Annotated in this window: 56 protein-coding genes (1 of these 56 only partly in view); 47 read left to right on the top strand and 9 right to left on the bottom strand. The window is 66.8% G+C overall.

Annotation, left to right across the window (positions count from 1 at the left end; all coding sequences use genetic code 11):
- The first annotated feature begins 183 nt into the window (after positions 1-183).
- Together LJ760_RS16790 and LJ760_RS16795 are read left to right on the top strand one after the other, a co-directional pair.
- Complete coding sequence (locus LJ760_RS16790) at positions 184-1,983, top strand: proline--tRNA ligase (protein WP_227924472.1); 1,800 nt, start codon at positions 184-186, stop codon at positions 1,981-1,983.
- A 6-nt stretch (positions 1,984-1,989) separates the two neighbouring features.
- Positions 1,990-2,787, top strand: a complete 798-nt coding sequence (locus tag LJ760_RS16795; RefSeq protein WP_227924473.1) for a sulfite exporter TauE/SafE family protein — start codon at positions 1,990-1,992, stop codon at positions 2,785-2,787.
- Here LJ760_RS16795 and LJ760_RS16800 read toward each other — a convergent pair.
- Together LJ760_RS16800 and LJ760_RS17540 are read right to left on the bottom strand one after the other, a co-directional pair.
- Positions 2,784-3,770, bottom strand: a complete 987-nt coding sequence (locus tag LJ760_RS16800) for an aminoglycoside phosphotransferase family protein (RefSeq protein ID WP_227924474.1) — start codon at positions 3,768-3,770, stop codon at positions 2,784-2,786. The genes LJ760_RS16795 and LJ760_RS16800 overlap by 4 nt on opposite strands.
- A 78-nt stretch (positions 3,771-3,848) precedes the next feature.
- Entirely contained in the window at positions 3,849-5,069 is a 1,221-nt protein-coding gene (locus LJ760_RS17540) for a DUF4439 domain-containing protein (protein ID WP_227924475.1), read from the bottom strand.
- Between the two features lie 86 nt (positions 5,070-5,155).
- On the opposite strand from LJ760_RS17540, the gene rimP reads away from it, so the two are divergent.
- The 5 genes from rimP to rbfA all read left to right on the top strand — a co-directional run bounded on the left by rimP (position 5,156) and on the right by rbfA (position 10,785).
- Complete coding sequence (gene rimP, locus LJ760_RS16810) at positions 5,156-5,782, top strand: ribosome maturation factor RimP (RefSeq protein WP_227924476.1); 627 nt, start codon at positions 5,156-5,158, stop codon at positions 5,780-5,782.
- Positions 5,783-6,754: a transcription termination factor NusA gene (gene nusA / locus LJ760_RS16815; RefSeq protein ID WP_227924477.1), complete on the top strand. Its 972-nt coding sequence runs from the start codon at positions 5,783-5,785 to the stop codon at positions 6,752-6,754.
- Positions 6,755-6,802: 48 nt separating this feature from the next.
- On the top strand, positions 6,803-7,198 hold the full coding sequence (locus tag LJ760_RS16820) for a YlxR family protein (RefSeq protein ID WP_227924581.1): 396 nt from the start codon (positions 6,803-6,805) through the stop codon (positions 7,196-7,198).
- A 132-nt stretch (positions 7,199-7,330) separates the two neighbouring features.
- Positions 7,331-10,237, top strand: coding sequence for a translation initiation factor IF-2 (infB, locus tag LJ760_RS17445; protein WP_227924478.1), 2,907 nt, complete (start codon positions 7,331-7,333; stop codon positions 10,235-10,237).
- A gap of 74 nt (positions 10,238-10,311) precedes the next feature.
- On the top strand, positions 10,312-10,785 hold the full coding sequence (rbfA, locus tag LJ760_RS16830; protein ID WP_227924479.1) for a 30S ribosome-binding factor RbfA: 474 nt from the start codon (positions 10,312-10,314) through the stop codon (positions 10,783-10,785).
- Between the two features lie 91 nt (positions 10,786-10,876).
- On the opposite strand, the gene LJ760_RS16835 is transcribed toward rbfA, so the two are convergent.
- Positions 10,877-12,022 (bottom strand): pyridoxal phosphate-dependent aminotransferase, encoded by a 1,146-nt coding sequence (locus tag LJ760_RS16835; protein ID WP_227924480.1) that lies wholly within the window; start codon positions 12,020-12,022, stop codon positions 10,877-10,879.
- 76 nt (positions 12,023-12,098) lie between these two features.
- Here LJ760_RS16835 and truB point away from each other — a divergent pair, with 76 nt between their 5' ends.
- The 8 genes from truB (at position 12,099) to LJ760_RS16875 (ending at position 20,069) form a co-directional block, all read left to right on the top strand.
- Positions 12,099-13,007 carry a tRNA pseudouridine(55) synthase TruB gene (gene truB, locus LJ760_RS16840; RefSeq protein WP_227924481.1) on the top strand — a complete coding sequence of 303 codons (909 nt, stop codon included), beginning with the start codon at positions 12,099-12,101 and terminating at the stop codon, positions 13,005-13,007.
- Positions 13,008-13,376, top strand: a complete 369-nt coding sequence (locus LJ760_RS16845; RefSeq protein WP_227924482.1) for a hypothetical protein — start codon at positions 13,008-13,010, stop codon at positions 13,374-13,376. It abuts the gene before it with no gap.
- Positions 13,373-13,822: a hypothetical protein gene (locus LJ760_RS16850; RefSeq protein ID WP_227924483.1), complete on the top strand. Its 450-nt coding sequence runs from the start codon at positions 13,373-13,375 to the stop codon at positions 13,820-13,822. Before LJ760_RS16845 ends, LJ760_RS16850 begins: the two co-directional genes overlap by 4 nt.
- A gap of 83 nt (positions 13,823-13,905) precedes the next feature.
- Complete coding sequence (locus tag LJ760_RS16855; protein WP_227924484.1) at positions 13,906-14,583, top strand: DUF4345 domain-containing protein; 678 nt, start codon at positions 13,906-13,908, stop codon at positions 14,581-14,583.
- A 106-nt stretch (positions 14,584-14,689) separates the two neighbouring features.
- On the top strand, positions 14,690-15,673 hold the full coding sequence (locus LJ760_RS16860; protein ID WP_227924485.1) for a bifunctional riboflavin kinase/FAD synthetase: 984 nt from the start codon (positions 14,690-14,692) through the stop codon (positions 15,671-15,673).
- A 132-nt stretch (positions 15,674-15,805) separates the two neighbouring features.
- On the top strand, positions 15,806-16,075 hold the full coding sequence (gene rpsO / locus LJ760_RS16865) for a 30S ribosomal protein S15 (RefSeq protein ID WP_227913993.1): 270 nt from the start codon (positions 15,806-15,808) through the stop codon (positions 16,073-16,075).
- Positions 16,076-16,442: 367 nt separating this feature from the next.
- Positions 16,443-18,668 carry a polyribonucleotide nucleotidyltransferase gene (locus LJ760_RS16870; RefSeq protein WP_227924486.1) on the top strand — a complete coding sequence of 742 codons (2,226 nt, stop codon included), beginning with the start codon at positions 16,443-16,445 and terminating at the stop codon, positions 18,666-18,668.
- The gene (locus LJ760_RS16875; RefSeq protein WP_374200080.1) at positions 18,669-20,069 is read left to right on the top strand and encodes a M16 family metallopeptidase; all 1,401 of its coding nucleotides are present in this window, start codon (positions 18,669-18,671) and stop codon (positions 20,067-20,069) included. It begins immediately after the preceding gene.
- Positions 20,070-20,143: 74 nt separating this feature from the next.
- Here the strand turns inward: LJ760_RS16875 and LJ760_RS16880 are convergent, their stop codons facing one another.
- Positions 20,144-20,404, bottom strand: coding sequence for a MoaD/ThiS family protein (locus tag LJ760_RS16880; RefSeq protein WP_227924487.1), 261 nt, complete (start codon positions 20,402-20,404; stop codon positions 20,144-20,146).
- A complete protein-coding gene (gene moaA / locus LJ760_RS16885) occupies positions 20,405-21,577 on the bottom strand; it encodes a GTP 3',8-cyclase MoaA (protein WP_227924488.1) in 1,173 nt (390 codons plus the stop codon). It lies immediately after the preceding gene.
- A gap of 38 nt (positions 21,578-21,615) precedes the next feature.
- Between moaA and modA the strand changes: the two genes are divergently transcribed.
- The 9 genes from modA to LJ760_RS16930 all read left to right on the top strand — a co-directional run bounded on the left by modA (position 21,616) and on the right by LJ760_RS16930 (position 28,891).
- On the top strand, positions 21,616-22,407 hold the full coding sequence (gene modA / locus LJ760_RS16890; RefSeq protein ID WP_227924489.1) for a molybdate ABC transporter substrate-binding protein: 792 nt from the start codon (positions 21,616-21,618) through the stop codon (positions 22,405-22,407).
- Entirely contained in the window at positions 22,397-23,248 is an 852-nt protein-coding gene (modB, locus tag LJ760_RS16895) for a molybdate ABC transporter permease subunit (RefSeq protein ID WP_227924490.1), read from the top strand. Before modA ends, modB begins: the two co-directional genes overlap by 11 nt.
- Positions 23,245-24,816: a molybdopterin-dependent oxidoreductase gene (locus LJ760_RS16900; protein WP_227924491.1), complete on the top strand. Its 1,572-nt coding sequence runs from the start codon at positions 23,245-23,247 to the stop codon at positions 24,814-24,816. Before modB ends, LJ760_RS16900 begins: the two co-directional genes overlap by 4 nt.
- 44 nt (positions 24,817-24,860) lie before the next feature.
- The gene (locus LJ760_RS16905; protein ID WP_227924492.1) at positions 24,861-26,165 is read left to right on the top strand and encodes a molybdopterin molybdotransferase MoeA; all 1,305 of its coding nucleotides are present in this window, start codon (positions 24,861-24,863) and stop codon (positions 26,163-26,165) included.
- 115 nt (positions 26,166-26,280) lie between these two features.
- Positions 26,281-26,706: a cyclic pyranopterin monophosphate synthase MoaC gene (gene moaC / locus LJ760_RS16910; protein WP_231709637.1), complete on the top strand. Its 426-nt coding sequence runs from the start codon at positions 26,281-26,283 to the stop codon at positions 26,704-26,706.
- Positions 26,703-27,194: a MogA/MoaB family molybdenum cofactor biosynthesis protein gene (locus tag LJ760_RS16915; protein ID WP_227924494.1), complete on the top strand. Its 492-nt coding sequence runs from the start codon at positions 26,703-26,705 to the stop codon at positions 27,192-27,194. Before moaC ends, LJ760_RS16915 begins: the two co-directional genes overlap by 4 nt.
- Positions 27,184-27,621: a molybdenum cofactor biosynthesis protein MoaE gene (locus LJ760_RS16920; protein ID WP_227924495.1), complete on the top strand. Its 438-nt coding sequence runs from the start codon at positions 27,184-27,186 to the stop codon at positions 27,619-27,621. Before LJ760_RS16915 ends, LJ760_RS16920 begins: the two co-directional genes overlap by 11 nt.
- A 17-nt stretch (positions 27,622-27,638) precedes the next feature.
- Positions 27,639-28,397 (top strand): 4-hydroxy-tetrahydrodipicolinate reductase, encoded by a 759-nt coding sequence (gene dapB, locus LJ760_RS16925; RefSeq protein WP_227924496.1) that lies wholly within the window; start codon positions 27,639-27,641, stop codon positions 28,395-28,397.
- Between the two features lie 8 nt (positions 28,398-28,405).
- Positions 28,406-28,891 (top strand): hypothetical protein, encoded by a 486-nt coding sequence (locus tag LJ760_RS16930; protein ID WP_227924497.1) that lies wholly within the window; start codon positions 28,406-28,408, stop codon positions 28,889-28,891.
- On the opposite strand, the gene LJ760_RS16935 is transcribed toward LJ760_RS16930, so the two are convergent.
- Positions 28,888-30,075: a heparan-alpha-glucosaminide N-acetyltransferase domain-containing protein gene (locus LJ760_RS16935; RefSeq protein ID WP_227924498.1), complete on the bottom strand. Its 1,188-nt coding sequence runs from the start codon at positions 30,073-30,075 to the stop codon at positions 28,888-28,890. The genes LJ760_RS16930 and LJ760_RS16935 overlap by 4 nt on opposite strands.
- A gap of 117 nt (positions 30,076-30,192) precedes the next feature.
- On the opposite strand from LJ760_RS16935, the gene dapA reads away from it, so the two are divergent.
- From dapA to LJ760_RS16965, 6 genes are all read left to right on the top strand, one after another.
- Positions 30,193-31,110 carry a 4-hydroxy-tetrahydrodipicolinate synthase gene (gene dapA / locus LJ760_RS16940; protein WP_227924499.1) on the top strand — a complete coding sequence of 306 codons (918 nt, stop codon included), beginning with the start codon at positions 30,193-30,195 and terminating at the stop codon, positions 31,108-31,110.
- 6 nt (positions 31,111-31,116) lie between these two features.
- Complete coding sequence (locus LJ760_RS16945) at positions 31,117-32,817, top strand: ribonuclease J (protein WP_227924500.1); 1,701 nt, start codon at positions 31,117-31,119, stop codon at positions 32,815-32,817.
- A 96-nt stretch (positions 32,818-32,913) separates the two neighbouring features.
- The gene (locus LJ760_RS16950) at positions 32,914-35,805 is read left to right on the top strand and encodes an FtsK/SpoIIIE family DNA translocase (RefSeq protein ID WP_227924501.1); all 2,892 of its coding nucleotides are present in this window, start codon (positions 32,914-32,916) and stop codon (positions 35,803-35,805) included.
- 20 nt (positions 35,806-35,825) lie between these two features.
- A complete protein-coding gene (gene pgsA, locus LJ760_RS16955) occupies positions 35,826-36,416 on the top strand; it encodes a CDP-diacylglycerol--glycerol-3-phosphate 3-phosphatidyltransferase (protein WP_227924502.1) in 591 nt (196 codons plus the stop codon).
- A complete protein-coding gene (locus LJ760_RS16960; RefSeq protein WP_227924503.1) occupies positions 36,413-36,901 on the top strand; it encodes a CinA family protein in 489 nt (162 codons plus the stop codon). The genes pgsA and LJ760_RS16960 overlap by 4 nt, the downstream gene beginning before the upstream one ends.
- Before the next feature lie 152 nt (positions 36,902-37,053).
- A complete protein-coding gene (locus LJ760_RS16965) occupies positions 37,054-37,479 on the top strand; it encodes a helix-turn-helix domain-containing protein (RefSeq protein WP_269436632.1) in 426 nt (141 codons plus the stop codon).
- Between the two features lie 201 nt (positions 37,480-37,680).
- Here the strand turns inward: LJ760_RS16965 and LJ760_RS16970 are convergent, their stop codons facing one another.
- Positions 37,681-38,223, bottom strand: a complete 543-nt coding sequence (locus LJ760_RS16970; protein ID WP_227924505.1) for a MarR family winged helix-turn-helix transcriptional regulator — start codon at positions 38,221-38,223, stop codon at positions 37,681-37,683.
- Between the two features lie 105 nt (positions 38,224-38,328).
- On the opposite strand from LJ760_RS16970, the gene LJ760_RS16975 reads away from it, so the two are divergent.
- The 8 genes from LJ760_RS16975 to dapF all read left to right on the top strand — a co-directional run bounded on the left by LJ760_RS16975 (position 38,329) and on the right by dapF (position 46,877).
- On the top strand, positions 38,329-38,553 hold the full coding sequence (locus tag LJ760_RS16975; RefSeq protein ID WP_227924506.1) for a DUF3046 domain-containing protein: 225 nt from the start codon (positions 38,329-38,331) through the stop codon (positions 38,551-38,553).
- A 235-nt stretch (positions 38,554-38,788) separates the two neighbouring features.
- Entirely contained in the window at positions 38,789-39,841 is a 1,053-nt protein-coding gene (recA, locus tag LJ760_RS16980; RefSeq protein WP_227924507.1) for a recombinase RecA, read from the top strand.
- Positions 39,842-40,063: 222 nt separating this feature from the next.
- On the top strand, positions 40,064-40,948 hold the full coding sequence (locus tag LJ760_RS17545) for a regulatory protein RecX (RefSeq protein ID WP_331460740.1): 885 nt from the start codon (positions 40,064-40,066) through the stop codon (positions 40,946-40,948).
- A 177-nt stretch (positions 40,949-41,125) separates the two neighbouring features.
- Positions 41,126-42,439 carry a coiled-coil domain-containing protein gene (locus tag LJ760_RS16990; protein ID WP_227924508.1) on the top strand — a complete coding sequence of 438 codons (1,314 nt, stop codon included), beginning with the start codon at positions 41,126-41,128 and terminating at the stop codon, positions 42,437-42,439.
- Between the two features lie 100 nt (positions 42,440-42,539).
- Complete coding sequence (locus tag LJ760_RS16995) at positions 42,540-43,328, top strand: hypothetical protein (RefSeq protein WP_227924509.1); 789 nt, start codon at positions 42,540-42,542, stop codon at positions 43,326-43,328.
- Between the two features lie 58 nt (positions 43,329-43,386).
- Entirely contained in the window at positions 43,387-44,907 is a 1,521-nt protein-coding gene (gene miaB, locus LJ760_RS17000) for a tRNA (N6-isopentenyl adenosine(37)-C2)-methylthiotransferase MiaB (RefSeq protein WP_227924510.1), read from the top strand.
- A 51-nt stretch (positions 44,908-44,958) separates the two neighbouring features.
- Positions 44,959-45,921 carry a tRNA (adenosine(37)-N6)-dimethylallyltransferase MiaA gene (gene miaA / locus LJ760_RS17005; protein ID WP_227924511.1) on the top strand — a complete coding sequence of 321 codons (963 nt, stop codon included), beginning with the start codon at positions 44,959-44,961 and terminating at the stop codon, positions 45,919-45,921.
- Complete coding sequence (dapF, locus tag LJ760_RS17010; RefSeq protein ID WP_227924512.1) at positions 45,918-46,877, top strand: diaminopimelate epimerase; 960 nt, start codon at positions 45,918-45,920, stop codon at positions 46,875-46,877. Before miaA ends, dapF begins: the two co-directional genes overlap by 4 nt.
- On the opposite strand, the gene LJ760_RS17015 is transcribed toward dapF, so the two are convergent.
- Positions 46,874-47,485 carry a class I SAM-dependent methyltransferase gene (locus LJ760_RS17015; protein WP_227924513.1) on the bottom strand — a complete coding sequence of 204 codons (612 nt, stop codon included), beginning with the start codon at positions 47,483-47,485 and terminating at the stop codon, positions 46,874-46,876. The two genes, dapF and LJ760_RS17015, sit on opposite strands and share 4 nt — an antisense overlap.
- A 168-nt stretch (positions 47,486-47,653) precedes the next feature.
- Here LJ760_RS17015 and hflX point away from each other — a divergent pair, with 168 nt between their 5' ends.
- The gene (hflX, locus tag LJ760_RS17020) at positions 47,654-49,219 is read left to right on the top strand and encodes a GTPase HflX (protein WP_227924514.1); all 1,566 of its coding nucleotides are present in this window, start codon (positions 47,654-47,656) and stop codon (positions 49,217-49,219) included.
- The gene (locus LJ760_RS17025; protein WP_227924515.1) at positions 49,212-51,257 is read left to right on the top strand and encodes an ATP-dependent DNA helicase; all 2,046 of its coding nucleotides are present in this window, start codon (positions 49,212-49,214) and stop codon (positions 51,255-51,257) included. The genes hflX and LJ760_RS17025 overlap by 8 nt, the downstream gene beginning before the upstream one ends.
- 108 nt (positions 51,258-51,365) lie before the next feature.
- Here the strand turns inward: LJ760_RS17025 and lexA are convergent, their stop codons facing one another.
- Positions 51,366-52,178, bottom strand: coding sequence for a transcriptional repressor LexA (lexA, locus tag LJ760_RS17030; RefSeq protein WP_227924517.1), 813 nt, complete (start codon positions 52,176-52,178; stop codon positions 51,366-51,368).
- Between the two features lie 438 nt (positions 52,179-52,616).
- Between lexA and LJ760_RS17035 the strand changes: the two genes are divergently transcribed.
- The 7 genes from LJ760_RS17035 to LJ760_RS17065 all read left to right on the top strand — a co-directional run.
- Complete coding sequence (locus tag LJ760_RS17035; protein ID WP_227924518.1) at positions 52,617-53,048, top strand: LysM peptidoglycan-binding domain-containing protein; 432 nt, start codon at positions 52,617-52,619, stop codon at positions 53,046-53,048.
- A gap of 107 nt (positions 53,049-53,155) precedes the next feature.
- Positions 53,156-54,256 carry a histidinol-phosphate transaminase gene (locus tag LJ760_RS17040; RefSeq protein WP_227924519.1) on the top strand — a complete coding sequence of 367 codons (1,101 nt, stop codon included), beginning with the start codon at positions 53,156-53,158 and terminating at the stop codon, positions 54,254-54,256.
- Positions 54,257-54,375: 119 nt separating this feature from the next.
- Positions 54,376-54,993 carry an imidazoleglycerol-phosphate dehydratase HisB gene (gene hisB, locus LJ760_RS17045; RefSeq protein WP_227924520.1) on the top strand — a complete coding sequence of 206 codons (618 nt, stop codon included), beginning with the start codon at positions 54,376-54,378 and terminating at the stop codon, positions 54,991-54,993.
- Positions 54,990-55,628, top strand: coding sequence for an imidazole glycerol phosphate synthase subunit HisH (gene hisH / locus LJ760_RS17050; RefSeq protein WP_227924522.1), 639 nt, complete (start codon positions 54,990-54,992; stop codon positions 55,626-55,628). Before hisB ends, hisH begins: the two co-directional genes overlap by 4 nt.
- An 8-nt stretch (positions 55,629-55,636) precedes the next feature.
- The gene (locus tag LJ760_RS17055) at positions 55,637-55,795 is read left to right on the top strand and encodes a hypothetical protein (RefSeq protein WP_227924525.1); all 159 of its coding nucleotides are present in this window, start codon (positions 55,637-55,639) and stop codon (positions 55,793-55,795) included.
- Between the two features lie 22 nt (positions 55,796-55,817).
- Positions 55,818-56,567 carry a bifunctional 1-(5-phosphoribosyl)-5-((5-phosphoribosylamino)methylideneamino)imidazole-4-carboxamide isomerase/phosphoribosylanthranilate isomerase PriA gene (gene priA / locus LJ760_RS17060; RefSeq protein WP_227924528.1) on the top strand — a complete coding sequence of 250 codons (750 nt, stop codon included), beginning with the start codon at positions 55,818-55,820 and terminating at the stop codon, positions 56,565-56,567.
- A 2-nt stretch (positions 56,568-56,569) separates the two neighbouring features.
- A protein-coding gene (locus LJ760_RS17065) for an SseB family protein (protein ID WP_227924530.1) crosses the window boundary here: on the top strand, positions 56,570-56,643 show its beginning. It continues 775 nt past the right edge of the window; the window shows 74 of its 849 coding nt (coding positions 1-74); its start codon is at positions 56,570-56,572; its stop codon lies beyond the right edge, outside the window.

Consider the following 56,643-nt stretch of genomic DNA (forward strand, 5'->3'; position numbering starts at 1 on the left):
AAAAAGATGGCGCGGGCGATCCCCCCCCGGGCACACGAGCCGGGGGGGGCCGGACCTGCAGTGCAGGTCCGGCCCCGCCGTCGTCGTACGCCTGTCAGGCATCGACAGCCGGGCGCGTTAGATTAGTAGGGCATACATTCTTGAGCAGATGCAGCCGACTGGCTGCAGAAACGGATTCCCAGCGTGGTCCTTCGACTTTCCACCCTTTTCCTGCGCACCCTGCGCGAAGACCCGGCCGACGCCGACGTCGCCAGCCACCGGCTCCTGGTCCGTGCCGGCTACATCCGCCGGGCCGCGCCGGGCATCTACTCCTGGCTGCCGCTGGGCCTGCGGGTGCTGGGCAAGGTGGAGAACATCATCCGTGAGGAAATGGCCGCCATCGGCGCCCAGGAAGTGCACTTCCCGGCGCTGCTGCCGCGTGAGCCGTACGAAACCTCCAACCGCTGGACGGAATACGGCGAGAACCTGTTCCGCCTGCAGGACCGCAAGGGTGCCGACTACCTGCTGGCACCGACCCATGAGGAAATGTTCACCCTCCTGGTCAAGGACCTCTACAACTCCTACAAGGACCTCCCGGTGTCCCTGTTCCAGATTCAGACCAAGTACCGCGACGAGGCACGGCCGCGCGCCGGCCTGCTCCGCGGCCGCGAGTTCATCATGAAGGACTCCTACTCCTTCGACATGGATGACGAAGGGCTGGACGCCAGCTACCAGGCGCACCGCGAGGCCTACCTGCGCATCTTCGAGCGCCTGGGCTTGGAAATCGTCGTCGTTTCGGCTGTCTCCGGTGCCATGGGCGGGTCCAAGAGCGAGGAGTTCCTGCACCCGATGGCCGTGGGTGAAGACACCTACGTGCGCTCGGCCGGCGGCTACGCTGCCAACGTCGAAGCCGTCACCACCGTGGTTCCCGCGGACATCGATTACACCGGCGCGCCGGCAGCCCGCGTGGTGGACACTCCCGACACCCCCACCATTGAAACCCTCGTGAACGACGTCAACGCCCGGTTCCCGTGCGAAGCAGGCGAATGGTCTGCTGCGGACACCCTGAAGAACGTGGTCCTGGCCGTCACCCTGCCCACCGGGGAACGCCGCATTGTGGTTGTCGGCGTTCCGGGCGACCGCGCCGTCGACCTCAAGCGCATTGAAGCCAACATCAGCTCCCACGTAGGAATGGGCGGCGAGCTGGCCGTCGACGCCGCCACGGACGAAGACCTCAAGAAGCACCCGGGTCTGGTCAAGGGGTACATCGGCCCGGGCCTGAGCACCGACGAGCCTGTCCTGGGCACCGAATCCGCCACCGGCCTGCTGTACCTCGTGGATCCCCGCGTGGTCACCGGCACCAGCTGGATCACCGGCGCCAACGAGTCCGGCAAGCACGTCATCGGCCTGGTCGCAGGGCGCGATTTCACCTGGGACGGCACCATTGAGGCCGTTGAGGTCCGCGAAGGCGACGAGGCTCCGGACGGCTCCGGCCCGCTCGAAGCAGCCCGCGGCATCGAAATGGGCCACATCTTCCAGCTCGGCCGCAAGTACGCCGATGCCCTGGGCCTGAAGGTCCTGGACCGCAACGGCAAGCTGGCCACGGTCACCATGGGTTCCTACGGCGTCGGCGTGACCCGCGCCGTCGCTGCCCTTGCCGAATCCCACCACGACGACAAGGGGATCATCTGGCCCCGCGCGGTGGCACCGGCCGATGTACACGTGGTGGCCACGGGCCGCGGCTCCGAGATTTTCGACGCCGCCGCCCAGCTGTCCGAAGAGCTCGAGGCTGCGGGACTGGAAGTCATCTATGACGACCGTCCCAAGGTGTCCCCGGGCGTGAAGTTCGGCGACGCGGAACTCATCGGCGTCCCGACCATCCTGGTGGTCGGGCGCGGGCTGGCGGACGGCGTTGTGGAAATCAAGGACCGTGCCACCGGGAACGCCGAAAACGTTCCTGTTGCTGAAGCGGTGGAGTACGTGCGCCGCGCCGCAGCGCAGTAGCCCTTCGTGGTCTCCGGTCTCGAGGAGGTCACGCTTGCCACCATCGCTCTTGTGGTGGTGGCAGGCCTGGCCGCCGGCTGGGTGGATGCAGTGGTGGGCGGCGGCGGGCTGATCCAGCTTCCCGCGCTCCTCCTCGTACCGGGGATCAGCCCGGTCCAGGCCTTGGCCACCAACAAGATGGGCTCCATTTTCGGCACTACCACCAGTGCCGTGACCTATTACCGGCGAGCCCATCCGGACCTGCGGACGGCGCTGCCGATGGCGGGCATCGCCTTGGCCGGGAGCTTCGGCGGGGCCATCTTGGCCGCCTCGCTCCCGTCGTCGGTCTTCAAACCCATCATCGTGGTGGCGCTTGTGGCGGTCGCGGTGTTCACTGCAACCAAGCCCACCGTCGGCGAGCTGACGAAACTGCGCCACACCGGGCGACGCCACTACGGCACTGCCGCCGGTATCGGCCTGGTGATCGGCTTCTACGACGGACTGATCGGCCCGGGGACCGGTTCCTTCCTGATCATTGCCATGGTGACCCTGCTCGGGTACAACTTCCTCGCCGCCAGCGCCAAGGCCAAGATCGTGAACATGGCGACCAACCTCGGGGCCCTGGCATTTTTCCTTCCGAACGGATCGCTGCTCTGGGGGCTGGGCCTGGTGCTCGGCTTCGCGAATATGATCGGCGGCTATCTCGGTGCCCGGATGGCGGTAAAGCAGGGCAGCAAATTCATCCGGATAGTTTTCCTGGTGGTCGTTGCCGCCCTGATCGTCAAGCTTGGCCACGACGTCTGGGTGGAGAACATCCGCGCCTAGGCGGCCGGCAGCTCCTGCACCGGCGGAATGCCCGGATGCCGCCGGCCGGTCAGTGCCGATGCCACCCAGACGGACCGCTGGGCGTCGCCGTGCTGGCCTTCGCGCACGTAATCCAGAGCGTTGGTCACCTCACGCAGGACGCTCCAGTCCAGGGCCGCGTCCCGGTCCAGGCCCGCGGCGGTGCACAGCCCGTCCAGCCGTGCCAGCAGTGCATCCTCCGGTGCCGAGGCATCCAGATCATGCAGGCGGTTCCACAGCATCGGAGCCACGGCGTACTCGGCCTCGCCGAAGACCGCCTGCGGGTCGATGGCGGCGTAGTCACCGGATTGTCCTGGACGGGCCAGGACGTTGGCATAGTGCAGGTCCGCGTGGACCAGGACGTCCCGGCCGGACCGCCTTCCCACCGCGCCGCGGGTCTGGCAGACCTCCAGCGCGGCCTCCAGCAGCCAGCGTTCAAACGGACGCCCCAGGGCGTCCCACTCCGCGGGCAGCTCGTCCGAGAGCTGCTCGGCGTGCTGGGCGAGGGAGGGGACAGCGGCCCAGTGGGGTGAATCGGATTCCGGCAGGCTCAGCCGGCGCACGAGCGCACCCCAGACCCGCACGGCAGTGTCCATGTCCACGGACAGCAGTGTGCGGTCAGGGTCGAGGCGTTCCAGGACCAGGCAGGTTCCGGCCGCGTCCCGGTCCAGCAGCCGTACAGCCCCTCTGCCGTCCCACAGGGCCAGGGCAGCCGTCTCGGTGGCTGCTTCCGGATGCGGAAACGGGAACTTCAACACAGCGGGGCTGCCGTCGGTGGAACGCACGGGCAGCACCAGTGCTCCGTGCCCGTGCCAGGGTGCGGCCCCGGGCGGATCCGGAACGAGCCGGAAAGCGGCCAGGCTGGTCTCCACCAGTCCGGGCAGGTCCGCCAGCCAGGTACGGCCGTCCCGGGTGCCCAGGTAGCGTCGGCGCAGGGCCTCAGGTACGACGACGGCGGGTGCCATGCAGTTCTCCTAGCAGGTTGCAGCTACGGTTGCGGCGGGGATGGCGGCCGCCGGAACGGGGGAGTGCGTGCCGAAGGATCAGTTCCACGGCAGATCCTCCGGGACGGCGTCCAGGCCGGGCGTTGCGGGGACGGTATCCGCCTGCAGATACAGTTCCGCTGAGACGGCGGCGAGCCGGCCGATCGCCCAGCCTCGGAGGTCTCCTTCGCTCAATGCCACGAGGTCAGCGTAGACCGCCGGGAACTGCTGTTCCAGTGCGGGCAGTGCGCCGGCGGGGTTGCGCAGGAAACCCGCATCCAGGCGGTAGGCGGCCACCGGAGCAACCGCCGGCAGGCACAGATCGGGCAGATAGGCCACCGCGTCCGTGCCACGGGATTCGTGTGCGGACATGCGCGTCTGCCACTGCTCGCCGAGGGTTACTGCGGAAGGATCCTGCGCCAGGGCGACCTCATAGGCATAGGCGGCACCGAATTCCGCGTCAATGGCAGCCTTCAGGGCAGCGGCTGCATCGGGGGCCGCGGAACCGGCTGAGGCACCTCCGGATGGAGTTCCCGCTGCCGTTTCCACGGCGTTTCCTCCGGCGCCGGCATCCGGACAGTTCGGCAACTTCTTTTCCTTTGCCGGCTCATCGGTCGCGTCGCTTGCGGCCACCGGATCTCCGGTGCGCGGGCCGTTGGTCTCCGGCAAGGTCAGGCCGTAAAGGCCCGCGGTACGAGCGGCCCAGACCTGCTGGGCGGCACCGGTCGCCGCAAGCAGGCGCGCCGTGCCGGCGTCCGCCCGCCACGCGGCCTGCAGGTTGGCCTTTGCCGACGCCGCCAGCGCCCGCACATAGGGCTCGAGGTCCTTGGCATCCGGCGCCTCGGGAGCTCCGGGGGAGCCTGCCCGGCCCTTTCCGGCAGTGCCGGAAACATCGAGCGGTTCCACGAAAGTGTGCCGGGCAGCTGCCGGTTCCCGTCCGGTGCTGGTCAGCAGGGCAGCCTGACTGCGCAGTCCCTCGGCCTGAGCCAGGAGTTCGACTGCTTCGGGATTTTTCCCTTCAGCGGCCAGCACCCCCGCCTCGGCGGAAAGGGCCCGCGCGCTGTTCCGGGCCTCGGCCAGGGCAATTTGCGAAAAGGAACGGCTGCGCTCCGTTGCGTCCCCGGTACCGGCGACCAGGCCGAGGCTGAGGATCACCGCTCCCAGTGCGAGGAACAACACAAGACGCCGCGCACCGGCACCCAAACGGCGTGGCCAGCGGGCAGGCGCGGGCTCGGGGCCGGGGTTTTCCAAGGGCGCATCCACAACAGTCGATGATGTCACGAACGCGCTCTCATCTGCATCGATGCCTCAAGGACACAGGAATGTCGGTAGTCTAGGACTACAACAACATCTAGTGGGAGGCAGCTATGGCGGTTCGGCCCAACCCCAAAAAAGACACGTCGTCGGATTACCGCAGGAATGCGATGCGTGCAGAAGTAGCCGCGGAGACGCAGCGGCTCAAGAATTATCTGGCCCCCACGGTAGAGATGCAGGATTTGTTCCTCGAGGACATCGAGATCAAGCTGGCAGGTGCCCACCGCACTGTCCACGTCATCGTGGACCTTCCCGAGGACCAGCCCGGAGGCGTCAGCCTGGACAGGATTTCGTCCGCAGCCCAAGTGATTTCCGAAGCCATGGACAACGATCCGGGCGATGACGGACGCCCCTACAACCTCGAGGTTTCGTCCCCCGGGGTTTCCCGTCCCCTCACCGAGCCGCGCCACTGGCGCCGCAACGCAGGCCGGATGGTGTCCGTTTCCGTTGAGCGCGGAGACGACGTGATGGGGCGGATCGTCTCCGTCGAAGACGACGGCATTACGTTGATACCGGAACTTCCGGTCAAGAAAGGGATGAAGGCCAAACAGGGGGACCCGGTCCGCCTGGCATTCGCCGACATCCGCAAGGGGCGCGTTGAAGTCGAATTCGCCCACCTTGAAGACGACCCGGCCGGCGAGGACGCCCCGGATGATCAAACCACAGCTGAGGAGGCCTAGATGGAAATAGATATGAGTGCGCTGAGGCTGCTGGAACGCGAACGGGAGATCCCCCTGGATCTGCTGGTGCCGACCATTGAGCAGGCTCTGCTGGTTGCCTACCACAAGACCAACGGCGCCCAGGAGCAGGCACGGGCGGAACTGGACCGGAAGACCGGTCACGTAACCATTTGGGCTGCTGAGCTCGACGACGACGGATCCACGGTGGGGGAGTTCGACGACACCCCGGCCGGCTTCGGTCGGATCGCCGCCAGCACGGCCCGGCAGATCATCCTGCAGCGGCTGCGCGATGTCGAGGATGACAACATCCTGGGCGAGTTCAAGGGCCGTGAAGGCGAACTGGTTTCCGGCCAGATCCAGCAGGGCAACAACCCGCACATGATCCAGGTGAACCTCGGTTCGGTGGAGGCACTGCTGCCCCCGCCCGAGCAGGTTCCGGGGGAGAAGTACCTCCACGGTTCCCGCCTGCGCGCGTTCGTTGTGGACGTGCGCCGCGGCTTCAAGGGTCCGTCCATCACGCTCTCCCGCTCCCACCCCGGCCTGGTCCGCAAGCTTTTCGAACTGGAAGTTCCGGAAATCGCCGACGGCAGCGTGGAAATCGTGGCACTGGCACGCGAAGCAGGACACCGTTCAAAGATTGCCGTCAAGGCCAATGTCCCGGGCATCAATGCCAAGGGTGCCTGCATCGGCGAGATGGGCTCCCGTGTGCGTGCGGTCATGAACGAACTGCATGACGAGAAGATCGACATTGTCGACTTCAGCGAGGATCCGGCGACGTTCATCGCCAACTCCCTCTCGCCGTCGCGCGTGAACTCCGTGACCATCACGGACGAGGACCTGAGGTCCGCACGCGTCGTGGTTCCCGACTACCAGCTCTCCCTGGCGATCGGCAAGGAAGGCCAGAATGCCCGCCTCGCGGCCAAGCTGACCGGCTGGCGGATCGATATCGTTTCCGACGCGAAGGCCTCCTAGGCTCCGGTGCCGGAAGCGGATGCAGCGCCGGACAAGAAAGGCGCTAGAATGTATAAGGCCGGGTCACCCTCCGCGTCCCATTCATCGGCAGCCGCTTCCGGCGCTGCCGCGGGAAATCGGGTATCCAGGCACGTTCCGTTGCGAACGTGCATAGGGTGCAGGAAAAAGGATGACCAAGCTGTTCTGCTGCGGTTGGTCCGTGTCAGCATGGAAGGCGGCAACGCCGTCCGTGTCGATGAGGACCACCGAATGCCTGGAAGGGGTGCCTGGTTGCACCCCGACACGGCATGCCTGAGATTGGCAGTGAAACGTTCGGGCTTTCCGCGGGCCTTTAGGGGTTCCGTGGAAATATCGGACGTTGAACGTTGGTTCAAGGCCCTTGAGGACGTTCCGACCGGGAACGGACTCAAAACCGTCCAACCTGAAAGCGGGTCAGAAATCTGATGGAAACCCGATGAGTACCCAGCGATGAGTACTTTGTTGTGCTCTGTGATGGGCCCCGCTGCAACTGCAGTGGAAGCCCGCAGTAAATAGACGGTTCGTACCTGCCTCGGTGCGGACCGAGACAGGAGAAATGTGGCCAAGGTCCGCGTACACGAGCTTGCTAAAGAGCTCGGCATTACCTCGAAGGATGCAGTTGCAAAACTGCAGGAACTGGGCGAATTCGTCCGTTCCGCCTCATCAACTATTGAGGCCCCGGTAGTCAAGAAACTTCGAGGCGCCTTCCCGGCGTCTGAAAACAAGGCTGCTGCTTCCCCGGCAGCCCCCGCCAAGGCTGACGCTTCCGCGTCCAAGCCTTCGGCCCCGTCCCCCAAGCCCGGCTCCGCGAAGCCTGCCCCGGCAGCTCCCGCAGCAGAGCAGCCCGCCGCTGAGGCACCGGCAGCTCCCGCTGAGGCCGCTCCGGCACCGGCAGCGCCGGCTGCACCCGCAGCCGAGGCACCGGCAGCACCGGCTCCGGCCGCGGAACCCGCTGCACCCGAAGCCGGCAAGGAAGACGCCGCCAAGGCATCCGCCTCTTCGGCACCTCGTCCCGGCGCACCGCGCCCGGGCGGTGGCGGACCCCGCCCCGGCAACAACCCGTTTGCACCTTCCCAGGGCATGCCGCGTCCGCGTGGCCGCGGCGACGGCGAACGGGGTGCCGGCGCACCGCGTCCGGGCAACAACCCCTTCGCTACCTCGCAGGGCATGCCGCGTCCGGGTGGACGCCGCGATGAGGCCGAACGTCCCGGTACGCCGGGTGCCGCAGGCCCCCGTCCCGCAGCCGGTGCAGGTGGACCCCGTCCCGGCGCACCGCGTCCGGGTGCTCCGCGTCCGGGCACTCCCCGTCCCGGCGCACCGCGTCCGGGCACTCCCCGTCCGGCAGGAGCAGGCGCCGGCGGCGCACGCCCCACACCGGGCATGATGCCCAACCGCACTGAACGTCCGGCAGCTCCGGGACGTCCGGGCGCAGCAGGACCGCGCCGCGGACCGGGCGGAGCCCCGGGTACCGGTGGCGGCGGCGCCCCGGTTGGCGGCGGCTTCGGCAAGGGCGGCCGCGGACGCGGCGGCACTGCCGGTGCTTTCGGCAAGGGCGGCGCAGGCCGCGGCAAGCAGCGCAAGTCGAAGCGGGCCAAGCGGCAGGAACTGGAGCAGATGTCTGCTCCGTCGCTGGGTGGCGTTTCGGTACCCCGCGGCGACGGCAACACCGTTGTCCGTCTGCGCCGCGGCGCGTCCATCACGGACTTCGCCGACAAGATTGAGGCCAACCCCGCAGCACTGGTGACCGTACTGTTCCACCTCGGTGAAATGGCAACGGCCACGCAGTCCCTGGACGAAGAGACGTTCGGTGTACTGGGTACGGAGCTGGGCTACAAGATCCAGGTTGTCTCGCCGGAAGACGAAGAGCGCGAACTGCTGAGCACGTTCGACATCGACTTCGAGGCAGAACTGGAAGCCGAAGGCGACGACCAGCTTGAGGCACGTCCTCCGGTAGTCACCGTCATGGGTCACGTTGACCACGGTAAGACCCGCCTGCTGGACGCCATCCGCAACTCGAACGTTGTGGAAGGCGAACACGGCGGTATCACCCAGCACATCGGTGCCTACCAGATCGCCTTCGATCACGAGGGCATCGAGCGGGCCGTCACCTTCATTGATACTCCGGGCCACGAGGCGTTTACCGCCATGCGTGCCCGTGGTGCCAAGGTCACCGACATTGCGGTCCTGGTTGTTGCAGCCGACGACGGCGTTATGCCGCAGACGGTGGAAGCACTCAACCACGCACAGGCAGCCAACGTGCCGATCGTGGTCGCAGTGAACAAGATCGACAAGGAAGGCGCCAACCCGGAGAAGGTCCGCGGCCAGCTGACCGAATACGGACTGGTTCCTGAAGAATACGGTGGCGACACCATGTTCGTGGAGGTCTCTGCCCGCCAGAACCTCAACATCGACGCCCTGCTCGAGGCCGTTCTGCTTACCGCAGATGCTGCCCTGGACATGCGCGCCAACCCGAACAAGGACGCCCGCGGTATCGCGATCGAAGCCAACCTGGACAAGGGCCGCGGTGCAGTAGCAACTGTGCTGGTCCAGTCCGGAACGCTGAAGGTCGGCGACACCATCGTGGCGGGTACGGCCCACGGCCGTGTCCGTGCCATGTTCGACGAGAATGGCGACAACGTCACCGAAGCCGGGCCCTCGCGTCCGGTCCAGGTGCTCGGCCTGTCCAACGTTCCCCGCGCCGGCGACACGTTCTTCGTTACCGACGACGAGCGCACCGCCCGCCAGATCGCTGAAAAGCGTGAGGCTGCGGACCGCAACGCCGCACTGGCCAAGCGCCGCAAGCGCATCAGCCTCGAGGACTTCGACCAGGCCGTTGCTGACGGCAAGGTTGACACCCTCAACCTCATCCTCAAGGGTGACGTTTCCGGTGCAGTCGAAGCCCTGGAAGACTCGCTGCTCAAGATCGACGTCGGCGAAGGCGTGCAGCTGCGCGTCATCCACCGCGGCGTCGGTGCCATTACGCAGAACGACGTCAACCTGGCGACGGTGGACAACGCCGTCATCATCGGCTTCAACGTCAAGCCGGCCGAGCGCGTTGCCGACCTGGCAGAGCGCGAAGGCGTCGACATGCGCTTCTACTCCGTCATCTACGCAGCAATTGATGACATTGAGCTTGCACTGAAGGGCATGCTCAAGCCCGAGTACGAAGAGGTCCAGCTCGGCACCGCCGAGGTCCGCGAAGTCTTCCGTTCCTCCAAGTTCGGAAACATTGCCGGCTCGATCGTCCGCTCCGGTGTCATCCGGCGCAACGCCAAGGCGCGGGTCACCCGCGACGGCAAGGTCATCGGTGACAACCTCACCGTTGAATCGCTCAAGCGGTTCAAGGACGACGCCACCGAGGTCCGCACGGACTTCGAGTGTGGTATCGGCCTGGGCTCGTTCAACGATGTCAACCAGGGCGACATCATCGAGACCTTCGAGATGCGCGAGAAGCCGCGCGTCTAATCTGTGGCCGCAGGCCGCCGGGTCTCCCGGCGGCCTGCGGGTACTTTGTTTTCCAGTCTTAGTAAGGAGAGGTAATGGCAGATCCAGCACGCGCTGCGAAACTCGCTGACCGTATCAAGGTAGTAGTTGCCCAGGCGCTTGAGCGGCGGATCAAGGATCCCCGGCTGGGATTCGTGACCATCACCGATGCACGGGTCACCAATGACCTGCAGCACGCCACTTTGTACTACACGGTCTTCGGCGACGAAGAGCAGCAGGCAGATACCAAGGCAGCCCTGGAATCCGCACGCGGAATCCTGCGCGCCGAGGTGGGCAAGAACATCACTGTCCGCCTGACACCAACGCTTGAATTCGTTCCCGACGAGATCCCGGTCAACGCCGGTCACCTCGAGGAACTGATCCGGGCAGCCAAGCAGCGCGATGCCGAACTGGCAGCGCTCAAGGAAGGTGCCAGCTACGCAGGCGACGCCGATCCGTACCGCAAGGACGAAGAGGACTTCGACGAAGACCTCGAATCCGATGCTCCGGTCGACTCGGACGCGAAGTAGGTCCTAGACCGTCGAAAAGGGAGCGGTTCCGTTTTACGGAGCCGCTCCCTTTTTGCTGCCCCGGCACGGGCAGCCTCAACTTCACGCAGGCTCAGGGCGCCGGGAGCCGGCTCACGCCTTCCAGCAGCTCCTCGCGGTCCCCGCACAGCGCAATCCTGATCCAGCCCTCACCGATGGATCCGAACGCAGTGCCCGGCGCAACGGCGACGCCGTCCTCCTCCAGAAAGCGGAGAGTCCAGTCCCGGACGTTTCCTCCCGTCGCATGGGAGACATCCGCCCAGAGGTAGAACGCGCCGCGGGCCTCGAGATACCGGATTCCCTTACCGGCCAGGACGGAGCAGGCAGCATCCCGGTTAGCCCGGTAATGCGCGGAGGCCATGTCTACGTAGTCCTGCGGCCCGGTGAGTGCGGCCAGGGCCGCATACTGCGAGGGAGAGGCCACGCAGGACACGATGGACTCCATGACCGTGCTGAGGACCGGTTCCAGCCCTTCGGGCAGCACCAGCGCACCGATGCGCAGGCCGGTCAGGCCGTAGGTCTTGGACAAGGTGAGCGAAGTGATCACGCGTTCCCCGGCGTCGCCGTCGAACGCCAGGGGACTCACATGGGGCACATCGAACGTGAAGGCCTCGTAACACTCGTCCGAAAGAATCCACAGGTCGTGCCGCCGCGCCAGCTCCACCAGCGCACGGGTCAGTTCCCCGCTGAACACGGCCCCCAGCGGATTGGACGGGGAATTCAGCAGCAGCACCCGCGTACGCGGCGTCAGCAGGGCTTCGATGTCTTCGATCCTCGGCTGGAACCCATGCTCCGGATACAGGGGGTACTCCACCGGCACCGCGTGCAGGAGCTCGGCCGTCATCGCGAACGTCGGATATCCCGGGTTCGGCACCAGGATCTCGTCTCCGGCGTCCAGGAGCAGGCTCATGGCCAAATGCAGGCCCTGCTGCGCCCCCGACGTAACGAAGACCCGCTCAGGGCTGATCTCTTTCCCGCAGGCCGCACCCGCATGCCGCGCGAAGGCGGAGCGCAGGGGAGCGATGCCCGCATTGGGGGTGTAACCGGTTTCGTCCCGGTCCAGCGTGGCCCGGGCGGCGTCGAGGATATGCCCCGGGGTGGGGAAACCGGGCTCGCCGATGCTCAGGACAATCGCATCCGGCTTCGCCCAGGCGGCCTGGGTGATTTGGCGGATCTGGTTTGCCGGGACTTTCCGGACGTGCGGTGAGAGCTGTGCCATATCCGAATGCTATCGCCGCCTGCGGACGGCAGCGGTGCGGAACGGACGCCGCGCGCCGCAACATATACTGAAAGGCGTGAATTCAGGGCAGGTCCGTTCAGGACTGATTATTGTGGACAAGCCGCAGGGATGGACGAGCCATGACGTGGTCGGACGCCTGCGGAGGCTGGCAGGCACCCGGAAGGTCGGACACGCAGGCACCCTGGACCCGATGGCCACCGGCGTGCTGGTGGTCGGCATCAACAAGGCCACGCGCCTGCTGACGTACATTGTCGGCACCACCAAGACCTACGAAGCCACCATCCGGCTCGGCCAGTCGACCGTCACGGACGACGCCGAGGGTGAAGTCACGGCCGAAACCATTGCCGCCGCCGTAACGGACGAGGAAATCCGGGCTGCGGTGGCGAACCTGACCGGCGACATCCAGCAGGTCCCCAGCAGCGTCAGCGCGATCAAGGTCAACGGCGAACGTTCCTACGCGAAGGTCCGTGCCGGCGGCGAAGTGAACCTGCCCGCGCGGCCGGTTACCGTCTCCCGGTTCGAGGTCCACGCCATCCGGCGCGAAAACGGCGGGCGGCTGCGCGACGTTGACGTCACCGTCGACTGCTCCTCCGGCACCTACATCCGCGCCCTGGCCCGTGACCTCGGTGCCGCGCTCGGCGTCGGCGGGCACCTGACCGCGCTGCGCCGCACGTGCGTGGGACCGTTCAGCCTGGAGCAGGCCTCCACCCTCGAGGAACTGGCCGAGGACCTGCGGGTCCTGGACCTCGACGACGCCGCCGCGGACCTCTTCCCGGTTCGCAGCCTGTCCGCGGCCGAAGCCGAGGACCTTTCGCACGGCCGCCGGATCACCGCCACCGGCACCGGACAGCCGGGACCGGTTGCAGCCATTGATCCGGACGGCCGGGTGGTGGGACTGCTCGAGGACAAGGGCGAGCAGGCGAAGGCACTGCTGGTCTTCACACCCGGAAACGAGAAGGCGTAAATGGACCCGCTGTTCCTAGTCGGTTCCCTCGTCTGCCTGGTGTCCGTGGTGCTGTGCATCGGTGCCGCCGTCCTCAAGCAGGGACCGAACGACCTCACTATCCTGTCCGCGGCCGCCGTCGAGCTCTTCCTGCTGGTCTACGGCGCCGCCTCGCTGATCCGCCTCGCCGGAGGGGAGGGGATCGCCGGCGAAGCCTGGGAGTTCTGGGGCTACCTGCTGACCGCGCTGGTCATCCCGGTCGGTGCGGTCTGGTGGTCGCTCCTGGACCGCAGCCGCTGGAGCAACATCGTGCTTTCCGCCGTGGGAATCACCGTATTTGTCATGCTGTTCCGGATGGAACAGATCTGGGACGGAGCAACACTTCTATGAACCGCAGCATAAATCCCGACGACGCCGAATCGGCGGACAGGTCCGCTCCGGCGGCCCGCAACGCAGGCCCCGGCCGCCTGCTGGTAGCCGTTTACGCGATTTTCGCGCTGGCGGCGTCGGCCCGCGCTGCCTTCCAGATCCTCACCAAGTTCGAGCATGCGCCGCTGGCCTACCTGCTGTCCGCTTTTGCAGCCGTGGTCTACATCGTCGCGACCGTCGGCCTGGCCCGCTCCGGCGCCACGGCCTACCGGATCTCCGTGGCGGCAGTGGGAGTGGAAATGGTCGGTGTGCTGGCTGTCGGCGTCTTCGGCCTGATTGATCCCGCCGCACTGCCCGAGGACACCGTCTGGTCCGGCTTCGGCAGCGGTTACGGGTATGTGCCGTTGATCCTGCCGATAATCGGGTTGTGGTGGCTTTACCGGCACCGCGCAGACGCGCGCCGATGAAATAAGTATGCTTACCTGTTTCGCGCGAGTGCGTGAGACGATGGCAGGAACAACTTCAGTTCCAACTCCGTCAAAGGGGAGTCATGAGCAACGCAGCGCCGACACCGGGCGACAGGAACAGCCCCATGGGCACGGACGGGCCGGGAAACCAGGCACCAAAGGCGCCGGGGGCATCGACGCCGGGGACATCAACACCGGGCGTGCCCGCGTCTGACGCCTCGACCCGCCGTGAGCGGTCCGGCAAGCCGTCCACCGGCAAGCCCGGCAGGGCGGGAAAGCAGCCCAGGGCGGCCAAGCCCTACAAGAGCAGTGACGACTGGGGCGTCTTCCGCGCCGTCGTCATCGGGGTGGGCATTCTGGTGGCCGGTTTCGGCCTCTATAACCTCATCACCGGCACGGCCGGCCTGCCGGACAGCTCCGGGGGAGAGGTCGATCCGACCCTGGAGAGCCAGTACCGGTTCTTCGCCGCCATGATGGTGGGCGTGGGTGCGGCGTTCGTGGCCATTGCCGTGAAATTCCAGTGGGCGAACATGCTCTGGCTCGTCTGCCTGATGGTGTTCCTGGGCGGCATCGGCCGGGTGCTTTCCTGGGCCTTCTCCGGAACACCGCACTTCACCTTCATTGTGTTGATGATCGTTGAGCTGGCTTTCCCGCCGGCACTGCTGGTCTGGCACCGGTTCATCGCCAAGACCTCCGACCTGCGCCGCGAATACAGCCAGCAGGCCGGAGGAGATACCGGGATTGCGGGCGGTTCCCGGTAAGCGGCGCAGATCGGACATAATGGATAGGTCCCGGCGCGGCGAAAGCCGCCCGGAAACCTGGACCAGCCGTTCGACCGGCGCTGGAAAATGCTGTTAAGGAGCCTGTGTGTACTACTGGAATGACCTGGCGGAAATACCCGCCGATATTGGTCCGACAGTAATCACCATCGGCAACTTCGACGGGGTGCATCTGGGCCACCAGCATGTGCTCAACCGCCTGGTCAAGGTGGCCCGCGCCCAGGATGCCGCGGCCGTGGCCATCTCCTTTGATCCCCATCCGGCGCAGGTGCACCGGCCCGAGAGCGCACCGGAACTGATCATGGGCCTCGTGGACCGGGTGCAGGCGCTGGCGGATACCGGGCTGGACGGCCTGCTGATGATGCATTACACGCTGGATCTGGCTTCCCTGACCGCCGAGGAATTTGTCCGCACGGTCCTGGTTGAGGCGCTCCACGTCAAGACCGTCGTCATCGGCCACGACGTCCGCTTCGGACGGGGCAATGCAGGAGACCTGGACACCATGCGCGGACTCGGCCGCGAGCTCGGGTTCGACGTGGAAGCGGTGGAGGATTTCGGTGCCCTGCCCGACGGCCCGGACTCCGGCCGGCGCTGTTCCTCCACCTGGATCCGCGAGGCACTGCGGGAAGGCGATGTCCGCACCGCCGCCCGCCTGCTGGGACGCACCCACCGGATGCGCGGCGAAGTGGTGCACGGGGCGGCACGCGGCCGCGAACTGGGTTTCCCCACCGCCAACCTCGCCCCGGAATCCTCAGGTCTTATCCCCGCCGACGGCATCTACGCCGGGTGGCTGGTGGACGAGGCCGGCGTCCGGTGGCCCGCCGCCGTGTCGGTGGGATCCAATCCCACCTTCGAAGGTGTGAGCCGCCAGGTGGAAGCCCATGTCATCGACCGCCCGGCCGAAAAGGTCGAGGACTTCAACCTCTACGGCCAGCACGTTGTGGTGGAATTCGTGGACCGGCTCCGGGGCATGGTGGCGTACACCGGCCCGGACGCGCTGGTCGCCCAGATGCGCCTCGACGTCGAACGCACCCGCGAGGTCCTTTCGACAGAAAGCGGCACGGGCAGGTAAACTGGTTTCAAATTCGGCTGCGGTCCGTGGCGGCTGAATTTCTTTATGTTCCGGGGCTGGCGCCCCAGGACAGAAAGATTCCCGGCAGCGAAGTGCTGACTCGGGCCTCACGGCACAACTCTAGGAGTTACATTGGCACTCGATCCCGCCGTCAAGCAGGAAATCATTCGGGAATTCGCTCGCGCTGAAGGGGACACCGGTTCCCCCGAAGTTCAGGTTGCTGTGCTTTCACGGCGCATCCTCGACCTGACCGAGCACCTGAAGACCCACAAGCATGACCACCACACCCGCCGCGGCCTGATGGCCCTGGTTGGTCGTCGTCGTCGCATGCTTACCTACCTGCGCGAGACCGACATCGCCCGCTACCGTGCGCTCATTGAGCGTCTCGGCCTGCGTCGATAGTCTTTGTGGAAGGCGGCACCTGTGCACTGCACGGGGAGCCGCCTTTTGCGCAGGCAGGCATGGACACCGGGAAAGCCGGAAGCGCACCTGTCTGATTTCGGTCTCCCTCGAAGGGGACCGGCGAAGGTAGTTATGCAGTAAAAGAACGACAGCAGTAAAGAAGCACAGCAGTAAAGAAGCACAGCAAACATCACAGGAGTCAGCCAGCATCGCAGCATTCGCGGTCCTCGGTAGTGGTCTCCGGGAGTATCTGCCCGAGGACCTCGATCGAAGACCGGGTGTTGAACGTGCGGCCCGTGCCGCACGGAAAGAAGTTCGATACGGTGCTGGGTGCCTCCGCCACAGAAGAAACGGAGGTGACTCTCATATGGAGGGTCCCGAAATTCAGTTCTCAGAAGCCGTTATTGACAACGGCAAGTACGGCAAGCGCGTTATCCGGTTCGAAACCGGCCGCCTTGCCCAGCAGGCAGCCGGTTCGGCGATGGTCTACATTGACGAAGACACCGCCCTGCTCTCGGCCACGTCCGCCGGCAAGTCCCCGCGTGAAGGTTTCGACTTCTTCCCGCTGACCGTGGACGTCGAGGAGCGTATGTACGCTGCCGGCCGCATCCCGGGCTCGTTCTTCCGCCGCGAAGGCCGCCCGTCCACCGAAGCCATCCTGGCCTGCCGCCTGATGGACCGCCCGCTGCGCCCCGCGTTCGTCAAGGGCCTGCGCAACGAAGTCCAGATTGTCGTCACTGTCCTGGCGATCAACCCGGACGTTCTCTACGACGTGGTTGCGATCAACGCTTCCTCCATGTCCACCCAGCTGAGCGGCCTGCCGTTCTCCGGCCCGATCGGCGGCGTCCGCGTTGCCCTGGTCGACGGCCAGTGGGTTGCCTTCCCGAAGCACTCCGAGCTGGAGCGCGCCGTGTTCTCCATGGTGGTTGCCGGCCGCATTGCCGGTGACGACGTCGCCATCATGATGGTGGAAGCCGAAGCCACCGACAACGCCTGGAACCTCATCAAGGAAGAGGGCGCCACCGCCCCGACCGAAGAGGTTGTTGCAGAAGGCCTGGAAGCGGCGAAGCCGTTCATCAAGGTCCTGTGCGACGCCCAGTCGGACCTGGCTGCCCGTGCCGCCAAGCCCACCGTCGAGTTCCCGATCTTCCTGGACTACCAGGACGACGTGTACGAGGCCGTTGAAGCCGCTGCCGGCGAGAAGCTGGCCAAGGTCTTCTCCATCGCCGACAAGCAGGAGCGCGACGCCGCTGCCGACGAGTTGAAGAACGAAGTCAAGGCCGCACTGGCTGAGAAGTTCGAAGGCCGCGAAGGCGAAGTCTCCGCTGCTTTCCGTTCCGTCACCAAGCAGGTTGTGCGCCAGCGCATCCTCAAGGAGCAGGTCCGTATCGACGGCCGCGGCCTGACGGACATCCGTCAGCTCACCGCCGAGGTAGAGGTTCTGCCCCGCGTGCACGGTTCGGCCATCTTCGAGCGCGGCGAAACCCAGATCATGGGTGTCACCACGCTGAACATGCTGAAGATGGAACAGCAGATCGACTCGCTGTCGCCGGTAACGCGCAAGCGCTACATGCACAACTACAACTTCCCGCCGTACTCCACCGGTGAGACCGGCCGCGTGGGTTCGCCCAAGCGCCGCGAAATCGGCCACGGCGCACTTGCAGAGCGCGCCCTGATGCCGGTGCTGCCCACGCGTGAAGAATTCCCGTACGCCATCCGCCAGGTCTCCGAAGCCCTGAGCTCCAACGGTTCCACCTCCATGGGTTCGGTCTGCGCCTCGACGCTGTCCATGCTCAATGCCGGTGTGCCGCTGCGCGCTCCGGTGGCAGGCATCGCCATGGGCCTGGTCTCCGACCAGGTTGACGGCGAAACCCGCTACGCAGCCCTGACCGATATCCTCGGCGCCGAAGATGCCTTCGGCGACATGGACTTCAAGGTTGCCGGTACCTCCGAGTTCGTCACGGCCATCCAGCTGGACACCAAGCTCGACGGTATCCCCGCCTCCGTGCTGGCAGCAGCACTGAAGCAGGCCCGCGAAGCCCGCCTGCACATCCTCGACGTGATGCAGGCCGCGATCGACGCACCGGACGAGCTCTCCGAGTTCGCCCCGCGCATCATCTCGGTCAAGATCCCCGTGGACAAGATCGGCGAGGTCATCGGCCCGAAGGGCAAGATGATCAACCAGATCCAGGAGGACACCGGCGCTGACATCTCCATTGAAGATGACGGCACCGTCCTCATCGGCGCAACCGACGGCGGCTCCGCCGAGGCTGCCCGCTCGGCGATCAACGCGATCGCCAACCCGCAGGTCCCCGAGATCGGCGAGCGTTACCTCGGCACGGTAGTCAAGACCACCACCTTCGGTGCTTTTGTCTCCCTGACCCCGGGCAAGGACGGCCTGCTGCACATCTCCGAGCTGCGTAAGCTCGCCGGCGGCAAGCGCGTGGACAACGTCGACGACGTCGTGTCCGTGGGCCAGAAGGTCCAGGTGGAAATCACCAAGATCGATGACCGCGGAAAGCTTTCGCTCTCCCCGGTGGTTGCTGAAGACGCCGAAGGCGAAGAAGCAGCAGAAACCGAGTCTGCAGAGTAAATGCCGGACTACTCCGATGGAAACCGTCCCGTGTCCCCTTCCTCACCGAAGGGGCACGGGACGGTTGTCCAGCTTCCGCTGACCACTCTTTCCTCCGACCCGACCCTTGTCGTCGGCACTCCGGGAGGCGCCGTCGTGCGCCGTTCGGTATTGCCCGGCGGCGTCCGGGTCCTGACGGAGGAAATGCCGGGCCAGCGCAGCACGGCCATCGGATTCTGGGTTGGTGTCGGCTCGCGGGATGAAGCCGCGGGCCGGCACGGCTCCACACACTTCCTTGAGCACCTGCTGTTCAAGGGCACCAGCCGCCGCTCGGCGCTGGATATCGCCTCGGCGTTTGACGAGGTAGGCGGCGAGTCCAATGCGGCCACCGCCAAGGAAAGCACCTGCTACTACGCACGGGTGCTGGATACCGATCTTCCGATGGCCATTGACGTCATCACCGACATGGTCACGTCCGCCGTCCTGGATCCTGAGGAACTGGAACAGGAACGCGACGTCATCCTCGAAGAGATCGCCATGGACAATGACGATCCGGCCGATCTCTGCCACGAAAAGTTCTCCGAAGCGGTCCTCGGCGACCACGCCCTCGGCCGTCCCATCGGCGGCACTCCCGACGCCATCCGGAGCGTGTCCCGCGAAGCGGTCCTTGACCACTACCGGCGGTACTACCGTCCGGAGGAACTGGTGGTCACCGCCGCCGGGGGACTGGACCACGAGCAGGTCTGCGCACTTGTGCTGCAGGCGCTGCAGACCGCCGGCTGGGAACTGGACCCGGCGGCAACGCCTGCGCCGCGTCGCGAGACTGCGCCGGCGTCGATCTCCGGCACCGCCGGAGTCCACGTCATCAACCGTCCGGTGGAGCAGGCCAACATCGTGATGGGCTGCCCCTCGCTGACCGCAACGGATGACCGCCGCTTTGCCATGAGCGTGCTGAACACGATCCTCGGCGGCGGCATGTCCTCCCGCCTGTTCCAGGAGATCCGCGAGAAGCGCGGACTGGTGTACTCCACCTACTCCTTCTCGGCGTCGTACGCCGACGCCGGATACTTCGGCATGTATGCGGGCTGCTCGCCCGCCAAGACCCGCCAGGTCATCGACCTGCTCGGCAGCGAGCTCGAGCGGCTGGCCGCCGACGGCGTCGAGCCGGCCGAACTGGCGAAGGCCCTGGGCCAGATCTCCGGCGGCATGGTGCTGGGCCTGGAGGACTCCGGCTCGCGGATGTCCCGCCTGGGCCGGGCCGAGCTGGTCAGCGGCGAGTTCATCGACATTGATGAGTCCCTGCGCCGGATCCATTCCGTCACCGCGGAACAGGTCCAGGAGCTGGCCGCCGAACTGGCCGCCGCACCCCGCACCATCACCGTGGTGGGTCCGTTCGAATCAGCGGCGGAACTGGGCTTCTAACCTCTTTGCGAAAGGCACACCCGGCGCGGACGCGTCCCGGGTGTGCCTTTGCCGTTTAACCGCCGGCTCTGCCTTTATCCGCCGGCGAAGGGCGGCAGGATGTCCACGACGTCCCCCGGCTGCAGCAGCAGGTCCGGGTTCCGGGCAGCCGTTTCATTGACCAGGAACGTGCTGCGCGCAATCACCGTCCCGAGAGCGGGGATGCCTGCACCCGGTGAGGGGTACCGGGCGGCAAGCTTTTCTGCCAGCTCGGCCAGCGTCAGCGGCCCTTCATCCAAGTGTTCTTCTTCCGTGCCGGCTGCTGCCTTCGCAGCGCCGAAGTATCTGATCAGCACTTAGCCGCCTATCGCGCTCATGGTTCGTTCGGGCTGGACATAGTCGGAGTCGCCGAGCCCGGCATGGCCCATGCCGTGTGCCTTGGGCTTGCCCCACATGGCTTCCTGCCAGCGGCGGACGACGGCGTCGTCGTCCACGCCGCTGCGCAGCAGTGCCAGCAGGTCCGTCTCTTCGTGGGAAAACAGGCAGCTGCGGACCTTACCCTCGGCGGTAATCCGGGTGCGGACACACTCGGCGCAGAAGGGTTCGGTGACGGAAGCAATAATGCCGACGGTTCCGACAACCGTTGCCGGGTCCGCGTGCCGGCGGACCTCCCAGCGCTGGGCCGGTGCGCCGTTGCGCTCCCGGGGATCGGGCGTCAGGACGAAGTCCCGTTCCAGCAGGGACCGCATCTCGGCGGCGGTGATCATGCCGTCCCGCGTCCAGCCGTGGTCCGCGTCCAGGGGCATCTGCTCAATGAACCGCAGTTCGAAGCCGCGGCTGACCGCCCACTCCAGCAGGTCCGGCGCCTCGGCGTCGTTGATTCCCCGCATCAGCACGGCATTGATCTTGACCAGGCCCAGGCCCACCCGGGCGGCTTCCTCCACCCCGCGCAGCACCCGGTCCAGGAACGGGCGGCGGGTGAGCTGGGCAAAGGTATCCGGGTGGAGGGAATCCAGGGACACGTTGATGCGGGTCAGGCCGGCGTCCTTGAGCGCCTGGGCTTTCTTGTCCAGGCCGAGCCCGTTGGTGGTCAGGGAAATCGGCAGCTCCGGGTGGTTGGCACGGATACCGGCAACAATGTCCACCAGATCCGCACGCACCAGCGGTTCACCGCCGGTCAGCCGCAGCTCGCGCACACCCAGCCGGTCGACGCCGAGCCGGACCAGGCGGACGATTTCGTCCCGGCCAAGTACCTTGTCCCGGGCCAGCCAGTCGAGCCCTTCGGCAGGCATGCAGTACGTGCAGCGCAGGTTGCACTTGTCCGTCAGCGACAGCCGCATGTCCGTGGCCCGGCGGCCGTGCCGGTCCAGCAGGCCGTCTGCCGGGGAAAGCGCCAGGGCAGACGCGGGGGAGGGCAGTGCCGAGGCGGCAGCGGGAGAACCGCTGCCCGGTGCCGCGGCTTCCGCCGTGCTGATTTCTGGTGTACTGGGGGAAGGGCGTACTGCAGGCATTCCCAGCTGTGTTCCCATCCCTCGAGGTTACGCCCTTTGACAGTTAGGCTCTATAAATGCGCTTTGTTCCCCGGGGCCGCCGGACCCTGGCAGCGTGCGCCGTGACGGTTCTTGCAGCTTCCACAGCCGCGTGCACCTCCACGGACTCCACCGGCGCCGCCGCCCGCAGCGGAGCCGGCATCACGGTCTTTGCGGCGTCCTCGCTCACGGACGTGGTCGGGCAGCTGAATGCGGCTTACGACGGCGGCGGGCGCCTGCGCGTCAACATCGGCTCCAGCAGCCAGCTCGTGGCGCAGCTGCAGTCCGGCGCGGAAGCAGACGTGGTGATTACAGCCGACCTCGAGGCACTCGAACCCCTGCGGACCGGGCTGGACCGGGAGACAGTGCTGGCCAGCAACAACCTGGTGCTGGCCCTGGCCGCGGACAACCCCGCCGGGATCCAAGTGTTACGCGATGTTGCGGGCGACGGCGTCCGGGCCGCCCTGTGCGCACCCTCCGTTCCGTGCGGGCGGGCAACATCACGCGTCCTTGAGGCAGCCGGCGTAGCCGTTCCCGCCCCGAGCCTGGAGGACAGCGTCCGCTCGGTGCTGACCAAGGTCGCCACCGGCCAGGCCGACGCCGGCTTTGTCTACCGGACCGATGCCCTGGCCGCAGCCGGATCCGGCGTGACCTACCTGCCGCTGGAGGATCCCGCCCCTAACCGGTATCCGGCGGGACTGACCGCGGAAGGGGCCGCCAACGCCGAGGCGGCAGCATTCTACGAGTGGCTAACGGGACCGGAAGCGGCAGCCATCCTCGCCGAGGCAGGGTTCGGTCCGGCGGACCCGGGGAGCCACGATGCCCCTTAGGACGCAGGAATTCCAAGCGGCACCCGGCTCCGCATCCGCCATGAGCCGGGAGGCACGCGCCACAACGCCCGCCTGGCTCTGGGTGCCTGCCGGCGTCGCGCTGCTCCTGTGCGCCGGACCGGTCGCGGCGCTGCTGCTTAACGTCCCCTGGACATCGCTGCCGGAACTGCTGGGCTCCGACGCGGCCCGCACTGCGCTGGGCCTCTCCCTGGCCACCTCGGCCTGCTCCACGCTGCTCTGCGTCCTGCTGGGCCTGCCGCTGGCCGTGCTGCTCAGCAAACTGGAGGGGCCATGGATCCAGCTGATGCGCGGAATCCTGCTGATCCCTCTGGTGCTCTCACCCGTTGTCTCCGGCATCGCCCTGCTGTATTTCTGGGGCCGGCAGGGGATAGCCGGGAAGCTGCTCGGCACCGTGGGACTGGACGTGGGGTACTCGCCGGCCGCCGTCGTTATTGTCCAGGTATTTGTTTCCCTGCCCTTCTTCGTGGTCACGTCGCTGAACAGCCTGTCCGCCGTGGACCGGGACCTGGAAATGGCCGCCGCCACATCCGGGGCAGGTCCCACCGCGATCCTGCGCCACATCACCTTGCCGCTGGCGCTGCCGGGCATCGTGGCGGGCACGTTGCTGGCCTTCGCCCGGTCGCTGGGCGAATACGGGGCCACCATCACCTTCGCGGGAAGCATCGAAGGGAGCACCCGGACCCTGCCGCTGCAGATCGAACTGAGCCTGAACTCCAACCAGCCGCAGGCGGCCCTGGGCATTTGCCTGATGCTTATTGCCCTGTACCTGCTGGTCCTGCTGCTGGCCCGCATCGCCACCGGACGGCTGCTGCCGCGATGAGTACCCGGGAACGGCTCACCCGGGGGTCTGCCGGCGGTCCGGAGCGGGCAAACCGGTGGTGGGCGGCGGCTGCAGGGCTGGTCGCCGCGGGACTCGGCGTGGCTGCCGGGGAGTTGCTCGCCGCCATAGCCAGCCCGTCGCTGTCCCCGGTTTCCGCCGTCGGTTCGGTGGTCATCGATGCCGTTCCGGGCCCGGTCAAGGACGCCGCGATCAACCTCTTCGGGACGGCTGACAAGGCCGCGCTGCTGGTGGGGATGGGACTGATCATCGCGCTTGCCGCCGCCGCTGCCGGCGTCCTGGAACTGCGCCGTCCGCCGACGGGCGCGGCGGTGCTGGGACTCTTCGGGGCAGCCGGGCTGGCGGCAGTACTTACCCGGCAGCAGTTCTCGCTGCTGGCCCTCCTGCCGCCGCTGGCCGCCGGCGTCGTCGCCGTCGTGGTCCTGCGGGCGCTCACGGCACGGATCCGGGACCTGGCCGCGGCGCAGACGAACGACGACGCCGCGGTGCGCCGCCGTACGGTGCTCACCTCTGTGGGCGGGGGAGCGGCGGTGGCCCTGCTCGGTGCCGCGCTGGCCGGCATAGCCCGCGGGGGACAGGTGGGCGTGACGGCCCTGCGCGAAACGGTCCGGCTGCCGGTACCGTCCCGGCGTGCGGCAGCGATACCCGCCGGAGCCGAGCTCGCCGTCGACGGCCTGGCGCCGCTGGTGACACCCGCTGCCGACTTTTACCGGATCGACACGGCCCTGAGGGTGCCGCTGATCGACCCGGCGGAGTGGCGGCTGCGGATCACCGGCATGGTGGACCGTGAAGTGGAACTGGACTACGCGGAACTCCTCGCTGCCCCGCTGCAGGAAAGTTACGTCACCCTCGCCTGTGTTTCCAACGAGGTGGGCGGGAACCTGATCGGCAACGCCCGGTGGCTGGGAATGCCCGTCAGGGACCTGCTGGCCAGGGCAGGGGTGCAGCCGGGTGCGGACATGGTGCTCTCCACGAGCCGGGACGGGTGGAGCGCTTCCACCCCTTTGGAGGCATTGACCGATGACCGGGATGCGCTGCTGGCCGTAGGCATGAACGGGGAACCGCTGCCGCTGGAACATGGCTTTCCCGTCCGGCTGGTTGTGCCCGGCCTGTATGGATACGTGTCTGCGACCAAGTGGGTCACCGAGCTGCGGGTCACCCGCTTCGCGGACGAGACGGCCTACTGGACGGACCGGGGCTGGGGCGAGCGCGGCCCGGTCAAGCTCTCCTCCCGCATCGACGTTCCCGGCCGTACACCGGTCTCCGCCGGCACGGTCACCGTGGCCGGCGTGGCGTGGGCGCAGCACACCGGCATCAGTGCCGCACAGGTGCGCGTGGACGACGGCGGCTGGCAGGACGCGGAGCTGGCTCCCGGGATCTCCGCAGATACGTGGCGGCAGTACCGGATCGCAGTGGAGCTGGCACCGGGCGGGCACGACATCGCGGTCCGGGCCGTGGACGCAAACGGCGTCCGGCAGGCGGAAGAAAAACGGCCCGTGCTTCCCGACGGAGCCACCGGACTGCATACAATTCGGGTGACGGTGCGCTGAGGTTTTTCGTGCCCTCGACGCCGCCCCATCTCCCAAGGAGGACCATGTCGGTACAACCGGCTCCACAGAGTGTCCCGGCACCGGCATCCGCTGCTCCGGCCGGACCCCGGCAGGTAGCGGCGCACCGGCAAGCCGTGGAGGACCTCCTGCGGACCTGGTTCCAGGCGCATCCGCCCGCCCACGAGACCGTGGCACTGAACTCCGCAGCCGGGCGGCTCCTTGCCACCGAGGTGCGGGCACCGGGGAACCTGCCGCCCTTCACGAACTCGCAGATGGACGGTTACGCGGTCCGGGTTGCCGACCTCGCAGCAGCCGAGGACCTGCCGTCAGCCCCCGGCAGGGTCCGCCTGGCCACGGCCGCACCCATTCCGGCCGGTTCGGCACCGCCGCCGCTGCTCCCCGGCACGGCCGCACCCGTCATGACCGGTGCCATGCTGCCCGAGGGGGCCGACGCCGTCGTCCCGATCGAGGCCTGCACACCCAACACCTTCCTGCCCCCCGGGGAGCCCCGTAGCACCGTGGCCGTCCCCGCGGAGGTGCCCGCCGGGCAGTTTGTCCGCAGGGAAGGCAGCGATATCGGCGCGGGAACCCCGGCACTGCCCGCCGGAGCAGTGCTGGGTCCGCTGCAGCTGGGCCTGCTCGCGGCCCTCGGCCTGGACCGCGTCACCGTCCGGGCACGGCCGCGGGTGCTGCTGCTGACCACCGGAGACGAAGTCATTGAACCGGGCCGGCCGCTCGGGCCGGGCCAGATCCATGACGCGAACACCACCCTGCTCCGGAGTTCGCTCGAGGAGGCGGGCGCGGAGGTGCTGCGCTCCCGGATCCTGGCCGACTCCCCGCAGGAGTTCACCGACCGGCTCCGTGCCGACGTCGCTGCTGACGCCCCGGACCTGGTCCTCACCTCGGGCGGCATCAGCAAGGGAGCCTACGAGGTGGTGCGCCAGGGCCTCGCCTCGCAGGACGTGGCGTTCCTGTCCGTGGCCATGCAGCCGGGCGGCCCGCAGGGCATCGGCACGGTCGACGGCGTCCCGTTCCTCGGGTTCCCGGGCAACCCGGTCAGCTCGCTGGTGTCCTTCGAGATGTTCCTGCGCCCGGCCCTGACGGCCGTCACCGGCGCGCCGCGGCCGCGGGCGGAAGTGCCCGCCCGGCTCACCGCCCCGCTCGGCAGCCCCGCCGGCAAGCACCAGGTGCGCCGCGGCCGGTACACGGCCGGAACGGTGGAGCCGGTGGGCGGGCCCGGGTCCCACCTGGTCCATGCCCTGGCCTCCTCCAACGCCCTGATCTCCGTCCCCGTGGGGACGGAGCACCTCGAGGCCGGCGCAGAAGTGACAGTATTGCTACTGGAATAACCGCAACTGTGTCCCGCCCGGACGCCGTGCCCGAAAGGACCCTGCCGTGAGCGCCGAACCCGAAGACCTCCACCCCGCCGGCCTGACCCACGTCCGCGAGGACGGCTCCGCGCACATGGTGGATGTATCCGCCAAAACCGAAACCACGCGCCAGGCCACGGCACAGGCCGTGCTGCGCAGCACCGCCGAGGTGGTACGCCTGATCGCCGACGGCGGGCTGCCGAAGGGTGACGCACTCGCCGTGGCCCGGGTAGCCGGCATCATGGCCGCCAAGCAGACGTCCAACCTCATCCCGCTGTGCCATCCGCTGCCCCTGACGAAGGTCACCGTGGACTTCACCCCGCGGGAGGGCGACGTCGTCGTGGAAGCCACCGTGAAGACCAAGGCACTCACCGGCGTCGAAATGGAGGCGCTGACCGCAGCCTCCGTGGCCGCGCTGACGCTCTACGACATGATCAAGGCCGTCGACAAACATGCCCGCATCACCGACATCATGGTTCGGGCCAAGTCCGGCGGCAAAAGCGGAGACTGGGCGTTGTGAGCACTCCGTCATCCCGCCGCACCGCAGGGGTCCTGATTGCCTCCACCCGCGCCGCGGCCGGCACCTACCAGGATGAATGCGGCCCGCTGATTGCCGACTGGCTGTATGCCCTGGGCTATGACATCGTGCTGGCCGAAGTGGTGCCCGACGGCGTTGAGGTCGCCGCGTCGCTGCAGCGCATCCTCGCCCTCGAACCTTCGGTGCTGCTCACCAGCGGAGGCACCGGGCTCAGCCCGGACGACGTCACCCCCGAGTCCACCGAGCCCCTCCTGGACCGCCACGTGCCCGGAGTCATGGAAGCCATCCGTGCCAAGGGGCTGGCCTCGACGCCGATGGCCGCCATCAGCCGCGGGTTCGCCGGCACCGCCGGCCGCACCTTCGTGGTCAACCTGCCCGGTTCCCCGGCCGCGGTGGCTGACGGACTTGCCGTACTGGAACCGATCATCGGCCACATCTGCGGCCAGTTGGAAGGAAAGCGTGAACACTAGCGAAGTGGTCCGTGCCATCGTCTCCGCCGAGCCGCTGAGCAGCACCGAGGCCGAACAAGACGCGTGGTCACCGGACTGCGGCGCCGTGGTCCTCTTCAGCGGCATCGTCCGCAACCACGACGACGGCAAGTCCGTCACGGCACTTGCCTACAGCGCCCACCCCACGGCACAGTCCGTGCTGGGCGAGGTGGCCGCCGGAATCGCGGCGAAGTACGACGGCGTCCGGATCTGGGTGGCCCACCGCACCGGAGACCTGGACATCGGCGACGCGGCCCTCGTGGCTGCCGTCGCCTCGGCCCACCGCGGCACCGCGTTTGCGGCCTGCTCCGAGCTCGTGGACACGGTCAAGGCGAACGTGCCCATCTGGAAGGAGCAGGGCTTCACGGACGGCAGCACCGAGTGGGTGGGCGTCAGCGACCGGCCCTGACCGGTAATCTGGAGCCTATGAGCGAAAAACTTGCCGTAGCGGTCCTCGGTGCCGCAGGCCGCATGGGGTCCGAGGCCGTTGCCGCCGTCGAGGCCGCCGAAGACATGGAACTCGTTGCAGCGCTGGGCCGTACCGACCCGCTGGAAACCCTCGTCTCGGCCGGTGCCCGGTACGTAGTGGACCTGACCGTGCCGGACAGCACCGAGGCCAACGTCCGCTTCGCCGTCGAGCACGGCATGCACGCCGTCGTCGGCACCACCGGATGGGACGCCGAGCGGCTGGGCCGCCTGGCGGAGCTGCTGGAAACGTCCCCCGCCACCGGTGTGCTCATCGCGCCGAACTTCGCCCTCGGCTCGGTGCTGGCCTCGGCCTTCGCCGCCAAGGCCGCCCGCTACTTCGAATCGGTGGAACTGATTGAGCTGCACCACCCGGACAAGGTGGACGCCCCCTCGGGAACGGCCGTACGCACCGCCCAGCTGATCGCCGCCGCGCGCGCTGAGGCCGGTGTGGCTCCCTCTCCGGACGCCACGGCCAAGGCACTGCCGGGAGCGCGCGGCGCGGAGGTGGACGGAGTGCACGTGCATTCAGTGCGGCTGCGCGGGCTGGTGGCCCACCAGGAAGTGCTCCTGGGCGGACCGGGCGAGCAGCTGACCATCCGGCATGACTCCTTCGACCGCGCCTCCTTCATGCCCGGTGTCCTGCTGGGCCTGCGGCAGGTCGCCGGCCATCCCGGACTGACCGTCGGACTTGACGGCTACCTCAACCTGAACGACTAAGGAACACGTTGTCTTTCTTCACCGGCCTTTTCTCCAACCGCGCCAAGCTCGGCGTGGCCCTGGTGACCCTGCTGCTCTTCTTCTATCTGTGGGTCTCCGGGCAGCGCGGCTGGCTGCTGCTCACCTCTGACGAGATTCCGGCCAAGCTGATGGGCCTTGCCTACCTGGTGCTGCCCGTGGTGGGCGCGTGGGCGCTCATCCGCGAACTGATGTTCGGCAACCGGACGGAACAGATGGCCCGGATCCTGGCCGAGGAAGGCCGGCTGCCGGTGGATGACCTCCCGCGGACACCTGCCGGACGCATTGTGCGCGAAGCCGCGGACGCCCAGTTCCCTCAGTACAAGGCAGAAACCGAGGCCGCGCCCGAGGATTGGCGCAGCTGGTTCCGGTTGTCCTGCGCCTACGACGCCGCCGGAGACCGCACGCGCGCCCGGCGCACCATGCGGCAGGCCGGCAGGCTCTACGCGGGAACCCGGAACCAGCCCGGAGCCTAGCGCTTCTGCCGGGCCGGGGGCGTGGCCCGGCCGCTCTTGCCGCGGGCCAGCCGGGAGGCACCCGAGGTGACCAGTTCCAGCGGACCGCGTGCGTCGATGCGCTGGAACAGTACGGCCAGGACCACCAGGATAGCGACTTGGATCCAGTACACCGGCAACGGTTCCAGGGGCGGGCTCTGCTGGTCCACCATGGTCATCACCCACACATGCAGGCTGTACAGGGTGAGGGTCATTGCTCCGGCCGCGGACAGAGGCAGCAGGAGGTTCGGCCGGGCACGCGTCAACAGCAGGCAGACGCCCAGCACCGCGGCTGCGGTGCCTGCGGTGTGCAGCATATCGAGGCTGGTGTTGGAATGCGGTCCTGCCAAAGCGAGCCACCACCAGGAACCGGTCTGCTCCACCGAACTGAGATTGACCTCCAACATCCGTGCCAGCGGCCACCGCTGCCCCGACTCCGTGGCCCTGAGGACATCAAAACCGCCCAGCTCGCCAAGCAGGTAATAGGAGACCAACTTGGCGGTCACGGCGGCAAACACCCCGCCCGTGAGCAGTCCCACCTGAACCGGCAGGCTGGTCAGCGCCAGGCGCCCGATCACCAGCCCCAGCAGGATATAGCTCAGCCACTGCAGCACTGGATAGAACCCCGTGACGAAGACATCGGCTGCCAGCGCGGCGGGGGAGAGGAACGCGTCCCAGGTGATGTTTCCATCGACATCCGACGGCGAGAGGTTCCGCAGCAGCCAGTCCCGCGCCACGTAGGCAAGCACCGGGGACAGCAGCAGCCAGGCCCCGGCCCAGACGGCCAGCCGGCGCAGCGGCATGCCCAGGAACGGCAGCGCCAGCAGGAACAGGACGGCGTAATGGAAGAGGATGACGGCGATGGTGGTTTCCAGTCCGCCCAGCACCAGGCCCACCAGGGCGATGATGAGTGCGCGCACCGCAATTCCGCGCCGGTCCCGGTTCACTGCCTTCGCCTCATGGGGTTCGCTGCCGCCGGTCAGCAGTGCCAGCCCGACACCGGCAACCACCGCGAACAAGGCCGAGGAACGACCGGAGAACACAAGCCCGGTCAGGCTGGGATCGCCGGTTTCCTGGTTGTAGAGCGGCAGCACGTGCGTCGCGATCATGCCCAGCAGTGCGATCCCGCGGGCAGCATCGATGCCGGTCAGGCGGCGTTGGTTCATGCACAGAATCGTCTCACAGGACACTGCAGGCGGCCGTCGCCGCCCTGAAGCTCGGCCGGCTTCTACTTCCTACGCCTTGTTGTCCCATTGCGCTGCGTAACGGGTAACGTTTTACCCATGGATTTCCAAAACAGCACGCTTCCTTTCGGCACCCTCGTCACCGCCATGGTGACCCCGTTTACCGAGGACGGGGAAGTGGACTTCGATGCCACTGCCTACCTCGCGAACAAGCTCGTCGAAGACGGCTGCGACGGCCTGGTGGTTTCCGGCACCACCGGTGAAACCTCCACGCTGGAAGACAGCGAGAAGGAAGACCTGTTCCGGGTGGTTGCCCAGACCGTCGGCGGCCGTGCCAAGGTCATTGCCGGCACCGGCACCAACCACACGTCCCACTCCGTGGAGATGGCCCGCCGCGCAGAGCGTGCCGGGGTTGACGGCCAGCTCGTGGTTACCCCGTATTACAACAAGCCGACGCAGGCGGGCGTGATCGCGCACTTCGACGCCGTCACCGCCGCCACCGACCTTCCGATCATGGTGTACGACATTCCCGGCCGCGCCGGCATCGCCCTGAGCACCTCCACTATCTTCAAGCTGGCCGAGAACCCCCGGATCCTGGCGCTGAAGGACGCGAAGGCGGACTTCGCCGGCATCACCCGTGTGCTGGCCAACACCACCCTGGATGTCTACGCCGGTGATGACGGGCTGACCCTGCCGTGGATGGCCGCCGGCGCCGTCGGCGTCGTCAGCGTGTCCGCGCACGTAGCCACCGCGCAGTTCCGCGCCTTGGTCGATGCCGCGGCAGCAGGGGACTTCGCCACCGCCCGCCGCATCCACTTCGAACTTGATCCGGTGGTCCGTGCAGTCATGACCCACATTCCCGGCACCGTTTCGACCAAGCAGATCCTGGCGATGCAGAAGGTCATTCCCACCGCAACCGTCCGGCTGCCGCTGGTGGCGCCCGACGCCGTCGAAATGGAAACCATCCTGACCGATCTGGCTGAAGCCGGCATGGACTTCTCCCGGACCGAGGCGTAGGCAATCATGAGCGAATTCCCCGAAACCGCCGGACCCGGCCTGCTGACCCCGCCGCCGCTGGAGGCAGGAACCCTGAGGATCGTCGCGTTGGGCGGCCTCGGGGAAATCGGCCGGAACATGGCCGTCTTCGAAATCGACGGCAAGCTGCTCATCGTGGACTGCGGCGTCCTCTTCCCCGAGGAAACCCAGCCCGGCGTCGACCTCATCCTGCCGGACTTCTCCTACATCGAGGACCGCCTGGACGACGTGGTCGGCGTCGTGCTCACCCACGGACATGAGGACCACATCGGCGCGGTGCCGTACCTGCTGCGGCTGAAGAACGACATCCCGCTGATCGGCTCGCAGCTGACGCTGGCACTGGTGGAAGCGAAGCTGCAGGAACACCGCATCAAGCCGTTCTCCCTGACTGTCACCGAGGGGCAGATCGAGCAGCTCGGCCCGTTCGAGTGCGAATTCGTAGCGGTCAACCACTCCATCCCCGATGCGCTGGCCGTGTTCATCCGCACCGAGGCCGGCACCGTGCTGCACACCGGCGACTTCAAGATGGACCAACTGCCCCTGGACGGCCGGATCACGGACCTGCGCGCCTTCGCCCGGCTGGGCGAAGAGGGCGTGGACCTGTTTATGGCCGACTCCACCAACGCCGACGTCCCCGGGTTCACCACCGCCGAACGCGAAATCGGCCCGGTGCTGCAGGAACTGTTCGCCAAGGTGGACAAGCGCATCATTGTCGCTTCCTTCTCCTCCCACATCCACCGCGTCCAGCAGGTCCTCGACGCCGCCGCCGCGGACAACCGGTTCGTCTGCTTTGTCGGCCGGTCCATGGTGCGCAATATGGCGATCGCCGAGAAACTCGGCTACCTCAACGTGCCCGAAGGCATCCTTGTGGACCTGAAGAACCTCGATGAGCTGCCGGACAACAAGGTGGTGCTGATGTCCACCGGGTCGCAGGGCGAACCCATGGCGGCCCTGTCCCGGATGGCCAACGGCGACCACCGGATCCGGATCGGCAAGGGGGACACCGTCATCCTCGCCTCATCCCTGATACCCGGCAACGAAAACGCCGTGTTCCGCGTGATCAACGGACTAATGCGCCTGGGTGCCGACGTCGTACACAAGGGCAACGCGAAAATCCACGTCTCCGGGCACGCAGCCGCCGGGGAACTGCTCTACTGCTACAACATCCTGCGGCCGAAGAACGCCATGCCGGTGCACGGCGAGACCCGGCACCTCATCGCCAACGGCCGCCTGGCCGCCGCCACCGGTGTCCCGGAGCAGAACATCATCCTGGCCGACGACGGCACAGTGGTCGACCTGCGCGACGGCAAGGCCCGCGTGGTCGGGGAAGTGGAGTGCGGCTTCGTCTACGTGGACGGGTCCAGCGTCGGAGCGATCACCGACACCGACCTGAAGGACCGGCGGATCCTCAGCGAGGAAGGCTTCATCTCCATCATCTCCGTGGTGAACCGCAGTACCGGCACAATCGTCTCCGGCCCCGAGATCCACGCCCGCGGCTTTGCCGAGGGTGACGCGGTCTTTGACGAGATCATTCCCAAGATCAGTGCGGCCCTGGAAGAAGCGGTGCGCTCCAACACCGACCACACCACCTACCAGCTGCAGCAGGTGGTCCGGCGGGTCGTGGGTACCTGGGTCAACCGCCGGCTGCGGCGCCGTCCCATGATTGTGCCGGTGGTGGTCGAGGCCTAGTTCCCGCCGTGCTACGCGGTGGGTAAGTAGTCCCAAAGCCCCTCCCGGCCGCGTAAATTCAGGGTATCGGGGGCGGCATCGGGTAGCGTGGCTGGTATGGCGACTCGTACTTCCCCTGCCGCACGCAGCGGTGCCTCCGGCCGGACAACGGCCCGGAGCGCCGGCGGCAGCTCAAGCAAGACATCAGGCAAGTCCAGCGCGCGCGGCGGATCCGGAGGCCGGGGGACCTCCGTGTCGCGCCAGGCGCCCCCGGACCAGCTGCCGCTGCCGCTGCGCGCGGTGGAGAGCGCCTGGATGGGCATCTCCCGCATCGCCGGGGCCGGCGTCCGCAAGCTCGGCGCCGATGTATCTCCCGAGCGCGAAATCCGCCGCGACGGGACCGGATTCTTCCTGATCCTGCTTGCCCTTGCGGTCGCCACCGTTGAGTGGTGGGCCCTGCGCGGTCCCGTTGCCGACGTGATCCACGCCGGCGCGGCCGGCACATTCGGCTGGATGGCCGTGGTGCTGCCCTTTATGCTCACCGCCGGCGCAGTGCGCCTGTTCCGGTACCCGGAGCGGCACCGAGCCAACAGCAGGATCAGCATCGGCCTCGTGATCATGCTGCTCGCCGGCTCCGGCATAACGCACATTGCGGGCGGCCTACCCGCATTGTCCGACGGTTTCGACCGGCTCTGGGCCTCCGGCGGCATCGTCGGCTTCCTCGTCGCCGGGCCGTTGTCCGCCGCACTGACTCAATGGCCGGTGCTGGTCCTCCTTTCGCTGCTGGTGTTCGTGAGTGTCCTGATCATCACGGCCACGCCGTTCCGCCATATTCCGCTGCGCCTGCGGGCCATGTATGAACACCTCATGGGCCAGGACCTGGACCCCGATGATCCTGAAGCGCACGACCAGAGCTACCTCTACGGCACACCTAAGCCGGAAAAGGTCCGCAAGCCGCGCAAGAGCCGCCGCGAAAAGGAAGCGGAGGCCGCTGCCGCGCAGGACGGTTTCGCCGGCGACGAAGCATTTGAACGCGCGCTGCTGCAGGACGAGGAAGACGAAGCAGCAGCCGCTGCCGCGGCCGCGCCGGCAGTACCCCCGGGAGTCCGGCGTCCCACGCAGTCCGAACTGGCCACGCAGAAGATCCGCCGCAACCAGGGCCTGCCCGTTGACGGGGGCACGGACACTGCCGAGCCGCCCACCGAGGCCATCAGCACCGTCCCCGGCGCCACCGAGGTCCTGAACCTGGCCGCCGTTCCGCCCGTAGCGCCCGTGCCGTCCCGGCCGGTCCAGCCGGTCCCGCCGAACACGCCCATCCCGCAGCGCACCGAGCAGCTGCAGCTCTCCGGCGACATCACCTATACGCTGCCGCCGTCGGACTTCCTGCCCCCGGGACCGCCGGCGAAGGAGCGCTCCGAAGCCAACGACGCCGTCGTCGCCGCACTGACGCACACGCTCGAGCAGTTCAACGTGGACGCGAAGGTCACGGGATTCTCCCGCGGCCCGACGGTCACCCGCTACGAGATCGAACTCGGCGAAGGCACCAAGGTGGAACGCGTCACCGCGCTGTCCAAGAACATTGCCTACGCCGTGGCGAGCTCCGACGTACGCATCCTGTCGCCCATTCCGGGTAAATCCGCCATCGGCATCGAAATCCCCAACGCGGACAAGGAAGTTGTTGCCCTGGGCGATGTCCTGCGGTCCAACTCCGCACGGAAGACCGAACACCCCATGGTCATGGGCGTCGGCAAGGACGTCGAAGGCGGCTTCGTGGTGGCCAACCTGGCCAAGATGCCCCACCTGCTGGTGGCCGGAGCCACCGGTGCCGGTAAGTCCTCCTTCGTGAACTCGATGATCACGTCCATCCTGATGCGCTCCACGCCGGACGAAGTCCGCATGGTGATGGTGGACCCCAAGCGCGTGGAACTGACCGCCTATGAAGGCGTCCCGCACCTGATCACCCCGATCATCACCAACCCGAAGAAAGCCGCGGAAGCGCTGCAGTGGGTGGTCCGCGAAATGGACACCCGCTACGACGACCTCGCGAACTTCGGCTTCAAGCACATCGACGATTTCAACAAGGCCGTCCGCAACGGCAAGGTGGTGCCCCCGGCCGGATCCAAGCGGGTCATCCGGGCCTACCCGTACCTGCTGGTGATCGTGGACGAGCTCGCCGACCTCATGATGGTCGCCCCGCGGGACGTCGAAGACTCCATCGTGCGCATCACCCAGCTTGCCCGTGCCGCCGGCATCCACCTGGTGCTGGCCACCCAGCGGCCGTCCGTCGACGTCGTGACCGGCCTGATCAAGGCGAACGTACCCTCCCGCATGGCGTTCGCGACCTCCTCGGTCACGGACTCCCGCGTGGTGCTGGACCAGCCCGGCGCGGAAAAACTCCTGGGCCAGGGCGATGCACTGTTCCTGCCGATGGGATCCAACAAACCCATCCGTGTGCAGGGTGCCTGGGTTACCGAGTCCGAGATCCACCGGGTTGTTGAGCACGTCAAGGGCCAGCTGCAGGCCGTCTACCGCGAAGACGTAGCCGTCACGGCACCGAAGAAGCAGATCGACGACGACATCGGAGACGACCTCGACGTCCTGCTGCAGGCGACCGAACTGGTGGTGACCACGCAGTTCGGTTCCACCTCCATGCTCCAGCGCAAGCTGCGCGTGGGCTTCGCGAAGGCCGGCCGGCTCATGGACCTGCTGGAATCCCGCGGCGTGGTGGGACCGTCCGAAGGTTCCAAGGCCCGCGACGTGCTCGTGAAGCCGGATGACCTGGCCGCCACCCTCGCTGCCATCAGCGGCGGCGAGGCTCCGGCGCCGTCCGGGGGAGCCGGAGCCGCGGCACTGGCGGACAACGCCAATGCCAACCACGGCTTCGACCCGGCCGGGCCGGTGGACCTGGTTGCCGCGGACCTGGAGGGCAGGCCCCAGGCGAGCGACTACCACGACGACGCGGACGACCCGGACGGTTCCGAAGATGCCTGGAACCTCACCGGCCGGTGAATCTTCGCTACGCTGAAGGCGTGAGCAATTCTCCTACCGATAGGGTTCCGACCCTTAATATCGCCAATGCCCTGACGGTGGCGCGGATCCTGATGGTTCCGCTCTTTATCTGGTTCCTGGCGTCCGACGACGGCCGTGACGGCCTGTTCCGTTGGCTCGCCGTGGCAACCTTCGCCGTCGCCATCTACACCGACAAGCTCGACGGAGATATTGCCCGCAGCCGCGGGCTGATCACCGACTTCGGCAAGATTGCCGATCCGATTGCCGACAAGCTGCTGATCGGCTCCGCGCTGGTGATGCTTTCCCTGCTGGGCGAGCTGTGGTGGTGGGTCACCATCGTGATCCTCGTCCGTGAACTGGGCATCACGCTGATGCGCTTCGTCGTGATCCGTTACGGCGTTATGGCCGCCTCCCGGGGCGGCAAGCTCAAGACCGTGGTCCAGACCTTCGCCATTTTCGTGTTCCTGCTTCCGCTGACCGCTTGGCTGGGTGCCTGGGCATGGTGGATCGGCGCCGTCTTCATGGCCGCCGCGCTCGTCATCACAGTGGTCACCGGCGTCGACTACGTCCTGCAGGCCGTCAAGCTGCGCCGCGCCGGCACGCGCGCATGAGCGACGCGCCTGCCGCCGGCCTGGCGGGCGAGGTTGTGGCCGCGGCCCGGGACGCCGGGCTGACCATCGCCACTGCCGAGTCGCTCACTGCAGGCATGCTCTGCGCCGAGCTGGGGTCAGTTCCCGGTGCTTCGGCGGTTTTGCAGGGCGGCGTGGTTGCGTATCAAAATGGAATCAAGCTGTCCGTCCTCGGGGTTCCGGCCGAGCTCCTGGCCCAAGCCGGATCCGTCGACGGGAGGGTGGCTGAGCACATGGCCGCCGGAGCGCGGCGGGTCCTAGGCGCCGACGTCGGGGTCGCCACCACCGGCGTCGCCGGACCTGAAACGCACGACGGCAAGCCGGTTGGTACCGTGTTCCTGGGGATCGCTACTTCCGAAGGGACCTCCTTCGGGGAGTTTCTGTTCGCGGGGGACCGTACGGCCATCCGAACAGCGGCCTGCAGTGAAGCACTCTCCATGCTGGCGTCAGTGCTGGAAGACCGGTAGCGGGGCGGAAATCGGGAAGCTGCGCAGGCGGGAACAAAACCGGCAGGGCGTCAGTTGTTAGTATCAGGAACCGCCAAGGTTCCTTTATTACGATCTTTGGACAGTCTGCGGTACCGCCGCAGTCCGTACTCACAGGGAGCAGGACGATACACATGGTTAAGCAACCCGTATCCGTGAACGGCGTGATCCGCTGGCGGGATGTAGGGTTGGCGGAAGACGCACACCGGGAGCCTAAGGAGCGCAAGATGGTAGTTCTTCGTCACGAGATTGGTGATGTACTCCGCGACGTGCGCCAGCGCCAGGGCCGGACCCTGCGCGAGGTGTCGCATAGCGCCCGCGTTTCTCTCGGCTACCTCAGCGAGGTTGAGCGCGGACAGAAGGAAGCATCATCCGAACTTCTGTCTTCAATCTGCAGTGCCCTCGATGTGCCCCTGTCCCTGATGCTCCGAGAGGTCAGCGACCGGGTGGCAAACGCCGAAGGCGTTGCCATTCCAGACACCGTGCCATCTGAGTTTTCCCGGGAGTTCGCCCGCGAATTCCCCGAAGACCTGGCACGGGACCTGGCCCGCACATCCTAGAAACCGCACACCGCACACCGCAGCGCGTCACGCCGGCCGAACGGAATCGGCCGTAGTGACTGTGTTGCCCCATAGACATACTCCTTGACGCTGTTGCATCAAGGCGAAGAAATCTCCAGAGGAAACCCCCGCAGGCGCGGTGCCTGCGGGGGTTTGTTCTGTCCGGGGCCTGTTCTGTCCGGGGCCTGTTCTGTCCGGGGCCTAGCGGCCGTCCGGGCCGGGAGGTGTGTCCTCCACCTGATCCCCGGCGCGCCGGACGGAAGCATTCAGTTTGTGCAGCAGCCGGACCAGGGTATGGAGTTCCTCCGACTCCCACCCCGTCCAGGTACGTCGGAAGTGCTCCTTGCGCGCAGTGGCCGTTCCTTCCAGGCGCGCAGCACCAACCTCGGTGAGATTGATCGGCTGCGCCCGTCCGTCCTCCGGGTCCGCATGCTTTTCCACCAGCCCCAGCGCCTGCAGCATGGCTACCTGCCGGCTCAGGGAGGGCTTGCCCACGCCGACCGCTGCGGCCAGATCCGTCAAGCGCATGGGCCCCTGCTGGTGGAGCAGGACCATCAGGCCGTAGGCCGAAGGTTCCATATCCGGGTGGACTTCGCGGGCGATCCGGTGGGAGCTGGCCCGGGCACGGCGCCACAGCACGCTGAGTTCCTGCTCAAGGTCCTCTATTGCCGTGTCCTTGTCCGGTTCGGCGCCGGAGGGAGGGTTGCCGTCGGTTAAATCGGCGGGACCGGATGTTTCGGTCATCCTCCCATTGTAGGATCGCGGCCCTTCCACGGCACTGGAATACCTCGGGCTTTTGGGGCCGCGGTGCGGTTCGCTGCCGCGTTTCGTGCGTGAGAGGATTAATTGATGCGTATCAGCGATTTCTGGCGGCTTATGGATGACGAGTTCGGTGCGGCCTACTCCAGGGTCCTCGCCGCGGACCTGGTGCTCGGGCAACTCGGAGGGGTCACGGCTGCACAGGCCTTGGACAAGGGCATGGAACCCAAATCCGTATGGCTGGCCGTATGCGACATCCAGGACGTTCCGCCCGAACGCCGGCTGGGCCGCGACGTCAAGCCCAAGGCAAACTAGGGCAGCCGCCGCTCCCGGCGAACGGACACGCCGGGGTTCGCTGTTCGAATATTTGTTCGGATAAAGATATGCTCCTACACAGGGGCCCGTCCTAGCCGATGCGGCCCGGGAATATCCACAAGACAACGAGTTATACGTTCCGGTCAGCCGTTTTGTCAGTGCCGCCGGATAGGGTCGTAGATAAGAAATGACGACCGGCCTACGGGCCGCCCACAACCACAACACGAGGTGAAGAATGGCTGCTCCAGCCGACCGCGCAAAAGCCCTAGAGGCAGCGCTGGCCCAGATTGACAAGCAATACGGCAAGGGCTCGATCATGCGCCTGGGCGACGAAGTGCGCGCCCCTGCCGAAACCATTTCCACCAGCTCCGTCGCGTTGGATGTTGCGCTGGGTATCGGCGGCCTGCCGCGCGGCCGCGTGGTGGAGATCTACGGACCTGAATCTTCCGGTAAGACCACCCTGGCGCTCCACGTTGTCGCCAACGCGCAGAAGAACGGCGGCATTGCCGCGTTCATTGACGCCGAGCACGCCCTGGACCCCATCTATGCAGCCAAGCTGGGCGTGGATACGGACTCGCTGCTCGTTTCGCAGCCGGACACCGGCGAGCAGGCCCTGGAAATCATGGACATGCTGATCGGCTCCGGCTCGGTCGACGTCGTGGTCATTGACTCCGTTGCCGCACTGGTTCCGCGTGCCGAAATCGAAGGCGACATGGGCGACAGCCACGTGGGCCTGCAGGCCCGCCTGATGAGCCAGGCGCTCCGTAAGATCGCCGGCCGCCTGAGCCACACCAATACCACCGCAATCTTCATCAACCAGCTGCGTGAAAAGATCGGCGTCTTCTTCGGCAGCCCGGAAACCACCACCGGTGGCAAGGCGCTGAAATTCTACGCTTCGGTCCGCATCGACGTCCGCCGCATCGAGACGCTGAAGGAAGGCACCAACCCGGTTGGTAACCGTACGCGTGCCAAGATCGTCAAGAACAAGATGGCTCCGCCCTTCAAGCAGGCCGAGTTCGACATCATGTACGGCGTCGGCATTTCCCGCGAGGGCGGACTGATTGACATGGGCGTGGAACACGGCCTGGTCAAGAAGTCCGGTGCCTGGTTCACCTACGACGGTGACCAGCTGGGCCAGGGCAAGGAAAACTCGCGCAACTTCCTGAAGGACAATCCCGATCTGGCGGACGAGCTGGAGCGCCGTATCCGCGAAAAGCTCGGAATCGGTGTTCCTGCCGCTGAGGAGCCCGCAGCACCCAAGCTGAAGGCAGTCGGAAAGGACTCCTAGCAGCGGCCCGCGGACCCGGGGACACCGGTCCCGGGACAGCAGGATCAGGGAAGCCGCTCCCGCGAGGGGGCGGCTTTCCGTCTGGTCAGCCCGGTCAGCCCGGTCAGCCCGGTCAGCCCGGTCGGCCCGGAACGGCGCGCTACGGCGCAGCTACTCTCCGCGGTCCGGGGGAGTGGAAGTCCGGGGAGGAATAAGGGAGCAAAGTCCCTGGAGCGGATGGTTATGGATACCTCGCAGGAAGAGACCCTGTCAGAGCTGAAGCGGCGGCTTGCCGAAATCAGCGCGGCCGCGTCGGCAACCGCGCCCGCCGGCGGCGGGACCGCTCCGGGCGGCGCGAAGACACCGCGCACCGCACCCGGGCCGGTGGACGCCAAACCTGACGCTTCCAAACCTGCCCGCCGCCGGAAGCCGCCCGCAAAGACCCCCGATGCCTTCAAGGAAGACGGTTTCGGCGAGGAAGCCCCCGCCGACGAGCCCTGGGCGGAACCCGGGACAGGCGGCTCCGGGTCGAAGCGGGGCGGGAAAAAGCCCGGCCGCGGGCGGCAGGGCTGGGGGCAGCAGGATGCAGACGCGGACCAACCGGAGGAAACTGTCCCGCTGACGCCCGAGGAAGCTTACGCCGAGGCGAAAGCCATCGTCCTGCGCCAGCTGACTGCCTCGCCCAAGAGCCGCAGACAGCTTGAAACCAAGCTTGCGGAAAAGGAAATCCCGCCGGAAGCCGCAGCTGCGGTCCTTGACCGTTTCGAAGAAGTGCAACTCGTGGATGATGCCGAGTTTGCGCGGCTGTGGGTCCGTAGCCGCTCCCAGAGCAAGTCCCTTGCCCGCGGGGCCCTGCGGCGCGAACTGACGGAAAAGGGCATTGCACCGGATCTCGCCGCCGAAGCGCTTGAACAGGTCAGCGCCGACGACGAACTCGAAGCGGCGCGCGCCTTGGCGAGGAAAAAACTCCAGGCCTCTGCCGATCTTTCCGACCGCGGCGTGCGCGACAAACAGACCCGCCGACTGGTGGGGATGCTGGCCCGGAAGGGTTATTCCCCGTCGCTCGGCTTTCGGGTAGCGGCCGAAGTAATCGGTGAAGTCCGGGATGCCAGGGGGGACTCCGTCTAACCTGCGGACTGCGGGCCGGAGCCCGGCCGGCCCGCGGCGCATGGCGAAGCGGGCCTGAATGTACCCGGGCGCAGTGCGCCGAACAGGAAATAACCGGCGCCATTAGTCGTGGTGTCAATCCGACGCGCCGTATCGTATGCTGTGCCAACCATGTTAAAGATGAGGTTGGCGGGGCCCATGTTGCATCCAGTAGGTCGATTCTCTCCGTTGCGTGCCCGGAGAACCCCGTTCTATGCCCTGGTCCTTACGGGCGTCCTTGCCTCGGCGGTCCTCACTGCCTCGCCCGGTTCCGCGGCGGATCCCTACCCTTCCTGGGAGGATATCCAGCAGGCAAAATCCTCTGAATCGGCCAAAGCCGCTGAAGCAGAGAAGCTGGAGGGTCTGCTTACGGACCTGCGCGAGGACGCCGGATCCCTGGGCGATGCGGCAGTGGAGGCAGCGAACCGCCACAACGAGGCCAAGGATGCCCTTGCCGCCAGCGACAAGGAGCTTGCGGCCCTGGCTGCGCAGCGGGAAGCGGCCGCGCAGCAGTCCGCTGAATTGATGCGGCAAGTCGCCGGGCTTGCGGCCGAAACCTACAAGTCCGGCGGGTCCGCTTCCGACAGCATGACGCTGATGCTGCTCGACACGGATGCCTCGGCAGATGCCCTGCACGGCGCGGACCTTATGGACAGGGTCTCGTCTCGGGCGGGCAACCTGTATGCCGGTGCAGTGGCGTCCGAAAAAGTTGCTGACGGATTCCGGGAGCAGGAACAGGAAGCAAGGAATGCCCGGGCCGAGCTTGCCGCCGAAGCGGAAAAGGCACTCCAAGAGGCAGGAGCCTCGGCCGCGGCCGCAGGCAAGGCAGTACAGGATGAAGAAGCCCGCAAAGCCGTCCTGCTTGCACAGTTGGCAGATCTACACGGCAGCACAGCCGCCGCGGAGGAGGCCCGGCTCCGCGGGATAGCCGCCGAGAAGGTGTTTCAGGAACAGCACGACGCCGCGGAACGGGCGGCTGCAGGAGAGTCCGCGCCGAAGGGGCAGCAGCCGCCGAATCCGCCGGTCGGGGCGGCACCCAACCCGCCGGGAACCCGGCCCCCGGCAGTCACGGTGCCTGCGCCTCAGCCCGCACCCGCACCCGCCCCCGCACCTGCCCCGGTCCCGCCTGCCCCTCCGCCCGCGCCCGCACCGGGGCAGCCGGTGAACGATCCGGCGGGTGCACAGAACTACGCATCCGGGCGCATGGGCGACTACGGCTGGGACGGGAACGAGTTCCGCTGCCTGGTCATCCTCTGGAATCACGAGTCCAACTGGCTAACCACCGCGGACAATCCCTACAGCGACGCCTACGGCATCCCGCAGTCCCTGCCGGGAAGCAATATGTCGAGCCACGGTTCCGACTGGCAGACCAACTACCGGACCCAGGTCAATTGGGGACTGGACTACATCAAGTCCCGGTATGGCACACCGTGTGCGGCCTACGCCTTCTGGCAGCGCAATAACTGGTACTGAGCGGGTACCTGTGCGGGCAGGTAGGTTACCTGGCCAACGTCAATAGCAGCGTTACCGTTTTGAGACTTTTCCCAGAAAACTCCGATACGGTCCTGCGCTTGTGACTTCAACTAACTTCACCCGACGCGACCAGACCCGCATCCGACGAGCCGTGCGACGCCGTCGGCGGCTCCGCCTAGGTGCCGCAACCGCGCTGGGTTCCCTGGCCGTGGCGAGTGTCTCCGGCGCTGCCCTTGGCACTGCCGGAGCAAACCTCCGGGCCACGGCCGGTATCCAGCTGGTGAACCTGGCCGAGCCGCTCCTTGCCGCCGCCGAGGACGCAGGCAACGCAGATGACGCCGACGACGGCAGGGACAGTGCAGCAGGACCGGACGAGCACCCAGCCACTGGCAACGTGCCCGATCGGCAGGCGGCGGAGAAACCCCTGGCGGCCGGAGCAGGGACGGGAACAGAGGGTGAGGACCCGGACCACCGGGAGCCCGCAGCGAAGGCCGCAGCCGACGAGGCCGCACGGAGCACTGCAGCGGAGGCAGCCGCGCAATCGGCTGCGGAAGAAGCGGCCCGAGCCGCCGTACCGCTGGACGATCCAGCCGGAGCCAAGGCCTACGCTGCCGCGGCCCTGCCCGCCCGCGGCTGGGATGCGGGCCAGTTGACCTGCCTCGACACGCTCTGGACCAAGGAATCGGAATGGCTGACCAGTGCCCTCAATCCCAGCAGCGGGGCCTACGGAATTGCGCAGTCCCTCCCGGCGGAAAAGATGCAAGTGGCCGGAGCCGACTGGAAAGTCAGCTATTCCACGCAGATCAACTGGGGCCTGGACTACATTGCGTCCCGCTACGGCAGCCCCTGCAGCGCACTCAGTTTCCATTACGCCAACAACTGGTATTAGGAAAAAGTCTGCCGCGGGGCATGCCGGACGGTACCGCCGATGGACGTACCCTAGGAGGGTGAGTTTGACTGTTTCTTCTCCCGCCCCCGAGGCCCCTGCGGCCCAGCCCCGCACGTACGAGGTGCGTACCTTCGGCTGCCAGATGAATGTGCATGATTCCGAGCGGATTTCGGGCTTGCTGGAAGGCGCGGGTTATGTGCCGTCCGACGGCGAACTGGCGGACATCGTTGTGTTCAATACCTGTGCCGTGCGGGAGAACGCGGACAACAAGCTGTACGGCAATCTCGGGCAGCTGGCGCCGGTCAAGGAAAAGCGGCCCGGGATGCAGATTGCCGTGGGCGGCTGCCTGGCCCAGAAAGACCGGGATACGATCCTGCGCAAGGCCCCCTGGGTGGACGCCGTCTTCGGCACACACAATATCGGTTCCCTGCCGGCACTGCTGGAACGGGCCCGGCACAATGCCAAGGCCGAGCTGGAGATCCTGGAGTCGCTGGACGTCTTTCCCTCCACGCTGCCCACCAAACGCGATTCCGTGTATTCGGGATGGGTCTCGATCTCCGTGGGCTGCAACAACACCTGCACTTTCTGCATCGTCCCGTCGCTGCGCGGCAAGGAACGCGACCGGCGGCCGGGGGAGATCCTGGCGGAAATCCGGGCCCTGGTGGACGACGGTGCCATCGAGGTAACGCTGCTCGGACAAAACGTAAACTCCTACGGGGTGGAGTTCGGCGACCGCGGGGCCTTCGCCAAGCTGCTGCGTGCCTGCGGCGACATCGAGGGCCTGGAACGGGTTCGGTTCACCAGCCCGCACCCTGCGGCTTTCACCGACGACGTCATTGAGGCCATGGCCGAGACGCCCAACGTGATGCCGCAGCTGCACATGCCGCTGCAGTCGGGCTCGGACAAGGTCCTCAAGGACATGCGCCGCTCCTACCGGTCAAAGAAGTTCCTGGGCATCCTGGACAAGGTCCGCGAGCGGATGCCGCACGCGGCCATTTCCACGGACATCATTGTCGGCTTCCCGGGGGAGACGGAAGAGGACTTCGCCGCCACCCTCGACGTCGTCGAGCGGTCCCGCTTCGCCACCGCCTTCACCTTCCAGTATTCGAAGCGTCCGGGCACCCCGGCGGCGGAACTGGCCGACCAGCTTCCCAAGGCCGTGGTGCAGGAGCGCTATGAACGCCTCACCGCGCTGCAGGACCGGATTGCAGCCGAGGAAAACGCCAAACAGGTGGGCACCACCGTCGAGGTCATGGTCACCGCCGCTTCGGGCCGCAAATCCGGCGAGACCGGACGTCTCTCCGGACGTTCCCGGGACCAGCGCCTGGTGCACTTCTCGGTGCCCGACGGCGCGCCGGCACCCCGCCCGGGCGACCTCGTAACCGTGCCCGTCACCGGGGCCGCTGCGTTCCACCTGATCTCCGACCCCGCCGGACCTGCGGACTACTCGCTGCGGCGTTCGCGCGCAGGTGATGCCTGGGACCGCTCGCAGGCCGAGTCCTGCGGCGTACCGGCCGGACCTGCAGGCACGCGCACCGGTGTGTCCCTGGGCATGCCCGCGCTGCCGCCGCGTTCCTGAGTGCCCGTGAACCCTTCCCAAAGTCTCCCCAAGTCCCCGGCGGTAACCCCCTTGAGTGCTTCCATACCGTCCGCTTCCGTGCCGTCCGCCGACGAACGGCCGGTGATCGCCGTCGTCGGTCCTACCGGGTCCGGAAAATCCGACCTCGGCGTTGCCCTGGCCCTGGAACTCGGCGGGGAAGTGATTAATGCAGATTCCATGCAGTTCTACCGGGGGATGGACATCGGCACCGCGAAGATTTCCGTAGCCGAACGCCGCGGCGTGCCGCACCACCTGCTGGACATCATGGACGTGACCGAAGAGGCAAGCGTCTCGGCCTTCCAGGCGCAGGCACGGGAGCTGATTTCCGAAATCCGGGCTCGGGGCAGGTACCCCATCCTGGTCGGCGGTTCCGGCCTGTACGTCCGGGCCGCACTGGACGTCCTGGAATTTCCGGGCACCGACCCGGCGGTCCGCGTCGGGATCGAAGCCGAACTGGAAACCCGGGGCCTGTCCGTGCTGCAGGACAGGCTGCGGGAAGTGGACCCCGTCTCGGCCGAACGGATCTCCGATGCGCGCCGGGTGGTACGCGCACTGGAGGTGGTCGAGCTGACCGGACGCCCCTTCAGTTCCTTCATGCCGGTGCGCCAGTACGTCTTGCCGGCCGTGCAGATCGGCCTCAGCGTGGAACGTCCGGTGCTGCATGAGCGCCTGGCCCGCCGGGTGGACAAGATGGTGGAACAGGGGCTGCTCGAAGAAGTCCGGCGGCTTGAGCCGGCAGGACTGCGGACCGGCCGGACCGCCTCGCGCGCCCTGGGATACGCACAGTTCCTGGCCGTCCTGGACGGGAAATCGTCCGTGGCGGAAGCCTCGGCGGCAACAGTGGTGGCTACCCGCCAGTTCGCCCGCCGGCAGCTGACCTGGTTCCGTGCGGATCCCCGGATCACCTGGCTGGAGCATAACGACCCCCGGCTGGTGGCCCGGGCGGCCGCGGCCGTCCGGGAAGGGCACCCGCCCAGTATCCTTGGTAAGTGACCAATACTTCTGCCTCCTCCGCCGCATCTCTGTCCGCCTCCGGCCTTCCCTCTTCCCTTGCGGGACTGCCCTTCGCGAAGGGGCACGGCACCGGCAACGACTTTGTGCTGGTAGCCGATCCCGACGCTGCGCATGACCTGGCCGCCGACGAGGTAGCCGCTGTCTGTGACCGGCACCGCGGTGTGGGCGGTGACGGTTTCATCCGGGCCGTCCGGTCCGAGCATCTCCCTGAAGGCCGTGCCCTGCTGCAGACGGCTCCGGAAGCCGAGTGGTTCATGGACTACCGGAACTCGGACGGCAGCATCTCCGAAATGTGCGGGAACGGGGTGCGCGTCTTCGTGCACTTCCTGCTGGAAGAGCGGCTGGTGGAACTGGCCGAAGGCGCATCCCTGGTGATCGGTACCCGCGCGGGGATCAAGACCGTAACCCGGATGGCCGGCGGCTATGCGGTGGACATGGGGCCCTGGGAGTTCATTTACCCCGACCATGCGGCTGCCAAATCCATGGACACGGTGGTCAACGCAGACGGACTGGAGGTGCCCCGCCCGGGCCTGTCCGTCAGCATGGGTAACCCGCACACCGTCGTGGCCCTCGCGGAACTGGACGAACTGGCAGCAACCAACCTGACCGCAGCACCGTCAGTGCAGCCGGAGCCGGAGCACGGAACCAACGTGGAGTTCGTGGTCCCGGCCGAGCCGCTCGTAGAAGACGGGGTGGGGCTCCTCACCATGCGCGTCCACGAGCGCGGCGTCGGCGAAACCCTCTCCTGCGGTACCGGCGCCTGTGCGGCCGCCGTAGCCACCCGGTTCTGGGCCGGAGCCGAAGCACCCGATGACTGGGCCGTGACGGTGCCGGGCGGCGTCGTCGGCGTCCGTTTCCTGACCGGGCCCGACGGCCGCGAACATGTGGAGCTCAGCGGACCGGCCGTACTGGTGGCACGCGGAACCCTGCTCTAGGCGCTGCGGTCCACCTTCAGGGTCCGGAAGGACTTCGCGGTGCTGTGGCGGGAGACGGTGAATCCGGACGGCAGGGTCTCCGCCAGCCAGCGCTGCAGGGAATCCGCGCCCAGGTTTTTCTGCACCACCAGCCAGGCAGTTCCTCCCGGCGCCAGGCGCGGCAGCCAGAGCAGCAACAGGGCGTGCAGCTCCTCTTTGCCGATCCGGATCGGCGGGTTGGACCAGATGGTGTCGAAGCGTACTTCCGGGTCCACCTCCTCCGGCAGGGAGGCCGTGACGTTTCCACAGCCCAACGCCGCTGCGTTATCCCGGGTCAGCGCGATGCAGCGTTCGTTGACGTCGACGGCGTAGACCCGGGCCGCCGGGGATTTCAGCGCCAGGGTCAGGGCGATGGGTCCCCAGCCGCAGCCGATGTCCAGCAGGTTGCCGGTTTCCGGCGGCGCGGGAACTTCCTCCAGCAGCACCATCGTGCCCTTGTCGATCCCATCGGGGCTGAAGATCCCGCCCGCTGTCTGCAGGGTCCGTTCGGTCCCGTTGAGGCTGACGCGCAGCGGTTTGCGGACCTCGGGCCCGGACGGTGTGGAGGAGAAGTAGTGCTCTGTTGCCATAACAGTCCAGATTAGTCGCTGCAGGCGTGTGGCATGGAATTTATGGGTGGCCGTACGGGTTGTAAAGGACAGCTGGCGCGGTAGGGATCCATTGCGGAGAAGGTTGTTTTCCTGAGGATTTGTCGGTTCACTGGCCTACCATGGAAAGTACGTTCCAATAAGGAGATTATGACCATCAACAACTCCCGTCCCGTGCATTCGACGGACAGTTCCACACCCGAACTGAGTCCTTCGGATATCCAAGGTGTCATCGACAGGATTCTCGCCAAGGACAGCGCGGTCGAAGCAAAGGCCCCCGGCGACAAGCAGCGGGGCCGTGCCCAGGCACTTTCTGACGGCGACAGCGAGCACTCCGTCCACGACGGCGAGCAGCAGGACCTGGAAGAACGCCGTGCACTGCGCCGCGTTGCCGGGCTCTCGACGGAACTCGAGGACGTCACCGAGGTCGAATACCGCCAGCTGCGGCTGGAACGGGTCGTCCTTGCCGGGCTCTGGAGCGAGGGCACTGCCGCCGACGCCGAGAACTCGTTGAAGGAACTTGCGGCACTGGCTGAGACTGCGGGATCCGAAGTCCTGGACGGCATCATCCAGCGACGGCTCAAGCCGGACCCCGGCACCTTCCTCGGTTCCGGCAAGGCCCAGGAACTCAAGGACATTGTGACGGCCACCGGTGCAGATACGGTCATCGTGGACAGTGAGCTGGCTCCGTCCCAGCGCCGCGGGCTGGAAGACATCGTCAAGGTCAAGGTCATCGACCGGACAGCGCTCATCCTGGACATCTTCGCCCAGCATGCAAAGTCCCGCGAGGGCAAGGCCCAGGTGGAACTGGCACAGCTGGAATACCTTCTGCCGCGCCTGCGTGGCTGGGGCGAATCGATGTCCCGGCAGGCAGGCGGCCAGGTCGGCAGCGCCAGCGCCGGCATGGGTTCGCGCGGCCCCGGTGAAACCAAGATCGAATTGGACCGCCGGAAGATCCGCACGCGGATGGCCAAGCTCCGCCGCGAAATCGCGGCTATGAAGCCGGCACGCGAAACCAAGCGGGCCAACCGCCACCGCAACTCGGTGCCCTCCGTCGCCATTGCCGGCTACACCAACGCAGGAAAGTCCTCGCTGCTGAACCGGCTCACCGATGCCGGGGTACTGGTGGAGAACGCACTGTTCGCTACCCTGGATCCCACTATCCGCAAGGCCCAAACCGAGGACGGAATCGGTTACACGCTCGCGGACACCGTAGGGTTTGTCCGATCGCTGCCCACCCAGCTGGTGGAAGCCTTCCGCTCCACCCTTGAGGAAGTAGCCGACGCAGACCTGATCCTGCACGTGGTTGACGCTTCGCACCCGGACCCGGAGGGCCAGATCGCGGCCGTCCGGACCGTCCTCACCGAAGTCGACGCCCGCAAGGTGCCCGAAATTATCGTGCTGAACAAGGCCGACGCAGCGGATCCGTTCGTGCTTGAGCGGCTGCGCCAGCGCGAGCCGCGGCACGTGGTCGTCTCGGCGCGTACGGGCGAGGGTATCCCCGAGCTGCTGCAGGCGATTTCCGAGGGCATTCCGCGCCCCGGCGTGGACCTGGAACTGCTGGTGCCCTACGAGCGCGGCGACGTCGTCTCCCGCCTGCACCAGGAGGACGCCGAGATCCTCTCCCTGGAACACGGCGAAGCCGGCACCCAGCTCCATGTGAAGGTTCGTGAAGGGCTGGCAGCAGAGCTGGAGCAGTTCGTGACCCATGGGTAGGAAAGCGCCGCAGGGACCGGACCAGGTCCTGGATCTGCTTGACACGGCGGTAGCGGCCATGGGCGGGCAGAACAGGCCCGGCCAGCACGAGATGGCACGGCAGGTGGCCGAGGCCATCGAGTCCGGCGACCACCTGCTGGTGCAGGCCGGAACGGGTACGGGCAAGTCGCTCGCCTACCTGATCCCGCTGATTGCACACGCCTTGGAGAGCAGCAAACCCGCGCTGGTTTCCACTGCCACGTTGGCCCTGCAGTCACAGATCGTCGGGCGTGACCTCCCGCGCCTGCTGAAGACCCTGGAACCGAAGCTTCCGCGGGAAGTCGACGTTGCCTTGCTCAAGGGCCGCAGCAACTACGTCTGTGTCCACAAGACCGGCGGCGGATTCCCCGAAGAAGACGAAGCCGGAACACTGTTCCTGCTTGGCGACGAGCAGGCTGTCTCCCATCCCGCTCCCGCCGGCGGGCCCACCTCGGCGCTGGGGCGCGACGTCGTGCGCCTGCAGGAATGGGCGCAGGAAACGGAAACCGGCGACCGGGACGAGTTGCTTCCCGGCGTCAGCGACCGTGCCTGGCGTCAGGTGTCCGTCACCTCGATGGAGTGCCTGGGGGCGCAGAAGTGCCCGGTGGCGGAGGCCTGTTTCAGCGAACAGGCACGGGCCAAGGCCGCCGTTGCCGATCTGGTGATCACCAACCACGCGATGCTGGCCATCAGCGCGTTCGAGGGACTGGCCGTCCTGCCGGACTATGACGTGGTGGTGATCGACGAGGCACACGAGCTGCAGGACCGCGTCACCGGAGCGGTCACCGGACAACTCTCCGGAACAGTGATTTCCGCGGCGGTCTCCGCAGCACGCAAGCACACGTCCGCCACCATGGAGCCGCTTGCCGCTGCCGGCCGGGCTTTCGACTCCGTGTTTGCCCCGGTGCCCTCCGGACTGCTGGCCGCCGGGCTGTCCGAAGACCAGGAACTGGTCCTGGGCGCAGTGCGGGAAGCCTGCCGCACCGCGCTGTCAGATTCCAAGCCCGAAGGCTCCGACGCCGTCGACGGCGGCCGCCAGATGGCACGTTCCCGCCTGATGGCCGTCCTGGAACTGTGTGAACGCATCCTTGACGCAGTGAATTCAGGGGAAGTGCTGTGGGCATCGCGTGCCAGCACCTTCTCACCGGGCACCGGCTACACCGCTCCGGAAGACGACGCACCGCCCACCATCAACGTTGCACCGCTGTCCGTGGCCGGACGGCTGCGCGAAGGCCTGTTCGACGGACACACCGTCGTGCTTACCTCGGCCACCCTCGCCATCGGGGCGGAGTTCGGTCCGGTCGCCGGAGCCCTGGGGCTGCTGGGTGCCGGTGCACCGAAATGGACGGGGACCGACGTCGGCAGCCCCTTCGACTACCCGCGGCAGGGAGTCCTGTACGTAGCCAAGGACCTGCCGAAACCGGGACGCGGCACCTCCCCGGAGCAGCTGGATGAGCTGGAGTCGCTGATCAAGGCCTCCGGCGGCGGTGCCCTGGGTTTGTTCTCTTCCCGCCGTGCCGCGGAGGAAGCTGCGGAAGCGCTGCGGAAGCGGGTCGACTTTCCGATCCTTTGCCAGGGCGAATCCACCATGTCCGCCCTGGTCCAGCAGTTTGCTGACGAGGACGAGACCTGCCTGTTCGGCACCATGTCCCTCTGGCAGGGCGTGGACGTCCCCGGAGCCTCCTGCCGGCTGGTCATCATTGACCGGATTCCGTTCCCGCGTCCCGACGATCCGTTGATGACCGCCCGCACCCGGGCGGTTGCCAAGGCCGGGGGCAACGGCTTCATGAGCGTCTCGGCGACCCACGCAGCCGTCCGGCTCGCCCAGGGCGCAGGACGGCTGATCCGCGCCTCCGGGGATAAGGGAGTGGTGGCCGTGCTTGACTCACGCCTGGCAACCGCGCGCTACGGCAGTTTCCTGCGGGCCGCCCTGCCGCCCTTCTGGTCCACCACCGACCGTTCCGTGGTGCTTCAGGCGCTGAAGCGGCTCGCGGCGGAACCCGCGGGCGCGAAGAAGTAAAACCGCCGGGGAAGGGGATCCCGGAAACAAAAAGCAGCGCCGCCGTGTACCGGCGGCGCTGCTTTTGCATGGTCCTTTTGACGTCTGACCAGGACGTTCTGCTTGTGCCTAGAGCGAGCGCATCACTGAAACGACTTTGCCCATAATGGTGGCTTCGTCACCGAGGATCGGCTCGTAGCGGGTGTTCTGGGGCAGCAGCCAGGTATGTCCGTTGCGCTGCCGGAAGGTCTTCACGGTTGCTTCGTCCTCGAGCAGGGCCGCGACAATGTCACCGTTTTCGGCGGTGGGCTGGCGGCGGACAACCACCCAGTCACCGTCGCAGATGGCCGCATCCACCATGGAGTCGCCCGCCACGCGAAGCATAAACAGGTCGCCGTGCCCTACGAGCTGGCGCGGAAGGGGAACCATCTCTTCAACCTGCTGGTCGGCGAGGATGGGTCCGCCTGCGGCGATCCGTCCGACCAGCGGAACCATCGCCGTGTCGATTGCTGTGGTGAGGTCGGAGACGCTGCCGGAACGTTGCGTGCGTGAGCTGCCGCCGCCGGATTCCGGGTCGCCCTTTGCTGCACCTTCAGCAGCCTCCGCGGCGTTCCCGCCGTTCGCCGCCTTGCCGTTGCCTCGGCGCACAGGAGCATCACGGAGCAGGAGCGGAACCAGTATCTCCATGGCACGCGGGCGCTTGGGGTCCCGGCGGATATAGCCCAGCTTCTCCAACTGGCTCAGCTGGTGCGTAACGCTGGAAAGGCTGGCCAGCCCCACAATGTCGCCGATCTCCCGCATGGAGGGCGGGTAGCCGTTCGCATTCACCGAACGCTGGATGGTCTCCAGGATCTTCGTCTGCCGGGCGGTAAGGCCCTTGGTGCGTCCTGCCGGCGCGGGCGCGGCAGGGGAGGGGGTGCTGCCATTGGTAACACGGGCCACGTCGGCTTCCCTTCACAGTCGGCCCGTGGATGCGGGCCGGATGGTTCTAGCGGTGTATCTGGTTTGTCCTGCGGTGATTCGATGCGGTGATTCGATGCGGTGGTTCCCTGCGGTGGTCTATCCCGCCAAGCTGTTTTGTCAGTGCCGGATGGTTAGTTGGTTCCAGCCGCTTCCAACAGGTTCAACGCTAGGGGAGCGCAGGCATATTTTCAAACATATATTCGAGCGAGTCTCGACAATGTTCGTAGATAGGTGCTAGAAATGTTCGAGTACAGCTTCGAACATATGTTCGACCCTGAGTAGAAAAACGGTCCGCCGACACCTCGGCGGACCCACCAGATGTTCGAATGCAGTTTCGAGCCACACTGTTTTTCCCGGTGCTTTTACGGGAAGCGGGGGAATCGGCGGAGCTGCTCTTCGGACCGGAAAGGTATTGACATGTCAGTACACGTACTTCCCCTCGCTGCACAGAGCTTCACTGCACAGAGCCTCACTGAATCTGCCCCCGACCGGGCCGCTGACCCCGCCCGCATGGCCAACACCGCGGACACCCAGGCGTCGGTCCCGCTGCGCCTGACCCGCCGCGGCCGGCTCGTCCTGGTCGGCGCCCCGCTGATGATCGTGGCCGCTGCACTGCTGGTCTTCATCGGATTCTTCACCGCACCGGCTATGGCCTCGGGGGGCTCCCCGGAGCAGACACACACCATCCAGGTGGGTGTATCCGCCGGGGATTCACTGTGGTCGCTCGCCACCGAGTTCGCCCCGGACCGGGATCCCCGCACCGTGGTCGCCGACATCGTGGAACTCAACAACCTGGCGGACGCCACCGTCCCCGCCGGCAGCCAGATTTACATCCCGGTCTCGCGCTGATCCAACGGCCAGCGCGCTCCGATGATCCTTACCTGCGTGCCCGTAACAGAGGCGTGCTGGAAGTCGCTCAAATACAACGTCACCGCAGAGCGTCCTAAGCTGTAGAAGTGAACGAACAGCTGGAAAACCTGAACAGACTTCCCCTGCGCGATGATCTGCGGGGCCTGACCCCGTACGGCGCCCCTCAGCTGGATGTGCCCATCCTGCTGAACGTCAACGAAAATACCCACGGACTTCCGGAGCATGTGCGCCGGGCCATTCTGGCCGAGATTGAATCAGTGGTCGCCGGCCTGAACCGATATCCCGACCGCGAATTCACCCTGCTGCGGGAAAACCTGGCCAAATACCTCGGCCACGGACTGGCTGCGGAGAATATCTGGGCCGGTAACGGTTCCAATGAGGTTCTCCAGCAGATCCTGCAGGCGTTCGGCGGACCAGGGCGGACGGCCATGAGTTTCCCTCCGACGTACTCCATGTACCCGCTGCTCGCCAGCGGCACCGGCACCGCGTACGTCACCGGCACGCGGGAGCGGGACTTCTCCCTGACCCCCGAATCGGCTGCGGAGCAGATCCGGGCGCAGGCACCCAACATCGTGATCCTGTGCACCCCGAACAACCCCACGGGTACTGCCCTGGAACTGGACGTGATCGAAGCCGCCTATGAAGCGGGAGAAGCTTCGAACGCCATCGTCGTGGTCGATGAGGCGTATGCAGAGTTCTCCCACGCCGATACCCCCAGTGCACTGCAGCTGCTCCCTGGCCGGGAACGGTTGATTGTTTCCCGGACCATGTCGAAGGCCTTCGCACTCGCCGGGGCCCGGATCGGCTACCTTGCCGCAGCGCCGCAGATTGCGGACGCCCTGCGACTGGTCCGCCTGCCCTACCACCTCTCCGCCATCACGCAGGCGACTGCGAATGCTGCCCTCACGCACGCCGATGCGCTCCTCTCCAACGTGGAAGACATCAAGGGCCAGCGGGACCGCATCGTGGCGGAACTGCGTGCGCTCGGACTGGAACCGGCGCCGTCGGACGCCAATTTCGTGCTGTTCAGCGGTATGGAGAATCCGCGGGCGGTGTGGGAAGGTCTGCTCGAAGCCGGCGTACTCGTCCGCGACATCGGCATCGAGGGCCACCTGAGGGTCACAGCCGGCACCGAAGCCGAAACCACTGCGTTCCTGACCCGGCTGCGGGAACTGCTCGCTGCCTGAGCGGAAGCCGGGCGCCCAGGATGTCCCCGGTTTCAGTGAGTCGGGGCGTTCGGGACTAAACTGATGACCTGCCGGGGCTTTGCCTATTGCCCCGCTTCCAATCTTCGTGAAGGAACCCCATGACTGTGGAGACCGCCACCGGACGCACCGCCCGCCTTGAGCGGACCACCAGCGAATCGTCTGTCTTCGTCGAGCTGGACCTGGACGGCACCGGCCGCGCCGACATCAGCACCTCGGTGCCGTTCTATGACCACATGCTGACCGCGCTGGCCAAGCACTCGCTGATGGACCTCACCGTCCGGGCCACCGGCGACACCCACATCGACGTGCACCACACGGTCGAGGACATCGCGATCAGCATCGGCGAGGCGCTGAAGACCGCCTTGGGTACCAAGGCCGGCATCCGCCGCTTCGGGGAAGCCACGGTACCCCTGGACGAGGCGCTGGCAAACGCCGTCGTCGATATTTCCGGGCGTCCTTACCTGGTGCACTCCGGGGAACCCGCCGGCCAGGAATACCACCTGATCGGCGGACACTTCACCGGATCCCTGACCCGCCACGTGTTCGAAGCCATCACCCTGCACGCGCAGATCTGCCTTCACATGCGGGTCCTTGGCGGACGCGATCCGCACCACATCGTCGAGGCCCAGTTCAAGGCCTTTGCCCGCGCCCTGCGCGCAGCCGTCGAATCCGATCCGCGCGTCGAGGGCATCCCCTCCACGAAGGGAGCACTGTGACTTCCCGCAACGTCACTGTCCTGGACTACGGATCCGGCAACATCCGTTCGGCTGTCCGCGCCTTGGAACACGCCGGCGCCAACGTCACGCTCAGCGCCAAGCCTGACGACGTGCTGAACGCCGACGGATTGGTGGTGCCCGGCGTCGGAGCATTCGCGGCGGTAATGCAGGGCCTCAAGGACGTGGATGCGATCCGCATGATCGGGCGCCGCGTAGCCGGGGGCCGGCCGGTCCTGGGTATCTGCGTAGGCCTGCAGGTCCTCTTTGACGAAGGCGTGGAACACGGTGTCCGGACCAAGGGGATGGGCGAATGGCCCGGCGTGGTCGAGCGCCTGGCCGCCGACGTCGTGCCCCACATGGGCTGGAACACCGTGACGCCGCCCGAAGGATCGGCCCTGTTTGAGGGCATCGAGAACGAGCGGTTCTATTTTGTGCACAGCTACGGCGTGCAGAAATGGGACTTCGACGTCACCCAGCCGGCAATGCGCCCGCCGCAGGTCACCTGGGCGGACCACGGCGGCCCGTTCATCGCCGCGGTGGAGAACGGCGCCCTGTCGGCCACCCAGTTCCATCCGGAAAAGTCCGGTGACGCCGGCGCGGCGCTGCTGAACAACTGGCTGAAGACCCTGGGCTAGGCGCCGATATGTGGAGCGTTATCCTCATGGGCCTGGCCGGACTGCTCATCGGCGGTGCGGTGTCTTTCCGCAGCCAGGGCATGTCCAAAATCATCGTTATCAGTTTCTGGGTCCTGGCCGGAATGGCCCTGCTGGGCGCGTACCTGCTGACCCTCGACCTTTCCTGACCCCACCACCGAAAGCATCCAAATGCCCTTCAGCGAAACCCCTGTCCTTGAACTGCTGCCCGCCGTAGACGTAGCGGACGGCCAAGCCGTGCGACTGGTGCAGGGCGAGGCAGGCAGCGAGACCAGCTACGGCGATCCGCTGGACGCAGCCCTGGCCTGGCAGAACGACGGCGCCGAATGGGTCCACCTCGTGGACCTCGACGCAGCGTTCGGGCGAGGTTCGAACCTTGACCTGCTCAGCCGCGTAGTGAAGTCCCTGGATATCAAGGTGGAACTGTCCGGCGGGATACGGGACGACGAGTCGCTCGAAAAGGCCCTGGAGCTCGGCGCTGCCCGCGTCAATCTGGGAACCGCGGCACTGGAGAACCCGGGGTGGACCGCCAGCGCCATTGCCCGCTACGGCCAGGCCATCGCCGTCGGCCTCGACGTACGCGGCACCACCCTCGCCGCACGCGGCTGGACCCAGGAAGGCGGGGACCTCTGGGAGGTCCTGGCCCGGCTGGAAGAGGCAGGCTGCGCCCGCTACGTGGTTACCGATGTGACGAAGGACGGCACGCTGCGCGGGCCCAACCTGGAACTGCTCCGCGAGGTACTGAAACGCACCGACCGTCCGGTGGTCGCCTCCGGCGGCATCTCCAGCCTCGATGACCTGGCCGCGCTCCGGGAACTGGTTCCATTGGGGCTCGAAGGCACCATTGTGGGCAAGGCACTCTACGCCGGCGCGTTCACGCTGCCCCAGGCCTTCGACGTCGCCGGCCACCCGGAACGCTAGGTATGGCAGCACGCGAACTACCCGGCCACATTGCGGCGGCCCTTGCCGGCGCCGGCGGCCCCACCGATTCCGCGGG

Source organism: Arthrobacter sp. zg-Y895, from assembly GCF_020731025.1.
Taxonomy (GTDB): Bacteria; Actinomycetota; Actinomycetes; order Actinomycetales; family Micrococcaceae; genus Arthrobacter_B.

What these genes read in the sequence shown, in the direction of transcription:
- LJ760_RS16870 (WP_227924486.1), top strand. Translation starts at nt 16,443, where the DNA reads ATGGAGGGTCCCGAAATTCAGTTCTCAGAAGCCGTTATTGACAACGGC.
- LJ760_RS16850 (WP_227924483.1), top strand. Translation starts at nt 13,373, where the DNA reads ATGAACCGCAGCATAAATCCCGACGACGCCGAATCGGCGGACAGGTCC.
- LJ760_RS16820 (WP_227924581.1), top strand. Translation starts at nt 6,803, where the DNA reads ATGTATAAGGCCGGGTCACCCTCCGCGTCCCATTCATCGGCAGCCGCT.
- LJ760_RS16960 (WP_227924503.1), top strand. Translation starts at nt 36,413, where the DNA reads ATGAGCGACGCGCCTGCCGCCGGCCTGGCGGGCGAGGTTGTGGCCGCG.
- LJ760_RS16905 (WP_227924492.1), top strand. Translation starts at nt 24,861, where the DNA reads ATGTCGGTACAACCGGCTCCACAGAGTGTCCCGGCACCGGCATCCGCT.
- LJ760_RS16855 (WP_227924484.1), top strand. Translation starts at nt 13,906, where the DNA reads ATGAGCAACGCAGCGCCGACACCGGGCGACAGGAACAGCCCCATGGGC.
- hisB (WP_227924520.1), top strand. Translation starts at nt 54,376, where the DNA reads ATGACTGTGGAGACCGCCACCGGACGCACCGCCCGCCTTGAGCGGACC.
- recA (WP_227924507.1), top strand. Translation starts at nt 38,789, where the DNA reads ATGGCTGCTCCAGCCGACCGCGCAAAAGCCCTAGAGGCAGCGCTGGCC.
- LJ760_RS16875 (WP_374200080.1), top strand. Translation starts at nt 18,669, where the DNA reads ATGCCGGACTACTCCGATGGAAACCGTCCCGTGTCCCCTTCCTCACCG.
- LJ760_RS16990 (WP_227924508.1), top strand. Translation starts at nt 41,126, where the DNA reads ATGTTGCATCCAGTAGGTCGATTCTCTCCGTTGCGTGCCCGGAGAACC.
- rbfA (WP_227924479.1), top strand. Translation starts at nt 10,312, where the DNA reads ATGGCAGATCCAGCACGCGCTGCGAAACTCGCTGACCGTATCAAGGTA.
- LJ760_RS16970 (WP_227924505.1), bottom strand. Translation starts at nt 38,223, where the DNA reads ATGACCGAAACATCCGGTCCCGCCGATTTAACCGACGGCAACCCTCCC.
- LJ760_RS16935 (WP_227924498.1), bottom strand. Translation starts at nt 30,075, where the DNA reads ATGAACCAACGCCGCCTGACCGGCATCGATGCTGCCCGCGGGATCGCA.
- dapA (WP_227924499.1), top strand. Translation starts at nt 30,193, where the DNA reads ATGGATTTCCAAAACAGCACGCTTCCTTTCGGCACCCTCGTCACCGCC.
- LJ760_RS16845 (WP_227924482.1), top strand. Translation starts at nt 13,008, where the DNA reads ATGGACCCGCTGTTCCTAGTCGGTTCCCTCGTCTGCCTGGTGTCCGTG.
- LJ760_RS16965 (WP_269436632.1), top strand. Translation starts at nt 37,054, where the DNA reads ATGGTTAAGCAACCCGTATCCGTGAACGGCGTGATCCGCTGGCGGGAT.
- LJ760_RS16900 (WP_227924491.1), top strand. Translation starts at nt 23,245, where the DNA reads ATGAGTACCCGGGAACGGCTCACCCGGGGGTCTGCCGGCGGTCCGGAG.
- LJ760_RS16950 (WP_227924501.1), top strand. Translation starts at nt 32,914, where the DNA reads ATGGCGACTCGTACTTCCCCTGCCGCACGCAGCGGTGCCTCCGGCCGG.
- LJ760_RS17015 (WP_227924513.1), bottom strand. Translation starts at nt 47,485, where the DNA reads ATGGCAACAGAGCACTACTTCTCCTCCACACCGTCCGGGCCCGAGGTC.
- rimP (WP_227924476.1), top strand. Translation starts at nt 5,156, where the DNA reads ATGGCGGTTCGGCCCAACCCCAAAAAAGACACGTCGTCGGATTACCGC.
- modA (WP_227924489.1), top strand. Translation starts at nt 21,616, where the DNA reads ATGCGCTTTGTTCCCCGGGGCCGCCGGACCCTGGCAGCGTGCGCCGTG.
- hflX (WP_227924514.1), top strand. Translation starts at nt 47,654, where the DNA reads ATGACCATCAACAACTCCCGTCCCGTGCATTCGACGGACAGTTCCACA.
- nusA (WP_227924477.1), top strand. Translation starts at nt 5,783, where the DNA reads ATGGAAATAGATATGAGTGCGCTGAGGCTGCTGGAACGCGAACGGGAG.
- LJ760_RS17025 (WP_227924515.1), top strand. Translation starts at nt 49,212, where the DNA reads ATGGGTAGGAAAGCGCCGCAGGGACCGGACCAGGTCCTGGATCTGCTT.
- LJ760_RS17055 (WP_227924525.1), top strand. Translation starts at nt 55,637, where the DNA reads ATGTGGAGCGTTATCCTCATGGGCCTGGCCGGACTGCTCATCGGCGGT.
- LJ760_RS17545 (WP_331460740.1), top strand. Translation starts at nt 40,064, where the DNA reads ATGGATACCTCGCAGGAAGAGACCCTGTCAGAGCTGAAGCGGCGGCTT.
- modB (WP_227924490.1), top strand. Translation starts at nt 22,397, where the DNA reads ATGCCCCTTAGGACGCAGGAATTCCAAGCGGCACCCGGCTCCGCATCC.
- dapB (WP_227924496.1), top strand. Translation starts at nt 27,639, where the DNA reads ATGAGCGAAAAACTTGCCGTAGCGGTCCTCGGTGCCGCAGGCCGCATG.
- LJ760_RS16975 (WP_227924506.1), top strand. Translation starts at nt 38,329, where the DNA reads ATGCGTATCAGCGATTTCTGGCGGCTTATGGATGACGAGTTCGGTGCG.
- priA (WP_227924528.1), top strand. Translation starts at nt 55,818, where the DNA reads ATGCCCTTCAGCGAAACCCCTGTCCTTGAACTGCTGCCCGCCGTAGAC.
- moaA (WP_227924488.1), bottom strand. Translation starts at nt 21,577, where the DNA reads ATGGGAACACAGCTGGGAATGCCTGCAGTACGCCCTTCCCCCAGTACA.
- LJ760_RS16800 (WP_227924474.1), bottom strand. Translation starts at nt 3,770, where the DNA reads ATGGCACCCGCCGTCGTCGTACCTGAGGCCCTGCGCCGACGCTACCTG.
- LJ760_RS16945 (WP_227924500.1), top strand. Translation starts at nt 31,117, where the DNA reads ATGAGCGAATTCCCCGAAACCGCCGGACCCGGCCTGCTGACCCCGCCG.
- moaC (WP_231709637.1), top strand. Translation starts at nt 26,281, where the DNA reads ATGGTGGATGTATCCGCCAAAACCGAAACCACGCGCCAGGCCACGGCA.
- LJ760_RS16835 (WP_227924480.1), bottom strand. Translation starts at nt 12,022, where the DNA reads ATGGCACAGCTCTCACCGCACGTCCGGAAAGTCCCGGCAAACCAGATC.
- LJ760_RS17035 (WP_227924518.1), top strand. Translation starts at nt 52,617, where the DNA reads ATGTCAGTACACGTACTTCCCCTCGCTGCACAGAGCTTCACTGCACAG.